Genomic DNA, 49,602 nt, shown 5'->3' on the forward strand with positions numbered 1-49,602 from the left:
CTTTCTTCCACAGTCACCTGCGCAGGTCGTCCGCAGCTAGCGGATCCTTCGGCCTCCACACGCCCGGGTTCGGACGCGCAGCGACAACCAGCGGTCTTTGGCTTCCCGCATACGGTACGGGAGCGACCTGCGTCAGGCAAATCGGCCGACAGGGGGCGCCGGCCGCGCCCCCTGCCCGCCGTTCAACGGCTCACTTACGGCTTGCCGACCTTGTCGAAGTCCACCGTGTCACCGGCCGCCGGCACCTGGTCCGGGACCTTGGTGCCGTAGTTCGAGTAGAAGACGGTCGAGTCGTACGGGAGCTTGCCGCCGACCAGCTGCTCACGCTTCTTGACCAGCAGGTTGTCCGAGCTGATCCACAGGTCGATGGCTTCCTGCCCCGCACCGGACTTCTTGAGCTGCTGCTCCAGCGCCTTCATGTCCGACTCGCTGACGTTCTTCGACTGCATGCGGGTCAGCTCGGAGATCGAGAGGGTGCCGGTGTAGTGGGTGGCCTGGACGCCGCGGACGTCCTCCTTGCCGGCCTCCTTGACCTTGCCGGAGGCGATCAGCAGCTCCATCGCCCGGGTCGGGTTGTTGTTGTTCATCTGGTCCTTGATCAGGGCGCCGGTCGGGCCCATCTTCTTGGCCAGGACGTCGTAGTCGTACTTGACCCAGGACTTGCCGCCCACCGGCGTGCCCATGTTCATGTACATCGCGTCGGACGTGTACACCGCCTTCGTGGGCCGGCCGGCCAGCATCCCCGCGGACTGCGTGATGTCGAGGTTCATCCGCATGCCCTGGGACCAGTCCATCGCACCCTTCATCGACTGGGTGGAGATGGCGTTCTTGAGCGTGCCGTCGACCTGGGCGGACTTCTTGCCGCCCGTCTGCTGTGCCGCCGTCTTCAGCGACGCCAGCGCGACCTGGAGCGGGGACTGGCCGGAGCCCGATCCGCCACTGCCACCGGCGTTGTCGCTCTTGCCGCCGTTACAGGCGGTCAGGCCGGCCATCATGACAACTCCCGCCACCACGGCGGTCATACGCGTGCTGCGCACTGGGCTCCCCCTTAGAAATCCCGTACTGGGCGTCGGGAGGACTTTAGACCAGACGGGTGACACGCATGCGTCAGGCCCCGCCCTCCGTACGGGAGAGCGGGGCCTGACGGCTTTACGCGCGCTGTGAGGCGTCGATCAGACAGATCAGACGGCCTCGTCCTCGACGAGGAGGTTGCGGGTGCGGTTGCTGTCCACCGGGATGCCGGGGCCCATCGTGGTGGTGATGGTGGCCTTCTTGATGTACCGGCCCTTGGCGGCGGACGGCTTGAGGCGGGTGATCTCCTCAAGAGCCGCGGCGTAGTTCTCCACCAGCTTGGTCTCGTCGAAGGAGACCTTGCCGATGATGAAGTGGAGGTTCGCGTGCTTGTCCACGCGGAACTCGATCTTGCCGCCCTTGATGTCGGTGACAGCCTTGGCGACGTCCGGGGTGACCGTGCCGGTCTTCGGGTTCGGCATCAGACCACGGGGACCGAGCACGCGGCCGAGGCGGCCGACCTTGCCCATCAGGTCCGGGGTGGCGACGACGGCGTCGAAGTCCAGACGGCCCTTGGAGACCTCGTCGATCAGTTCGTCCGAGCCGACGATGTCGGCGCCGGCGGCTTCCGCGGCCGCAGCACGGTCACCGGTCGCGAAGACCAGGACCCGGGCGGTCTTACCGGTGCCGTGCGGGAGGTTCACGGTGCCACGGACCATCTGGTCGGCCTTGCGCGGGTCGACACCCAGACGCATGGCGACCTCGACGGTCGCGTCGAACTTGGCGGACGAGGTCTCCTTGGCGAGACGGACGGCCTCGAGCGGGGCGTACAGACGCTCCCGGTCGATCTTCGCGTCCGCGTTGCGAAGAGTCTTGCTGCGCTTCACTTCTGCTCCTGATGCAGTGGGATGGAGTCGTGGTCCGGACCAGCGCCTGGTCCTGCCACGGGGTGCCAAAGGGGCTGGGATCAGCCCTCGACCGTGATGCCCATGGAACGGGCGGTGCCGGCGATGATCTTCTCGGCGGCGTCCAGGTCGTTGGCGTTCAGGTCGGGCATCTTGGTGGTGGCGATGTCACGGACCTGGTCGCGGGTGATCTTGGCGACCTTGGTCTTGTGCGGCTCGCCGGAGCCCTTCTCCACGCCCGCGGCCTTCAGGATGAGCTTCGCGGCCGGGGGGGTCTTGGTGACGAAGGTGAAGGAACGGTCCTCGTAGACCGTGATCTCCACCGGCACGACCATGCCACGCTGCGACTCGGTCGCGGCGTTGTAGGCCTTGCAGAACTCCATGATGTTGACGCCGTGCTGGCCCAGCGCGGGGCCGACCGGCGGAGCCGGGTTTGCGGCGCCGGCGCTGATCTGGAGCTTGATAAGCCCCGTGACCTTCTTCTTCTTGGGAGGCATGCTCTCTCCGGGTCCTAGTGAGAGGTGTTTCGCCAGTCCATCCGGTCATCCGGATGGAGGCATACCGCACAACGATAACGGGTATGGTCGCGCGGCCAAAAACCGACAGGTCAGACAGGCTGGCGCCCGTCTGACCTGGCCGGTGGCTGGTGGTCCGGAAGGGCCCCGCGGCCCTCCGGATCAGAGGAACTCGATCAGTTCTTCTGGATCTGGTCGAAGGACAGCTCGACCGGGGTCTCCCGGCCGAAGATCTCGACCAGGCCCTTGACCTTCTTCGAGTCGGCGTTGATCTCGTTGATCGTCGCCTGGAGCGTCGCGAACGGACCGTCGGTGACCGTGACGGAGTCGCCCACCTCGAAGTCCAGGACCTGGACCTCGACCTTGCGGGACGGCGCCGGCTTGCCCTCGGCCGCGGCGGCCTCCTTGGCGGCCTTCTCCTCGGCCTCCGGGGCGAGCATCTTGACGATCTCGTCCAGCGTCAGCGGGTAGGGGTCGTAGGCGTTGCCGACGAAGCCGGTGACGCCCGGGGTGTTGCGGACCACGCCCCAGGACTCGTTCGTCAGGTCCATGCGCACGAGCACGTAGCCCGGGAGCTTGTTCTGGCGGACGGTACGGCGGTCGCCGTTCTTGATCTGGACGACCTCTTCCTGCGGCACCTCGGCCTGGAAGATGTAGTCCTCGACGTTCAGCGAGACGGCGCGCTGTTCGAGGTTGGTCTTCACGCGATTCTCGTAGCCCGCGTAGGTGTGGATGACGTACCACTCACCGGGCAGACCGCGCAGTTCGTCGCGGAGGGCGGCCACCGGGTCGACCGGCTCCTGCTCCTCGGCCGACTCGTCCTCGGCGACCTCGGCGGTGGCCTCGGCGTCCTCCTCGACGTGCACCGCGGCCTCTTCGGCGGGCTCGCCGGCGGCGGCTTCCTCGGCGTCGAGCTCGTCGACGGTGTCGGCGCCCTCGACGATCTCCTGCGCGGTGTCCTCGCCCTCGACCTCGGCCGAGGCAGCCGCGTCAACGTCGGCCGCTGCCGTCTCGGCGGATTCGGCGGCGTCGTTCAGGTTCGGGTCAGACACGGTGGCTGCTTCTTCCTGGCTTCAAGGGGTTGAACATGCGAAATGGCGCCCGCGCAGGCGCCCTCCGCGGGATCAGCCGAAGACGTACCCGACGACTCGGTTGATTCCCAAGTCAATCACGGTTACGAGACCGATGATGATGACAACGAAGACGATCACCACACTGGTGTACGTCGACAGCTGGTTGCGCGTGGGCCAGACGACCTTGCGGAGCTCCGCGATGACCTGGCGGTAGAAAAGCGCAAGACGCGCGAAGGGACCCTTCTTGCCGCGCTTGCCGCCGCGCCGGGGCTTCTTCTGGGACTCGGCGGCCTCGTCCTCGGAGCGACCGCGCTCAGGCATGTCGATGGAGCCCAGGGCGTCCGTCACTCGTCCTCACCTGAATCCGGTTCGTGGCCGTGCCGCGCCCTGCCCTGCCGCACGGCGGTGCATTTCATACGTACACGTGCACGCACTGCGGTGAGAGTGCGTGTAGCAGGGCCGGAGGGACTTGAACCCCCAACCGCTGGTTTTGGAGACCAGTGCTCTACCAATTGAGCTACGACCCTTTGTGGTTCCCCCAACCTACCGCATGCGGGCGACTGCACTAAGTGCGTTCGCCGTGGCTGCCTGTTGAGGGCCAACGGTCAGCGAGTGTACGTGTTTCCGGGCCGGGCGTCGAACAGGATCCCTCCGGGTGGTGGCCACAAACCCGCGTACCGGGCCCGGCGGAGGTCTGCAACGATGCATGTATGAGCGCTGCGAACCCTTCCGTTTCGTCCCCCGCCGACCGCCGGGTCTCGGCCCGCGTCGGTTCGATCTCCGAGTCCGCGACCCTCGCCGTCGACGCCAAGGCGAAGGCCCTCAAGGCCGCCGGACGCCCGGTGATCGGCTTCGGCGCCGGTGAGCCCGACTTCCCCACGCCCGACTACATCGTCGAGGCGGCCGTGGAGGCCTGCCGCAACCCGAAGTTCCACCGCTACACCCCGGCCGGCGGCCTCCCCGAGCTGAAGTCCGCGATCGCCGCGAAGACGCTGCGCGACTCGGGCTACGAGGTCGAGGCCGCGAACGTCCTGGTGACGAACGGCGGCAAGCAGGCGATCTACGAGGCGTTCGCGGCGATCCTCGACCCGGGCGACGAGGTCATCGTGCCCGCTCCGTACTGGACCACCTACCCGGAGTCGATCCGGCTGGCGGGCGGGGTCCCGGTCGACGTGGTCGCGGACGAGACCACCGGCTACCGCGTGACCGTCGAGCAGCTGGAGGCGGCGCGCACGGAGCGCACGAAGGTGCTGCTGTTCGTCTCGCCGTCGAACCCGACCGGTGCGGTCTACTCCCGCGAGCAGGTCGAGGCGGTCGGCCGCTGGGCCGCGGAGCACGGGCTGTGGGTCCTCACCGACGAGATCTACGAGCACCTGGTCTACGGCGACGCGCAGTTCGCGTCGCTGCCGGTGGTCGTGCCCGAGCTGCGCGACAAGTGCATCATCGTCAACGGCGTGGCCAAGACGTACGCGATGACCGGCTGGCGGGTGGGCTGGGCGATCGGCCCCAAGGACGTCATCAAGGCCGCGACGAACCTCCAGTCGCACGCCACCTCCAACGTCTCCAACGTCGCGCAGGTGGCGGCCATCGCGGCCGTCTCCGGCGATCTGACGGCCGTCGAGGAGATGAAGGTCGCCTTCGACCGGCGCCGCAGGACGATCGTGCGGATGCTCAACGAGATCGACGGGGTGCTGTGCCCGGAGCCCGAGGGCGCGTTCTACGCGTACCCGTCGGTGAAGGAGCTGCTGGGCAAGGAGATCCGCGGCAAGCGCCCGCAGAGCAGCGTGGAGCTGGCCGAGCTCATCCTGGAGGAGGCGGAGGTCGCCGTCGTCCCGGGTGAGGCCTTCGGCACCCCCGGCTACCTGCGGCTTTCCTACGCGCTGGGCGACGAGGACCTGGTCGAGGGCGTGTCCCGGATCCAGAAGCTGCTGGCGGAGGCCAAGTAGGGACCACCGTTTTGGTGGGTGAGCGGGCGGCCGGACGCGTTCCGGCCGCCCGCTCGTGCGTTCTTCCGGACACCCCTTCGGGAAAGGGCCTACCGGCGTGCCGCCCTGATACGGCAAGATCCTCGAATGGAGAGCTCTCGTGACCGCGACGGGGCCGCCGCCCGAGATCTGCGCCGGCTGCCGAAGGCCCATCTGCACCTGCACTTCACCGGTTCGATGCGGTCCGCGACCCTGCTGGACCTCGCCGACAAGTACGGCGTCCATCTGCCCGAGGCCCTGCGCAGCGGTGAGCCGCCCCGGCTGCGGGCCACGGACGAGCGGGGCTGGTTCCGCTTCCAGCGGCTGTACGACATCGCGCGCTCGTGTCTGCGCGCACCCGAGGACATCCAGCGGCTGGTGCACGAGGCCGCCGAGGAGGACGTCCGGGACGGCTCGCGCTGGCTGGAGATCCAGGTCGACCCGACCTCGTACGCGCCCCGGCTGGGCGGGCTGATCCCGGCCCTGGAGATCATCCTGGACGCGGTGCACGCCGCCTCCAGGGACACCGGCCTCGGTATCCGTGTACTGATCGCGGCGAACCGCATGAAGCACCCGCTGGACGCCCGGACGCTGGCGCGGCTGGCGGTGCGCTACGCGGACCACGGGGTGATCGGTTTCGGGCTCTCCAACGACGAACGCCGGGGTTTCGCCCGGGACTTCGACCGGGCCTTCGCGATCGCCCGGGAGGGCGGGCTGCTGGCGGCGCCGCACGGCGGTGAGCTGTCCGGACCGGCCAGCGTCCGGGACTGCCTGGACGATCTGCACGCCGGCCGGGTGGGGCACGGCGTACGGGCCGCGGAGGATCCGGCGCTGCTGCGGCGGCTGGCCGAGCGCCAGGTGACCTGCGAGGTGTGCCCGGCCTCCAATGTGGCGCTGGGCGTCTACGAGAAGCCCGAGGACGTACCGCTGCGGACGCTCTTCGACGCCGGGGTGCCGATGGCGCTGGGGGCGGACGACCCGCTGTTGTTCGGCTCGCGGCTGGCCGCGCAGTACGAGCTCGCCCGTACCGCGCACGGCTTCAGCGACGCGGAGCTGGCCGAGCTGGCCCGGCAGTCCGTCCGGGGCTCGCGCGCGCCCGAGGACGAGCAGCGGCGGCTGCTGGCGGAGATCGACGCCTGGCTGGCCGCGTAGGACGCCGCGGGCGCCACAGGAGCCCCAGCGGGCTCGTACTGCCCCAGCGGCCCGTGGCGGCGCCCTGGAGCCCGTCTAGAGGCTGACGCCGACCGTCACGGGTTCGTTGACGAGGGTGATGCCGAAGGCCGCGTGGACGCCGTCCCGGACCTCGCGGGCCAGGGCGAGCAGGTCCTCGGTGGTGGCCTCGCCGCGGTTGGTGAGCGCGAGGGTGTGCTTGGTCGAGATGCGGGCCGGGCCGCTGCCGTAGCCCTTGGTGAAGCCGGCGCGGTCGATGAGCCAGGCCGCGGAGGTCTTCACCAGGCCGTCGCCGGCCGGGAAGGCGGGCGGGGCGGTGTCGGGGCCGAGGCGGTCCCGGACGCGCTCCAGGAAGGCGGCGTGCTGGGCCTCGGTGAGGATCGGGTTGGTGAAGAACGAGCCGGCCGACCAGGTGTCGTGGTCGTCGGGGTCCAGCACCATGCCCTTGCCGGCGCGGAGGGCCAGGACGGTCTTGCGGGCGATGTCCAGCGGGACCCGGTCGCCGACCTCGACGCCGAGGGCGCGGGCGGTCTCGGCGTACTTCAGGGGCGCGGAGAGGCCGCCGGCGTCCTCCAGGGCGAAGCGGACCCGCAGGACCACGAAGCGGTCGGGGTCCTGCTTGAAGCGGCTGTCGCGGTAGGCGAAGCCGCACTCCTCGTTGGTGAGGGTGACGGTCTCGCCGGTGCGGCGGTCGTAGGCGAGGACCTCGGTGATCGTGGTGGCGACCTCCTGGCCGTACGCGCCGACGTTCTGCACCGGGGTGGCGCCGGCCGAGCCGGGGATGCCGGCCAGGCACTCGACGCCGGCCAGTCCGGCCGCGACGGTGCGGGCGACCGCGTCGGACCAGTTCTCGCCCGCGGCGAGGGTGAGGGCGGTGCCGTCCTGCTCGAAGCCGGTGGTGGCGATGCGCAGGGCCGTGCCGTCGAAGCCCTTGTCGCTGATGACGAGGTTGCTGCCGCCGCCGATGATCAGCAGTGGCGTGCCGGCGTCGTCGGCGGCGCGGACGGCGGCGATCACCTCGTCGTCGGTGGTGGCCGTGACGAGGCGGTTCGCCGGTCCGCCGAGCCGGAAGGTGGTCAGCGGGGCGAGCGGGGCGTTTGCTTCTCCGTGGCGTTCCTGCACGCGCACAAGGGTACGGGGGCGGTCGGACGATCCCGTCCGGCCGCCCCCGGCTCCGCTTCTGCCGCCCCCGGTTCCGCTTCTTCGGCGGGCTCAGGCCAGGCGGACGACCGCGCGGGACATGCCCAGCACCTTCTGGCCCGCGCTCATCGCGGTGAGGTCGACCCGGACCGTGCGGGCGTCGTCGTCGAGCTTGGCCGCGACCTTGGCGCTGACCTCGATCAGCGCGCCCTGGTCGTCGTTGGGGACGATCACGGGCTTGGTGAAGCGCACGCCGTATTCGGCGACCGCGCCGGGGTCGCCGGCCCAGTCGGTGACCACCCGGATCGCCTCGGCCATGGTGAACATGCCGTGGGCGATGACGTCGGGCAGGCCGACCTCCTTGGCGAACTTCTCGTTCCAGTGGATCGGGTTGAAGTCGCCGGAGGCGCCCGCGTAGCGGACGAGTGTGGCGCGGTCCACGGGGAAGGTCTGCGCCGGGAGTTCGGTGCCGACCTCGACGTCGTCGTAAGAGATCTTCGCGGTCATCTCAGGCCTCCTCGGCGCGCCGGGCCACCAGCTTGGTGAAGGCGGTCACGACGTGTTCGCCCGCCTCGTCGTGCACCTCGCCGCGGATGTCGATGATGTCGTTGCCCGCCATGGTCTTGATCGCCTCGATGGTGGAGGTGACGGCCAGTCGGTCGCCGCTGCGCACCGGCCGGGTGTAGGCGAACTTCTGGTCGCCGTGCACCACCCGGCTGTAATCCAGGCCCAGTTGCGGGTCCTCGATAACCTGCCCCGCGGCCTTGAATGTGATTGCGAACACAAAAGTCGGCGGTGCGATCACATCCGGATACCCGAGCGCCTTGGCGGCATCCGCGTCGGTGTAGGCGGGGTTGGGGTCCCCGATCGCCTCCGCGAATTCCCGGATCTTTTCCCGGCCGACCTCGTACGGGTCGGTGGGCGGGTACGTGCGTCCGACAAAAGACTGGTCGAGCGCCATGGGCTCGCAACCTCCGTGTACTGATGGTGCTAACGCCGTGAGGCCGCCCCCAGGAATGGGGACGGCCTCACGGACGAGCCTGTGTTATCGCGTCTCGCGGTGCGCGGTGTGCGAGTTGCAGCGCGGACAGTGCTTCTTCATCTCAAGACGGTCCGGGTCGTTGCGCCGGTTCTTCTTGGTGATGTAGTTCCGCTCCTTGCACTCCACGCAGGCCAGCGTGATCTTCGGGCGGACGTCGGTGGCAGCCACGTGAGTGCTCCTTGACGGACGGATGGACGGATGAACGCAGAAAAGAGTAGCCGATCGAAGGACCGACCCCACAATCGGCTACTGTCAGTAGCGGTGACCGGACTTGAACCGGTGACACAGCGATTATGAGCCGCTTGCTCTACCGACTGAGCTACACCGCTGCGATGCGAGTGGCGCCCGCCCGAAGGCGGGTACCTCACACATCAGAGCCCCAATACGGAATCGAACCGTAGACCTTCTCCTTACCATGGAGACGCTCTGCCGACTGAGCTATTGGGGCGAGCGATGAAGACATTACACGGCCCGCCGCCAAACGTGAAATCCGTATCCGCTCCGCGCCCCAACGGCCCCGCGCACCACACCGGTACGACTATTTCGCGCCTGCGCGAAGCTCCCCCGGCGGCGCCCTACGCTCGGGTCAACGCTGCGTGATCTTGCACGCCCGTGGCTTCGAGGAGCGCGATGTCCGAGAGCAGTTCGCCGCAGCCGCACCCCCAGCCGGGAAAGCCCGGCGGACCCGGCCGGTACATCAGGTCGGACGGTGGCGCGCTGGTCCTGTGCGGCGCCCGGCTCGCCGACGGCCGCACCGTGGACGTACGGCTCGGCGGCGCACGCATCGAGGCCGTGGGCACGGCCGGCAGCCTCGCCCCCCAGGGAGCCCGCGTCGATCTGGCCGGCTATCTGCTGCTGCCCGCCCCCGCCGAGCCGCACGCGCACTGCGACACCGCCCTGACCGCGGACTCCGACGGCCCGGCCTCCGGCTCCCCGGAGGACGTCCAGCGGCGCACCACGGAGGCCGCGCTGCTCCAGCTGGGGCACGGGGCCACCGCGTCCCGGAGCCACGTCAGGATCGGCGACGTGCAGGGCCTGCGCTCGCTGGAGGCGGTGCTGCAGGCCCGCCGGTCGCTGCGCGGGCTGGCGGACCTGGCGGCGGTGGCGGTGCCGCGGGTGCTGACCGGGCTCGCCGGGGCCGACGGGCTGGCGATGCTGCGGGACGCCGTCAAGATGGGCGCCTCGGTCATCGGCGGCTGCCCGGACCTGGACCCCGATCCGGCGGGGTACGTCGAGACGGTCCTGGAGCTGGCCGGGGAGCACGGCTGCCCGGTGGACCTGCACACGGACGGTGACGACCCGGCCCGGCTTGCCCGGTTCGCGGCGATGTCCGGCGGGCTGCGGTCCGGCGTCGCGCTGGGCCCGTGCGCCGGGATGGCCCGGATGCCGCGCAGCGTGGCCTCGCGGGTCGCCGAGCAACTGGCCGCGGCCGACGTCAGCGTGGTCTGTCTGCCGCAGGGCGACTGCACCGGCCTGGAGCGCTACGGCTCGCGGGTGTCGCGGCCGGCTCCGGTGCGGCTGCTGCGGGCGGCCGGGGTGCGGGTGGCGGCCGGCAGCGGGGCGCTGCGGGACGTGGCGAACCCGGTGGGGCGCGGCGACCCGTTGGAGGCCGCGTACCTCCTGGCGTCCCTCGGGGAGGCCACGCCGGAGGCGGCGTACGAGACGGTGAGTTCGGCGGCGCGGACCACGCTGGGGCTGCCCGAGGTGCGGGTCGAGGCGGGCTTCCCGGCGGAGCTGCTGGCGGTGCGCGGCGAGCGGATCGCGGGGGTGCTCTCGCTGGCGTACAGCCGGATCGTGGTCCACCGGGGGCGGGTGGTGGCCCGGACCAGCGCGGTGCGCGAGTACTGCGACTCGGCGGCCGAGGTGGCGCTGGAGCTTCCCCGGCAGTCGCAGCGCTGACGCCGCGGGGCCGGCCCACCCCTTCGCCGGAACGCGGTGAGAAGCGCCGCTCCCCCGGCCGGGTCCCCCGCGCCGCGGCGGACCTTCGGCGTACGGTCGGCACCATGCGCATTGTCATCGCAGGTGGACATGGTCAGATCGCGCTGCGGCTGGAGCGGCTGCTCGCCAAGCGCGGGGACGAGGTCGCGGGCATCGTCCGCCGGCCGGAGCAGGCCGGCGATCTGCTGGCCGCGGGGGCCGAACCGGTGGTCTGTGACCTGGAGTCGGCGTCGGTCGAGGACGTCGCCCGGCACCTGGAGGGCGCCGACGCGGCCGTCTTCGCGGCCGGTGCCGGCCCGGGCAGCGGCACCGAACGCAAGGACACGGTGGACCGCGGTGCGGCGGCGCTCTTCGCGGACGCGGCCGAGGCGGCGGGCGTGCGCCGCTTCCTGGTCATCTCGTCGATGGGCGCCGACCGCGAGCCCCCGGAGGGCACCGATCCGGTCTTCGCCGCGTACCTGCGGGCCAAGGGCGCCGCGGACGCCGACGTACGGTCCCGGGCCGGTCTGGACTGGACGATCCTGCGGCCGGGCCGCCTGACGGACGACCCCGGCACCGGCCTGGTCACCCTGGCCGACGCCACCGGCCGCGGCGACGTCCCCCGCGACGACGTGGCCGCCACCCTGGTGGAACTCCTCGACGAGCCCCGCACCACCGGCCGCACCCTGGAGCTGATCGGCGGCGATGTGCCGGTGGCGGACGCGGTGCGGACGGTCGCGGCGCACTGAGGGGCGGCGGGGGCGCGCCCCCGCGAAAGCTCCCCACATACGAGAAAACCCCCTCCACTGCTGATTCGCAGTGGAGGGGGTTCCTCACTGTGGCGGCGCCAGGATTCGAACCTGGGAAGGCTGAGCCGGCAGATTTACAGTCTGCTCCCTTTGGCCGCTCGGGCACACCGCCGGGGTTTGCTGCCGGAGAGCCGCTTTTCGGCGGTGCTCGGTGGCAACGACGTAAACCATACCCGATGGCTGGGGGTGGTTCGCCACTCGATTCGCGAGCGCTGGATCTTGGTGGGGTGGCTAGGCTTGGCAAGCGGTCCGGGGACGGTCCGCACCCCTGATGGATCTACGCACGAGGAGCCAACTCAACATGGCCGACTCCAGTTTCGACATCGTCTCGAAGGTAGAGCGGCAGGAGGTCGACAACGCACTCAACCAGGCCGCCAAGGAGATCTCGACGCGCTACGACTTCAAGGGCGTCGACGCCTCGATCGCGTGGTCGGGCGAGAAGATCGAGATGCGGGCCAACGCCGAGGAGCGGGTCAAGGCCGTGCTCGACATCTTCCAGTCCAAGCTGGTCAAGCGCGGGATCTCGCTGAAGGCCCTGGACGCCGGTGAGCCGCAGGCCTCGGGCAAGGAGTACCGGATCTCCGCCTCCCTCCAGGAGGGGATCTCGCAGGACAACGCGAAGAAGGTCGCCAAGATCATCCGCGACGAGGGCCCGAAGGGCGTCAAGGCGCAGGTGCAGGGCGACGAGCTGCGGGTCAGCTCCAAGAGCCGGGACGACCTGCAGGCGGTGCAGCAGCTGCTGAAGGGCAAGGACCTGGACTTCGCCCTCCAGTTCGTGAACTACCGGTAGCCGGTAGGGCAGGGCTTCGGCCTTCGGGATGGGGCAGCGCGCCACGGGCGTGCCGCCCCACCGGCGTTCCGGGCCCTCGCTGCCCGACCTCCGCCCCCTTCAGGGATCCCTCTTGACCTCAACCTTGGTCGAGATTGCAGGCTCCTGGCATGACTTCTCAGGAGAACGTGCAGAGCGGCAAGAGCCTCGTGACCGGTCCCCGCGCGGGCTTTCGCACCGATGTGTTTCCGCAGGTCAGGCGGCCGGGTGTGGGGACCGTGCTGATCAGTGAGTGGGATGCCGGGAGCCCGGAGGGGCAGCGGGCCGCCCTGGACGGCGCGGCCCGGGCGTGGGAGGGGGCGCCGCTGCCGGCGGGCTTTGTGTCGCGGGTGCTGTTCGCCGGGACGGACGGGCGCAGCGTGCTCGGCTACGCGCAGTGGACGGGCGAGGCGGCGTACGAGGAGTTCGTGCGCGGCGGGAACGCCGGCCTGCGGGAACGGATGGCGGGTGGCGCGCCGGCCGCCGTGGGTGACGGCGGCGGCACCGGTCCCACCCGTTACCGGCTCCACCGCAGTCTGCTGCCCCAGGGCGAGCCGGAAACCCCGGGCTGCGTCGTGCGGGTCGCCTTCCGTACGACGGGGCACGAGGCGGCCCGGGAGCTCGTCGACGGGCTGCTGGACCTGATCGGTGGCGTCCAGCCGGGCGAGGGCGGGATCGCCTCGCACTTCCACATCAGCGAGGACGGCACCCGGGTCGTCAACTACAGCGAGTGGACGACCGCCGAGGCCCACGAGCGGGAGATCGCCGGGAGCCTTGAGCGCGGCGGGCCGGTGATGTCCTTCATCAGGGGCCTGGCCGGTGTGGAACCGCTCGGTTTCCGGCGGTACGTGGGGCCGCGGGGGCTGGTGCGGGTGTGACCGCCTGCGTAGCTACTCCGCGGTGCCGGGGGGCACGGCCGCGGCGGCGGGAGGTCCGGCCGGGGTCTCGTCGACCGGGCTCCGGAACGGGTCCGTCGTCGGCGGTGGCGGCGGTGTCGTGACCCGCGGGAGCACCGTTTCGGGTGCGGAGAACAGCGACGTGGTGTCGATGGGTCGTCTCCCTTTCGGTTTGGGCCCGCAGCAACGTGCGGAGAGGTGGTTGCGGCGCCGGGACGGGGCGGAGCATCCGCCGCGCCCCGACGGCCGCCAGGGCTCAGAGTTTGGTCAACTTGGCGTACGGACTCACGATCCGTGCCTTGAGCGAACCGAAGTCGACAAGTACCGCGACCTCGTCCTCGGTAGCGATCACGCGGCCGAGGCCGTGCTCATCGTGAGTGACCCGGTCACCGCTCGCGAAGTGCTTGAGCGGTGGCGCGACCGGGGGCTTGAAGGGACTTGACGACAGATGACGCCGGGCTGCGGCTGGCTTTGTCATTGTCGCCAGTATGCGCCCAGAATCGGGCAGCTGGTCGCCGCGGGCGGTGCCCCGGCCGGGAAGCACCGGCTCAGGACACCGCTTCCCACCGGCGTACGCGCTGGTCAGAGCGGGTGACCGGAGTGCCCGCCGGCGTGCTCAGCGGGTCGCGAAAGGCTGGTCCGTGGGCACGATCTCGCGGCCGAGCGGCAGCAGGGAGATCGGGATCATCTTGAAGTTGGCGATGCCGAACGGGATACCGATGATCGTCACGCACAGGGCGAGGCCGGTGACGATGTGGCCGAGCGCCAGCCACCAGCCCGCGAAGATGATCCAGATGACGTTGCCGATGGCGGAGCCGGCACCGGCGTCGCGCCGGACGACGGTCGTACGGCCGAAGGGCCACAGGGCGTAGCCGGCGATCCGGAAGGACGCGATGCCGAACGGGATCGTGATGATCAGGATGCAGCAGATGACGCCCGCGAGGAGGTAGCCGAGGGCCAGCCAGAACCCGCTGAGGATCAGCCAGAGGACGTTGAGGATGAGCTTCATGATCGGCAGCCTTCCACGGGCACGGCGAACGGGGTAACTGCCGTGCTAGACGCACCGGGGCCGGTGGAGCGTTGCGTTCATGATGCGCCGGTGGCCAGGGGTCGGCCAGCGGTGTCCGCGGAGGTCAGGGGCGGTGGTGGCCGGCCATCTGCTCCAGGCGGGCGATGCGTTCGCGCATCGGGGGGTGGGTGGAGAACAGCTTGGACATGCCCTCGCCGGCCCGGAACGGGTTGGCGATCATCATGTGGCCGGCGGTCTCCAGCCGCGGCTCGGGCGGGAGCGGCAGCTGCTGGGTGCCGATCTCCAGCTTGCGCAGGGCGGAGGCCAGGGCGAGCGGGTCGCCGGTGAGCTGGGCGCCGGAGGCGTCGGCCTGGTACTCGCGGGAGCGGCTGACCGCCAGCTGGATGAGCGAGGCCGCGATCGGGCCGAGGATCGCGATCAGCAGCATGCCCAGCAGGCCGGGGCCCTCGTCGTCCTCGGAGCGGCCTATGGGGATCAGCCAGGCGAAGTTGACCAGGAACATCACGACGGAGGCCAGCGCGCCCGCGACGGACGAGATGAGGATGTCGCGGTTGTAGACGTGGCTGAGCTCATGGCCGATGACGCCGCGCAGCTCGCGCTCGTCGAGGAGGCGGAGGATGCCGTCGGTGCAGCAGACCGCGGCGTTGCGGGGGTTGCGGCCGGTGGCGAAGGCGTTCGGTGCCTGGGTCGGGGAGATGTACAGCCGCGGCATGGGCTGGCGGGCGGCCGTCGACAGCTCGCGGACCATGCGGTAGAGCTGCGGCGCCTCGAACTCGCTCACCGGCCGGGCCCGCATGGCGCGCAGGGCGAGCTTGTCGCTGTTCCAGTACGCGTAGGCGTTGGTCGCCAGGGCGACGAGAACGGCGACGATCAGGCCGGTACGCCCGAAGAAACTGCCGATGAGGATGATGAGTGCGGACAGTCCCCCGAGGAGTACGGCGGTTCTGAGCCCGTTGTGCCGGCGGTGCACGGTACGCCCTCCAAGCGGTGCGGCAGGGGAACCCTGTGCTGCGTTGCTCCACTCTCCAGTGGACCCTTACTCACTGGTCAACGCGAGATGAACGGGCCGGGTTCCCGCTGCCCGGGCGACGGGCCCTGGGACGGGCGTCGGGGACCCGTCCCTGGGCCGTGGGCGCCCTACCGCCGCATGGGTGGCCCGGATCCGCCGCGTCCGGTCAGAGGAGCGCGCCGGAGGCGAAGCGCAGGACGAGCTGGGGTGCGCCGGAGAGGGCGAGGCCGAGGACGGTGGCCAGGGCGATGGCGGTGGCCAGCGGGGCCGGGATCCGGGGGGCGGGCGGCCGCGGCCCGGCGGGTGCGGGTGCGGGTTCCTCGGCGCCCCGGAAGAGCACCGCCGTCCACTGCAGGTAGTAGTAGAGCGCGATCACGACGTTGACGGCCATGAGCACGGCGAGCCAGGCCAGCCCGGCGTCGACGGCCGCGGAGAACACCGTGACCTTGGCGAACAGCCCGATGATGCCCGGCGGAAGACCGGCCAGGCAGAGCAGGAAGAAGCCCATGGCGAGCGCCACGAGCGGCCGGCGGGCGTACAGGCCCCGGTAGTCGGTGACGCGGTTGGCGGGGCGCGTACGGGCCACCAGGGCGGCGACGGCGAACGCGCCGAGGTTCACGGCCGCGTACATCAGGGCGTAGGCGACGGTGGCGCCGATGGCGTGCGCCGGCCGGTGGGTGTAGCCCGCGGCGGCCAGCGGCACCAGGAGGTAGCCGGCCTGGCCGACCGACGACCAGGCGAGCAGGCGGACCGCGCTGTGCTCCCGGCGCGGGTCCTGGCGGAGGGCGGCGACGTTGCCGACGGTCATCGTCAGCGCGGCGAGGACGGCCAGCGCCGGGCCCCAGACGTCGGCGTACGCCGGGAAGCCCTGGACGGTGACCAGGATCAGGCCGGAGAAGCCGACGGCCTTGCCGACCACGGAGAGGTAGCCGGCGATCGGCAGCGGCGCGCCGACGTAGGTGTCGGGCACCCAGAAGTGGAACGGGGCGGCCGCCGTCTTGAAGGCGAAGCCGACCAGGGTGAGCGCGACGCCGGCGCTGGCCAGGGTGGCGAGGCGGGCGTCGGGGAGGTCGGTGAGGGCGTGCGCCACCCGGGAGAGGTAGAGACTGCGGGTGGCCGCGTAGACGAAGCTCACGCCGAGCAGCATCACGGCGGTGGCGGCCACCGAGGAGAGGAAGAACTTCAGCGCTGCCTCGGAGGAGAGCCGGTCGCCGCGGCGCAGGCCCACGAGGGCGAAGGCCGGCAGCGAGGCGACCTCCAGGGCGATGACGAGGGTGGCCAGGTCCCGGGAGGCGGGCAGCAGGGCGGCGCCGGCGGCCGAGGACAGCAGCAGGAACCAGTACTCGCCGGCGGGCAGGTCGTGGTCCTTGATGGTGTCGAGGGACAGCAGGGCGGTCAGCAGCGCGCCGCCGAGCACCAGGAACTGGATGACCAGGGCGAACGGGTCGGCGACGTAGCTGCATACGTCGGGGTGCCCGGGGAGGCAGAAGGTGCGGCGGTCGCCGCCCAGGAGGGGCAGCAGGGACAGCGCGGCGAGGACGAGGCCGGCGGTGGCGGCCCAGCCCAGCAGCGGCTTGCGGGCCGCGGGCACGAACAGGTCGGCGACCAGCACCACCAGGGCGACGACCGCGGTGATCGTGGGCGGGGCGATGGCGACCCAGTCGACGGACTGGACCAGAGAGGTGATCGAGCTCATCACTTACCGCCTCCGAGGAGCTGCTGGACGGCCGGGTCGGTGAGGCCGAGGAGGGCCGCGGGCCACAGGCCGGCGAGGACGGTGAGGGCGGCCAGGGGCGACCAGGACGCGTACTCGTAGCCCGCGAGGTCGGGGACGGCCGGGGCGGGGACGGGGGTGGCCGCCGCGGGCCGCTCCGGGTCGCCGTCGGCGCCGCCGAGCGGGGCGGTGGGGGCGAGGTGCGGGGTGCCGCCCATGCAGATCCGGCGGACGACGAGGAGGAGGTACGCGGCGGTCAGCAGGGTGCCGAGGCCGGCCAGCACCATGAACGTCAGGAAGGCCGGGCGGCTCAGGCCCGCGGCGGGCCGGAAGGCGCCGAACATGGCGAGCATCTCGCCCCAGAAGCCGGCCAGTCCGGGCAGGCCGAGCGAGGCGACCGCCCCGAAGGCGAGCAGGCCGCCGAAGCGGGGGGCCTTGCCGTAGAGGGCGGCGCCGGTGGTGCCGGCGAGGGCGTCGAGGTCGGTGGTTCCGGTGCGGTCCTTGAGGGCGCCGACCAGGAAGAACAGCAGGCCGGTGATCAGGCCGTGCGCGATGTTGGCGAACAGGGCGCCGTTGACGCCGGTGGGGGTCATGCTGGCGATGCCGAGCAGGACGAAGCCCATGTGGCCGACCGAGCTGTAGGCGATCAGGCGCTTGAGGTCGCCCTTGGCGCCCTTGCGGACGAGGGCGAGGCAGGCGAGCGAGCCGTAGATGATGCCGACGGCGGCGAACGCGGCCAGATAGGGCGCGTAGGTGTGCATGCCCTCCGGGGTGATGGGCAACGCGATCCGGACGAACCCGTAGGTGCCCATCTTCAGCAGGACGCCGGCCAGCAGCACCGAGCCGACGGTGGGGGCGGCGGTGTGCGCGTCGGGCAGCCAGCTGTGCAGCGGCCACATCGGGGACTTGACGGCCAGTCCGATCCCGATCGCGAGCACCGCGAGGAGCTGAACGGTGTGGCTGAGCTGGGCTTTCGGGCCGTTGTCAGTGGCGAGTGCGACCATGTCGAACGTGCCGGATTTCACGCCGATGAGAAGGAGGCCGAGCAGCATCACGACGGAGCCGAGCAGCGTGTAGAGGATGAACTTCCAGGCCGCCGCCTGCTTCCCCGCGCCGCCCCAGCGGGCGATGAGGAAGTACATCGGGATGAGGACCATCTCGAAGGCGAGGAAGAAGAGCATCAGGTCCAGGACGGCGAAGGTGGCGAGGGTGCCGGCCTCCAGGACGAGCAGCAGGGCCACAAATGCCTTGGGAGACGGGCCCGTTGGCATGTGGAAGTAGGAGTAGAGCGCGCAGAGGAAGGTCAGCAGCGCGGTCATGACGACGAGGGGGAGCGAGATGCCGTCGACGCCGAGATGGATGCGGATGCCGAGCGCCGGGATCCAGCTGATGTCGGTGGTGGCCTGCATACGCGCCGGCTGAGCGTGGTCGAAGCCGGCGGCCAGCGCGATGCCGGCGGCGAGCACGACACCGGTGACGGTCACGCCGTGGCGCAGTACGGCCTGGTCGGGGTTCTTGCCCTTCAGACCGGGCGGCGCGGGCAGCAGCGCGGCGAGCGCGCCGAGGAGGGGAAGGGCGACGACGCCCACGAGGAGGATCTGCAGGGTGGTCTGAGTCAGGTGCATCGGTCAGGCTCCCGTGCCCGTGGCGACGAGGACGGCGGCGATCGCCAGGACGAGTGAGCCCGCCAGCAGCGCGCCGAGGTAGGTCTGCACGTTGCCGGTCTGGGCGCGGCGGACGGCGGCGCCCAGCCAGCGCGGGGCGGTGCCCGCACCGCGGACGTAGGTGTCGACGACCTCGCGGTCCAGGAAGCGGACGAGCGTGGCGGCGGCGCGTACGGGCCGGACGAACAGCGCGGAGTAGACGGCGTCCAGGTGGAAGCCGACGGCCGCGTGGCGGTGCAGCGGGCCGAGGAGGAGACGGCCGGGGTCGGCCGGGTCCGCGGCGCTCGCGTCGTCGCCGTAGACCGGGGCGTGGGTGGCGAGGGCCGTCTCCTCGGCGAGCCCGGGGGCCGCGTCCGGGTCGACGACGACCGCGCCGATGGGGGTGCGGGCGGCGAGCGCGGTGGTGTGGCGCCAGGCGGCGTAGGTGACCAGGCCGCCGACGACGGCGATACCGGTGCCGACGACGGAGGTGGTCAGGGTCGGAGCGAGCGAGCGCCCGTCGAACCAGTCGGGCAGGAGGGGGGCGGAAAGGCCCAGTGCGACGGTGGGGACGAAGAGCACCCACAGGACGGCGTTCATGACGACCGGCTGGGAACCGTGGTCGGGGGCTTCTACGCCCCGGCCCTTGAAGGCGAGCAGCCACAGGCGGGCGGCGTAGGCCGCGGTGAGGAGGGCGGTGAGCAGGCCGGAGACCAGGACGGTCCAGCCGGCCGCGCCGGGGATGTCGTGGGCGGCTCCGGTGGCGGCGTGCTCGGCGGCGCCGAGGACGGCTTCCTTGGAGAAGAAGCCGGCGAACGGCGGGATCGCGGCGAGCGCGAGCAGCGCCACGGTCACGGTCCAGTAGGCGTCCGGGATGCGCCGGGACAGGCCGCTCATCCGGGACATGGCGGCGAGCGAGTTGGTGCCCGCGGCGTGGATGATCACGCCCGCGCCGAGGAAGAGGAGGGCCTTGAACGCACCGTGTGCCAGGAGGTGGAAGAAGGCGGCGCCGCGGTCGCCGACGGCGAGCGCGCCCAGCATGTAGCCGAGCTGGCCGACCGTCGAATAGGCCAGTACGCGCTTGATGTCGTCCTGGGCCAGCGCGGCGAGGCCGGAGCCGACCATGGTGATCGCGGCGAGGACGGCCATCACGACCAGTGCGGCCGCGGAGGCCGCGAAGACCGGCAGGAGCCGGGCCACGACGTAGATGCCGGCCGCCACCATCGTCGCGGCGTGGATCAGCGCGGAGACCGGCGTCGGGCCGGCCATCGCGTCCGGGAGCCAGGTGTGCAGCGGGAACTGCGCGGACTTGCCCGCGACGCCGGCCAGCAGCAGCAGCGCGATCAGCGTCGGGTGGTCCAGGCCGCGGTGGGCGACCGAGCCGAGGATGCCGGTGATCCGGAAGGTGCCGGTGTCGGCGGCCAGCGCGAAGATGCCGAAGAGGAAGGGGACGTCGCCGAGCTTGGTGACCACGAACGCCTTGAGGGAGGCGGCCCGGGCGGTCTCGGTCTCCCAGTAGTGGCCGACGAGGAAGTACGAGCAGATGCCCATGACTTCCCAGCCGACCAGCAGCACCATCAGGTCGCCGGTGTAGACGACCAGCAGCATCGCGGCGGTGAAGAGCGAGACCAGCGCCGCGTAGGACGGGTAGCGCGGATCGTCGCGCAGATAGCCGGTGGAGTAGATCTGCACACAGGTCGCCACGACGCCGACGAGTACGGCGATCAGCGCGGCGAAGCCGTCGATGTGCAGCGCCAGGTCGATCGGCATCGATCCGGTCGGGGTGAGCCGGGTGGCGACGTCGGTGGCCGGTCCGCCACCCTGGCCGACGGCGACCGCGACGGTCAGCCCGGCCGCGGCGAGCGTCGGCAGCACGGCCAGCGGCCGTACGAAACCGGGCGTGCGCCGCCCCAGGAGGAGACCGGCGACGGCCCCGAGGAAGGGCAGGAGAGGAACGAGAACGGCGGTGGTCGTGAGGGTCACGCGGTGGCCTCCGCCTTGGTGTCCGGCTGCGGGGTCCCGTCGGCGTCGGCGCCGTCCGGCCGCTCGGCGAGGTCACGGAGCCGGTCGATGTCGGAGCTGCCGCGGTTGCGGTAGACGAGCAGCACGATCGCCAGGCCGATGCCGATCTCGGCGGCGGCGATGGCGATGGTGAAGAGGGTGAGCGCCTGGCCGGAGTGCAGGGTGTCACGCAGCCAGACGTCGAAGGCGACGAGGTTGAGGTTGACGGCGTTGAGCATCAGCTCGACGGACATCAGCACCAGGATCGCGTTGCGGCGGGCGAGCACGCCGTACAGACCGGTGCAGAAGAGGAGGACGGCGAGGACGGCCGGATAGGCGAGATGCATCAGCGCTGCTCCTCTCGTGGGGCGGTGGCAGGGGCCGCGGAGGCGCGGGCCGCGGCGTCCGGCAGGGCGGCCGCCGGGGCCCTGCCCTCACCGCCCCGGCGGGACAGCACGATCGCCCCGACGAGCGCGGCGAGCAGCAGCACGGACAGCGCCTCGAAGGGCAGCACCCAGTACTGGAAGAGGCTGCGGCCGGAGGCCTCGGTGGAGCCCTGGACGGGCCCTTCGAAATTGATCCAGGTGGTACGGAAGGCGTCGACGACGACCCAGACCAGGGCGCCGGCCGCGGCGAGCGCGACCACGAGCGCCGCCCAGCGGTTGCCGGAATCGGCGTCCGGGGAGCGTCCGATGGGAGCCTTGGTCAGCATCAGCCCGAAGAGCAGCAGGACGACCACGGATCCGACGTAGATGAGCACCTGCACCCAGGCGATGAACTCGGCCGTGAGCAGGAGGTATTCGACCGCGACCCCGCCGAGCGCGACGACCAGCCAGAGGGCGGCGTGCACCAGCTGCCGGGTGGTGACGGTGATGACGGCCGCGCCCAGGGTGGCGATGCCGACGAGCAGGAACGCGATCTCGACGCCGGTGGGCGACAGGAAGCCGTGCCCGGCGGCCGTGGCGGCGAGCGTCACGTCCCCTCCTCCTCGGTGTCCGGGTTCTGGTTCTGGCTCTCGTTCTGGCTCTCGTTCCGCGCCGCGGCCTCGGCCGCCTGCTGGGCGGCGAGTTTGTCCGCGGCCTTACGGGCGGCGGCGATCTCCTTGGGCTCCTCGGCCGCCGGGTCCAGCGCCGGCGGCTCGGGCACCGTCCACATCCACTCGCGGAGCTTGTCGCGTTCGTGGGTGAGGTCGTGGATGTCCGTCTCGGCGTACTCGAACTCCGGTGACCAGAAGAGCGCGTCGAAGGGGCAGACCTCGATGCAGATCCCGCAGTACATGCACAGCGCGAAGTCGATGGCGAAGCGGTCGAGCACGTTCCGGCTGCGCTCGCGGCCTCCGGGCGCGGCCGGCGGCACCGTCTCCTTGTGGGAGTCGATGTAGATGCACCAGTCCGGGCACTCGCGGGCGCACAGCATGCAGACCGTGCAGTTCTCCTCGAACAGCCCGATGACGCCGCGGGTGCGCGGCGCGAGATCGGGCTGGACGTCCGGGTACTGCGCGGTGACGGAACGCTTCGTCATCGTCCGCAGGGTGACGGCCAGGCCCTTGGCGAGACCGGAACCGGGGAAGCTCATGAGGAGATCACCACCTTGACGACGCCGGTGAGGGCGATCTGGGCCAGCGCGAGCGGGATGAGCCCCGTCCAGGCGAGCTTCTGCAGCTGGTCCTCGCGCAGCCGCGGGTAGGTGACCCGCAGCCAGATGACGCCGAAGGCGAGCAGCGCGGTCTTCAGCAGCGTCCACAGCCAGCCCAGGCCGTCGGCGCCGAACGGGCCGTGCCAGCCGCCCAGGAAGAGCACCGAGGTCAGCGCGCAGAGGACGACGATGCCCGCGTACTCGGCGAGCAGGAAGAGCGCGAACCGCAGACCGGTGTACTCGGTGTACGCACCGAAGATGATCTCCGAGTCGGCGACCGGCATGTCGAACGGCGGCCGCTGCAGCTCGGCGAGGCCCGCGGTGAAGAACACCACGCCGCCGACGATCTGCCACGGCACCCACCACCAGTGGAACGCCTCGACGATGCCGGGCAGCGAGAGCGTGCCGGCCGCCATCGCGACGGAGGCCGCGGCGAGCAGCATCGGCAGCTCGTACGCGAGCAGCTGCGCGGCCGTCCGCAGGGCGCCGAGCAGCGAGAACTTGTTCGCGGAGGCCCAGCCGGCCATCAGCGAGCCGAGCACGCCGACGCCCATGACGGCGAGCACGAAGAAGATGCCCGCGTCCAGGGCCTGCCCGACGGAGTTGTGCGGCCCTATCGGGATGGCGACCAGGACCAGGAGGTACGGCAGCAGGGCGACGGCCGGGGCGAGCTGGAAGATCCGCCGGTCGGCGCCGGCCGGCACGATGTCTTCCTTCTGCGCGAACTTCACGCCGTCGGCGACCAGCTGCGCCCAGCCGTGGAACCCGCCCGCGTACATGGGGCCGAGCCGGCCCTGCATATGGGCCATGACCTTGTGCTCGGTCTGCCCGATGACCAGCGGGAACACCAGGAACACGGCGAAGACCGCGATGAGGCGCAGCGCGATGTCGAGCGCGTCGCTCATGGGGTGTCGCCTCCTGCCGGGTCGTGGGGCTCCTGTGGGACCTGGGGGTCTTGTAGGGCCTGGGGGTCGTGCGGGGCCTGGGGGTCGGTCTGCGGCTCGGCTTCGGGGGCGGGGGCCGGCTTCGCCTCGGGGGTGGACGTCCCGGCTTCCGGCTTCGCCTCGGGGGCTGGCTCGGCTTCCGGCCCAGGCTCAGTGGTGGGTGCGGGCTTCGCCTCCGGGGCGGGCTTCGCCTCTGGGGCGGGCTTCGCCTCCGGGGCGGGCTTCGCCTCTGGGGCGGGCTTCCCCTCCGGGGCGGGCTTCCCCTCCGGGGCGGGCTTCGCCTCGGGCTCCGGCGTCGGCTTCGGCTCGGCCTCGGGCTGCTTCTGCGGCTCGTCGAAGGCCGGGCGGGCGTGGTGCCACGGTGCGTCGGAGGAGCGCGGGGCCGCCGGAGCCTTGGCGGGCTCGGCGTTCGCCGGGGTCTGGGCCTTGGCCGGGGGCTCGGTGGCCGCTGGAGGCTCGGTGGCCGCCGGGGGCTCGGTGGGCGCCGGGGGTGCCGTCTTTTCCGCCGCCTGCTCCGCCGCCTGCTGCTGGCTGGCCGAGCCCTGGCTCGCGGACCGGGTACGGCGTGCCGGCCGCTCCGGCCGCTCCGGCCGCTCGGCGCGCGTCGGGGCCGCCGGTGCCTCCGGGGTCGCAGGAGCCGCGGACGACGTGGCTCCGGACGACGTGGCTCCGGACGACGTTGCTCCGGACGACGTGGTCTCCGCCGCCTGCTGGCTGGCCGAGCCCGCGCTCGCCGACCGCGCACGCCGTACCGGACGCTCGCCCGCCGCGCCGCCGGCCGCCCGCGCACCCCGCGCCGGTCGTGCCGGCGCGGGCGGCAGCTGGCCCTTCAGCGGGCCCCACTCGTTCGGGTCCGGGACGCCCGGCGGCAGCATCTGACGCCGCTTGGGCCCACCGTGTTCGGACTCCCCCGGCTCCTTGGCCCCCGGCCACGCCTTGGCCACCCGGGCCGCCAGCACGAAGTCCTTGCGCAGCGGGTGCCCTTCGAAGCCCTCCGGGAGGAGCAGCGGTACGAGGTGGGGGTGGCCGGTGAAGTCGACGCCGAACATCTCGTGCGTCTCGCGCTCATGCCAGCCCGCGCCCGCGTACACGCCGACGGCGGTGGGCAGCGCGGCCGCGTCGTGCGGCACCGTGGTCCGGACGACCAGCCGGTGGACGGTGCCCGGGCGGGCGACGTCCACGAGGTGTGCGCAGATACGGAAGCCGGTGCCGGGCTCGTCCACGGCGCTGAGCCAGTCGAAGTAGCGGCAGCCGAGGTCGTCCCGGGCGGCGGTCAGCGCGGTGAGCCAGCCGTCCACCGGGACGTCGACGGTCAGCAGGTCGTACGCCAGCTCCGCGGTGGCACCGGCGCCGAAGATCTCGCTCGCGGGCCGCGGCAGCCACCCGATGACCGGCTCGGCAGGCTCGGCAGGCTCCGCGGGCTCGGCGGACCCGACCGGCTCGACCGGCTCGACGGCCTCAGGCTGCTGCTCGGGCCGGCCAGCCGGCTGGGGCTGACCAGTCTGCTGGGACTGGTCGGGCTGCTGGGACTGATCCGGCCGCTGGGGCTGGTCGCTCATCGGGGCTCCTCCCCCGCGGGCGCCGGCGCGGGCGGCGTCACCAGGCCGCTGCGCAGGGCGGCCGCCGAAGGCCGGGCCGCGCCGCCCTTCGCGTACCGCTCGCCCAGGGACTCGCGCGCGATCTTCTCCTGCAGCTTGAGGATGCCCTGGAGCAGCGCCTCCGGGCGCGGCGGGCAGCCCGGCACGTACACATCGACCGGGATGATCTGGTCGACGCCCTTGGTGACCGAGTACGAGTCCCAGTAGGGGCCGCCGCAGTTGGAGCAGGCGCCGAAGGAGATGACGTACTTGGGCTCGGGCATCTGCTCGTAGAGGCGCTTGACGGCCGGGGCCATCTTGTCCGTCACGGTGCCGGACACGACCATCAGGTCGGCCTGGCGCGGGCCGGGCGCGAACGGGATCACCCCGAGCCGGATGAAGTCGTGGCGGGCCATGGAAGCGGCGATGAACTCGATCGCGCAGCAGGCCAGCCCGAAGTTGAAGACCCACAGGCTGTAGCGGCGGCCCCAGTTGAGGACCACCTTCATCGGTTCGGGCGCGAGCCGGGCCAGGGTGCCCAGGCGGCGCGGCTCCGGAAGGAATTCCGGTGCAGCGCCCCCGGCCGCGGCCGCGGAGCTGTTGGCGGCTGGGGTCACGTCCATTCCAGGACGCCCTTCTTCCATGCGTAGAGCAGGCCGACGGTGAGGAAGCCGAGGAAGATGAACATCTCCACGAGCGTCGTGCCGCCGAAACCGGGGGCGGCGAAGACCGTCGCCCAGGGGAACAGGAAGATCGAGTCGACGGCGAAGATGACGTAGAGGAAGGCGTACACGTAGTAGCGGACCTGGGTGTGCGCCCAGCCCTCGCCGACCGGGTCCACGCCGCACTCGTACGTCAGCATCTTCTCGGGCGTCGGTACGACAGGCCGCAGCAGCCGCCCGGCCCCGAAGGCCACGGCCACGAAGAGCACACCGATTACGGCGATGAGCCCGACGACCGAGTAGCCCTGGAAGTAGTCCGCGGCGACGGTGGTGCGTACGGTCGCGTCCGGCACGTCCGCCCCTCGCTCCCTGACTGCGCTTGTTCAACGACTTCGACGATCTGCGATCTGTACGAACCGGAGTCTAGGCCCTGGTCGGCCCGCCCCGAGAAGCCGCGTCGTCGCCGACGGTGAGCTTGTCCGTACTTCGCCCTACCTGGGCGGCTGGCAGCGTAGACGGCAGGCCCGGTTGTCTCAGAAGCTGTCTCACGGAGCGGACGAACGGGCCGCCCGCGGGGCGAGCGCGCGGCGGAGGGCGGCGGAGGGCGGCGGAGCTGCGGACGGTGATCCCCCTCAGAGGATGTACCTGCGGACGGTGATCCCGATCAGTGGATCGGGCCACCGTCGAAGGGGCTGCGCCGGTCGGGGGCGGGGGGTGCGGCCGGCGCCGGGGCCGGGGCCGGTGGGGCCGCAGGGTGCACGACCGGCGCCGGGGCCGGTGGTGCCGCAGGGGGTGCGTACACCGGGGGCGGCTGGTGGGACGCAGCTGCTTGTTGCGGCTGAGGCGGCGCCGGATGCGGGTGTGGCTGGTGTGGCTGCAGCGGCTGGCCGTTCTGCTGGTGTGGCTGCGGCGGCTGGCCGTTCTGCTGGTGTGGCTGCTGGCTCGGCTGGTGGGCCTGCTGGTTCGGCTGGTTCGGCTGGCTCGGCTGGTGGGGCGAGGAGCCCGGCTGGCCCGGCTGGCCCGGCTGGTGGGTCGACTGGCTCGGCTGGCCTGGCTGGTGGGTCGGCTGGCCCGGCTGGTGGGTCGACTGGCTCGACTGATGGGTCGACTGGCTCGGCTGGCCGTGGGCCGATGGGCCCGGCTGGTGGGCCGGCTGCCGTGCCTGGTGCTGGCGGCGGATCGGATCCCGGGACACCGCGCGGTCCATCGCCTCGGCCGCGATCCGGGCCGCCGCCTCCCGGGTCCGCTCCCCGAGCAGTTCGGTCCGGATGGCACCGCCGGCCGCCAGATGGCGGTCGTACGGCAGCGGCAGCACCGCCGCACCACCGGCTCCGAGGTGGTCGGCGGCCTTGCGCACGTCGACGCCGCTGTCGGGCGAGGAGTGGGTGAGCACGACGACCGTGGTGGGCAGCAGGCCGGGGTGCAGCCCGCCGACCCAGTTCAGTACGGAACGGCTGGCCGCGACGCCCTCCGGGGTCGCCGGGGTGACCAGCACCCGCGCCTGCGTCGTCACCAGCGCCGTACGCGCCACCTCGGCGGGCAGCGTCTCGCAGTCCACCACCGTGGCCGCGAAGTGCCGCCGCAGGGAGGTCATCACGATCCGGTACGTGTCGAGGTCCAGGCGGGCGCCGATGGAGCCCTGGCTGCCGGGCAGCAGCCAGCCGCCGCCCGCGAACGGCAGGAGATAGCCGGTCAGGTCCGTGATCAGCATCGACGGATCGACGATCTGTGCCAGGTCCGTCCCGGACCAGCGCACCTCGCGGGCGCCGAGGCGGTGCGGCAGCGTGCCGAGCGCCGGGTCGGCCTCCACGGCTAGCACGGGGTCGGGCCGGTAGTGGGCGTAGGTGAGCGCCAGGAGGGCGGCGACGGTGGACTTGCCGGCGCCCCCACGGATGCTCGATACGGCTATCTGCCGGCCGGTCGTCACCGGCTGCTGGATGGCGTAGGCGGCCTGCGTGACGGCGGCCGTCTCGGCGGCCGGCGACGAGGCGAACACCCGGCGCAACGCACGGCCCGCACGCCGGGCCAGCGGGTCGCCCCGGCGCGGACGCGGCCCGCCGTCGGCCAGTTCCGGCGGCAGGAGCGGAACGGAGACCGGCGTCCGCGCCGGCAGCCCGGGCCCCGGCCGCCCATACCGCCCGGGAACAGGCGCAGGAGCAGGAGCAGGACCAGGCGCAGGAGCGGAAGTCTGCGCCTGGTCGGTGACGGGGGCCGGTGTGGGTGTCGATGTGGGGGCGGGGCTGTAGAGGGGAGTGGGGCTGTAGACGGGAGCGGAGCTGTAGAGGGGAGTGGGGGTGTAGACGGGGCTGGTGCCCTGGGTGGCGGTCGGGGCAGGGGTGGCGGCAGCGGTCGGCGACACCGGCATCGGGCCAGCGGCAGACACCGGCCCGGAAGCGGGCGCCGGCCCCGAAGCAGGCATGGGGCCGGGCGCAGCCATCGCCCCGGACACCGGCATCGGCCCAGGGGCGGGCGCCTGTACGGGTGCGGTGGGCGCGTGTGGGGTTGTGGTGGGCATCTGCGGGGATGCCTCGGACGCCGACGGAGCTACGGCAGGCTGCGCCGCGGCGGGCATCGGCCCGGCACCCGCGGCACCAGGAACCTGCCCGCCGGCCGACTCCGGGCCACCGGCCAGCCCCTGCCCACCGTTCAATTCCTGGCCACCGTTCAACTCCTGCCCGCCGCTCGGCACCTGCCCGCCCGCAGCCGCCTGACCATGCCCCGCTCGCTGTTCAGCCCCCGGCACCGACCCGGCCACCGTTACGGACTCAGCCCCCGGCACCGACCCGTCCGTCGGCACCGACCCGGCCGTCGGCAGGGCGCCGGTACTCGCTCCCGCAGCCCCGTCCCTCGTCGTCACCGCGTCCACGTCCCCTCCTGCTTGCCGTCCGGTCCCGCCCCCGTGCTCCCCTGCTCCCCCAGCTCCCTCGGCTCTCCGTGCCCCCGTCTCCTGATACGTGCCCGCATACCTGCCCGCATCCGCCCCCGGTCCCGCATCCGCGCGCAGGCTCGCTCCCGCCCACACACCCGCAGCCGCATCCGCATCCGCATCCCGCCGCGGACACCCATCCCCTGCCCCCGCGCCCGCGTCCCCCTGCCCCCCCGGCAGACCCACCCGTAGGCACCCCCGTAGCCCCACCCACAGGCGCTCCCATAGGCCCACCCACAGGCACGCCCGAAGCCGACATGTGTCCTCCCTCCGGGTCAGGACGCGCCGGACAGCAGGCCGTAGAGCCCGAAGGCGCCCAGGGCCACCGGGATCAGCGCCGCCACGCTCACCGACTCGACCAGGTCCAGCCAGCGGCGCAGACGGGTCCGCAGCGGCTCCGGCATCCGTATCGACGGGACCACGGCGGGCAGCACCGCCAGCACGCCGAGGGCGGCCAGTGCGGGCGCCGGGGCGCCGCCGTCGGTGCCCCAGAGCAGCACCAGCCGGACGGCCGTCGCCAGGCCGGCCGCGAGCAGCGCGACGACCTCCACCGCCAGCGGGTACGCCCGCGCCCGCGAGCACAGGACGACGCTCAGCAGCAGCGCCGCGAGCACCGTCCACAGGCCGGGGGTCTGCACCGCGAGCACCCCGCCCGCGCCCGCCGAGACGGCCGTCGCCACCGTGACCAGGGAGAGCTCCCGGTGTGCGCCGCCGAGAGCGGCCCCCACCTGGTGGCGGCTGACCGGGGTGCCGCCGGAGCGCTGGTCGTCGAGCCGGGTCAGTCCGGCCGTCATCAGGGCGAGCCGGGGGAGGTACCCGAGGACCAGTACGGAGACGAAGGCGAGCGCAACTCCCGTACGGGCGGGCGTGGTCAGCGCCAGTCCCAGCTCCCACCCGCCGACCGCGAGCACCACCGACGCGGCGCCCATCAGGGCCGCGCGGCCCGCGGTCGTGCAGAGTCCGAGGAGCGCGAGCACGGCCGCGGCGGTGAGGCCGACGGCGGCGAGCCGGGCGCCGCCACCGGAGGTGGCCTGCCAGGCGGCGGCCACCCCGAGGGTGCCGCCGAGCAGCAACAGGGCGGCCGCGGGGGCGTGCTGACCGCTCCGTACGGCACCCGGGGCGCGTGCGTCCTTCTTGGCGAGCGCGCCGACGGCCGCTCCGGCCCCGGCGACCACGACAGCGGCGATACCGGCCGCCGATGCGGCGCCGTCCCCGAACCAGCTGTGCGCACAGACCCCGGCGACCGCCGCGAGCAGCACGCTCGCCGTCGCCGCCGTCCACGTCCTGCTGCGGTCGCCCCAGCCCCAGCCCCAGCCGCGGACGTCGAGGGAGGCGGCCACCGTGCCGGTGGCGTGCGGCGCCGCGTCAGCCGGCTGCCGTACGGCGGATTCCGGCGTCACTACCAGGCCGTCGTCGCCCCGCGCCATCGCCACTCGCCCCTCCCGTTGTGCATCGCCACACAATAAGGTCCGGCCGGCGCGCCGTGTCCACCGCTGTGGATAACGAGACCGGCATCAACCTGCACCAACGCCCCGTACCGGCTCGCGAATCGGGTCGCGGATCGGGTCGCGGATCGGGTTGTCTTCCCCTCGTCCCCGCCTCCGCGCCGATGACCTGCGGGAAGGTCCGCGGCACGAGGCGCGGGGACGGTCCGTCGCCCGGCCCGGCGCGCGGTGCGCGGGGTGGGGAAAACCCCACCGCGGCCGCCCCGGCCACCCCATGGCACGGCGGGCCGCGGCCGGGCAGGCTGGGCGCATGACCGTGAGTTCCCGACCCCGTGCCGCCGACGACGTCCTTGACGAGGTGTCACCTCCGCCGCCGCGTCCGCCGTTCGACGCCGCGACCTGGCGGGAGATCGGCCATCTGCTGGCCAACTTGCCGCTGGGCATCGCGGCGTTCGTGGTGCTGGTGGTGTGGCTGACGCTGGGCACCGGGTTGTCGGTGACGGTCATCGGGCTGCCGCTGCTGGCTCTCGGTCTCAAGGCGTGCCGCCGGTACGGGAGGCTGGAGCGGGCCCGGGCGCGGGCGCTGCTCGGGGTGCGGGTGGCCGAGCCGAGCCCGCTGCGCCCGCGCGACAAGGGGTTCTTCCCGTGGTTGCGGGCGAGTGTTGCGGATCCGGTCGCCTGGCGGCACGCGCTGTTCGCGTTCGTCCGGCTGCCGTGGTCGGTGCTCACCTTCGCGGTCGTGCTGGTCTCGCTCTTCGTGGGCTGGCCGGTGCTGCCCTGGGTGGCGCGCGGGCTGGCGAACGTGGACCGGGCGATGGTGCGCGGGCTGCTGTCGCCCTCGGACGAGCTGGAGCGGCGGATCGCCGAACTGGAGGCGGACCGGATGACGGTCACCGACACCGCGGCCGCCGATCTGCGGCGCATCGAACGGGACCTCCACGACGGTGCGCAGGCCCGGCTGGTGGCGCTCGCGATGGGTCTGGGCCTGGCGAAGGAGAAGCTGCTGGAGGGCCGGGCCGACGAGACCGTGGCGGCGATGGTGGACGAGGCGCACGGCGAGGTGAAGCTGGCGCTGCAGGAGCTGCGGGACCTGGCGCGGGGCATCCACCCGGCGATCCTGACCGACCGCGGGCTGGGGCCGGCCCTGGCCTCGCTGGCCGGGCGCTGCACGGTGCCCGCGACGGTGGCGGTGGACCTGGACGAGCGGCCCGCGCCGGCGATCGAGGGCATCGCGTACTTCACCGTCTCGGAGCTGCTGCAGAACATCTCCAAGCACAGCGCGGCCCGGCAGGCGTCCGTCGAGGTGTGGCGGTCCGCGGACCGGCTGCTGATCCAGGTCGGGGACGACGGCAAGGGCGGGGCGCGGCTGGACGGCGGCAGCGGGCTGGCCGGGCTGGCCGAACGGCTGGGGGCGGTGGACGGGGTGTTCCTGCTGAGCTCGCCGGACGGCGGGCCCACCCGGGTGACCGCGGAACTGCCGTGGCGGGCCCGGCCGGGCGCGGGCGCACGGCCCGCGTCCACGACCGGACGGGCGGCGTCCGATCCCCCGGCCGGGCGGGGGCGGAAGCGCCGCTGACCAGCGGATCGTGCCGGGCCCGCGGCCCGGGGTGGGGAAAACCCCCGGAACGGACTGCGAGCAGCCTCATGGTGCGGCGAGGGGCGGGTCGCGGACGCTGGTCACGGCGCCGCACACCGCAGACGGTTCCCTCACCGCAGAGGCCCGCACCGCACCCGGTCACCCGGCAGAACGGACGACGAGACGATGGAATCCGCATACACCCCGCAGCCCCACCCCCACCCCTCCCGGGTGCCGGTGGCGCTGCGCGCCCCTTTTTCCGGGCGCACCTGGCGGGAGTTCCTGTACCTCTTCCTCAGCTACCCGATCGCCTGCGTGCTGTTCGTCTACGCGATCGGGGTGCTCGCGGTCGGCGCGGGCCTGCTGGTCACGTTCCTCGGCATCCCGGTGCTGGCCGGCGGGCTGGCCGGGGCCCGGGGGCTGGGCGGCCTGGAGCGGGCGCGGGCCCGGGTGCTGCTGGGGCTGGAGGTGGCTACCCCGGAGCCGGTGCGTCCCGCGAAGCCGGGGCTGATGGCGTGGATCGGGGCCGTCCTGAAGAGCGGGGTGTCCTGGCGGCACCTCCTGTACTGCCTGCTGCGCTTCCCGTGGGCGATCTTCGCCTTCATCTTCTCGCTGACGTTCTGGACGCTCGGCTGGACGCTGCTGGCGTACCCGTTGTGGCGGTGGATCTTCCCCGCGTACCTGGGGCAGCCGGGCATCCAGCTGTGGGGCGACGGCCTGGGCAACGGCCGCTACGTCGACACCCCGGCGGAGATCGGGCTCGTGAGCGGGGCCGGGCTGCTGCTCGTGCTGGCCGGGCCGTGGGTGATCCGCGGGCTGACCCAGGTGGACCGGGTCCTGGTGCACGGCCTGCTGGGGCCCTCGTCCCTCGCCACCCGGGTCTCGCAGCTGGAGTCGGACCGCGGCGTGGTGGTGGACACCGCGGCCGCCGATCTGCGGCGCATCGAACGAGACCTCCACGACGGTGCGCAGGCCCGGCTGGTGGCGCTCGCGATGGACCTGGGCCTGGCCAAGGAGAAGCTGGCGGAGGATCCGCAGGCCGCCGCGAAGATGGTCGACGAGGCGCACGGCGAGGTGAAGATCGCCCTCCAGGAGCTGCGTGACCTGGCCCGCGGCATCCATCCGGCGATCCTCACCGACCGGGGGCTGGGCCCGGCGCTGTCGGCGCTGGCCGCGCGCTGCACGGTCCCGGTGACGGTGACCGTGGACCTGGACCAGCGGCCGGCCGCGGCGATCGAGGGCATCGCGTACTTCACCGCGTCCGAGCTGCTGCAGAACGTCTCCAAGCACGCCCGGGCCACCGGCGCCACGCTGGACGTCTGGCGCACCGGGGACCGGCTGATGGTCCTGGTGACGGACGACGGACGGGGCGGCGCCCATACGGACGACGGGACCGGGCTGGCCGGACTCGCCGAACGCCTCGCCGCCGTCGAGGGCCTGCTGATCGTCGACTCACCGGTCGGCGGCCCGACGCACATCACCGCCGAACTGCCCTGGCGCGGCTGACTGGGCCCGCCGCCCCGGAGCCGCGCCCGCCCCGGCCCCATCCCGAACGCCCCACCCGCCCCCTACACCCCGCCCACCTCCCCCGCCCCGTCCGGATCCTGAGATGCTGGGGCCCGACAGGGCGGGCGCGTACGAGGCATGGGGGGATCCGTGGAGGACGGCAAGGTGCGGGTGGTCATCGCCGAGGATTCGGTGCTGCTCCGGGAGGGGCTGACCCGGCTCCTCACCGACCGGGGGCACGAGGTCGTGGCGGGGGTGGGCGACGCCGAGGCGCTGATCAAGGTGATCGGGGAGCTGGCGGACGAGGGCGCGCTGCCGGACGTGGTGGTGGCGGACGTGCGGATGCCGCCGACGCACACCGACGAGGGCGTACGGGCCGCGGTCCGGCTCCGCCGGGACCACCCCGGCCTGGGGGTGCTGGTGCTCTCGCAGTACGTCGAGGAGCAGTACGCCACGGAGCTGCTGGCCGGGTCGACCCAGGGCGTGGGCTATCTGCTCAAGGACCGGGTGGCCGAGGTCCGTGAGTTCGTCGACGCGGTGGTGCGGGTCGCCGGGGGCGGTACGGCCCTGGACCCGGAGGTGGTGGCGCAGCTGCTGGGCCGCAGCCGCAAGCAGAACGTACTGGCGCATCTGACGCCGCGGGAGCGGGAGGTGCTGGGGCTGATGGCCGAGGGCCGGACGAACTCCGCCGTCGCCCGTGCGCTGGTGGTCAGCGACGGCGCGGTCGAGAAGCACGTCAGCAACATCTTCCTGAAGCTGGGCCTGGCGCAGAGTGACGGGGATCACCGCAGAGTGCTCGCCGTCCTGACCTACCTCAATTCCTGAGGACCTGACAGGCTGTCAGACGTCCAGTTCACGGGGTGTTCACCGCCGGACCGGGCCTCCGGACGGAGAACCGGGGGCGGAGTCCGGAGCGTCATGAAGAAGGGGTCACGGGGGCGGTGATTTCATGACAAAACGCACCAGATCGGTGTCTCATGGTGACGTCCACCATGTGATCGAGCCAGGGAAGGGCACCCTTACCCACGTACGATGGTTATGGGACAACCGGTCGGTACGACACGTCCCGAGCCCTGCCTCCGGCGGGGACGCCGCACCCCTTAGAGGGAGGTCCGAAGCAGTGACCAGCCAGGTCAGTAGCCCAGCCGAGCAGGCCGACGCAGCGCTCGTCGGGGGACAGCGCTCCTCCGGCAGTGGCGGCGAGGGCAAAGAAGTCCGGCGCCTGGACCGGGTGATCATCCGGTTCGCCGGTGACTCCGGTGACGGAATGCAGCTCACCGGGGACCGGTTCACATCGGAGACGGCGTCGTTCGGTAACGACCTGTCGACGCTGCCGAACTTCCCCGCCGAGATCCGGGCCCCCGCCGGGACCCTGCCCGGTGTCTCCAGCTTCCAGCTGCACTTCGCCGACCACGACATCCTCACGCCCGGTGACGCTCCGAACGTGCTGGTCGCGATGAACCCGGCCGCCCTGAAGGCGAACCTCGCGGACGTCCCGCGGGGCGCGGAGATCATCGTCAACACCGACGAGTTCACCAAGCGCCCGATGGCGAAGGTCGGCTACGCCACCAGCCCGCTGGAGGACGGCACGCTCTCGGCGTACAACGTCCACCCGGTGCCGCTGACGACGCTGACCATCGAGGCGCTCAAGGATTTCGGGCTCTCCCGCAAGGAGGCCGAGCGCAGCAAGAACATGTTCGCGCTGGGTCTGCTGTCGTGGATGTACCACCGGCCCACCGAGGGCACCGAGAAGTTCCTGCGGGACAAGTTCGCCAAGAAGCCGGACATCGCCGAGGCGAACGTCACGGCGTTCCGGGCGGGCTGGAACTTCGGCGAGACGACCGAGGACTTCGCGGTCTCCTACGAGGTCGCGCCGGCCACCAAGGCGTTCCCGACCGGCACCTACCGCAACATCTCCGGCAACCTCGCGCTGTCCTACGGCCTGGTCGCCGCCTCCCAGCAGGCGGATCTGCCGCTGTACCTGGGCTCGTACCCGATCACCCCGGCCTCCGACATCCTGCACGAGCTGTCCAAGCACAAGAACTTCGGGGTGCGGACGTTCCAGGCGGAGGACGAGATCGCCGGCATCGGCGCGGCGCTGGGCGCGGCGTTCGGCGGCTCGCTGGCGGTGACGACCACCTCCGGCCCGGGCGTGGCGCTGAAGTCCGAGACCATCGGGCTCGCGGTCAGCCTCGAACTGCCGCTGCTGATCGTCGACATCCAGCGCGGCGGCCCCTCGACGGGTCTGCCGACCAAGACCGAGCAGGCCGACCTGCTGCAGGCGATGTACGGGCGCAACGGCGAGGCGCCGGTGCCCATCGTGGCGCCGAAGACGCCCGCCGACTGCTTCGACGCGGCACTGGAGGCGGCCCGCATCGCGCTGACGTACCGCACCCCGGTCTTCCTGCTCTCCGACGGCTACCTGGCCAACGGCTCCGAGCCCTGGCGGATCCCCGAGGTCACCGAACTCCCCGACCTGCGCGTGCAGTTCGCCTCCGGCCCCAACCACGTGGCGGTGGACGGCACCGAGGTGTTCTGGCCCTACAAGCGCGATGAGCACACCCTCGCGCGCCCCTGGGCCGTTCCCGGCACGCCGGGCCTGGAGCACCGCATCGGCGGCATCGAGAAGCAGGACGGCACCGGCAACATCTCCTACGACCCGGCCAACCACGACTTCATGGTGCGCACCCGCCAGGCCAAGGTGGACGGCATCGAGGTCCCCGACATCGAGGTCGACGACCCCACCGACGACAGCGGCCGCGGCGCCGGCACCCTCGTGGTGGGCTGGGGCTCGACGTACGGCCCGATCACCGCCGCGGTACGGCGCGTACGGGGCGCAGGGGAGCGCATCGCGCAGGCCCATCTGCGCCACCTCAACCCCTTCCCGCGGAATCTCGGCGAGGTGCTGGCGCGTTACGACAAGGTGATCGTGCCGGAGATGAACCTCGGACAGCTCGCCACCCTGCTGCGCGCCAAGTACCTCGTCGACGCGCGCTCGCACACCCAGGTCAGCGGAATGCCGTTCAAGGCCGAGCAGCTCGCGGAGGTCTTTAAGGAGGCCATCAATGACTGAGACGATCTCGGAGCGGGCCTCACACCCCGAGGCGCTCTCCCTGGTGCCCAAGGCCGAGGCCAAGCAGTCCATGAAGGACTTCAAGTCCGACCAGGAAGTGCGCTGGTGCCCCGGCTGCGGTGACTACGCCGTCCTCGCCGCCGTGCAGGGCTTCATGCCCGAGCTCGGCCTGGCGAAGGAGAACATCGTCTTCGTCTCCGGCATCGGCTGCTCCTCCCGCTTCCCGTACTACATGAACACCTACGGGATGCACTCCATCCACGGCCGCGCCCCGGCCATCGCCACCGGCCTGGCCTCCTCACGGCGCGATCTGTCCGTCTGGGTGGTCACGGGGGACGGCGATGCGCTCTCCATCGGCGGCAACCACCTCATCCACGCCCTGCGGCGCAACGTCAACCTCAAGATCCTGCTGTTCAACAACCGGATCTACGGCCTGACCAAGGGCCAGTACAGCCCCACCTCCGAGGTCGGCAAGATCACCAAGTCGACCCCGATGGGCTCCCTGGACGCCCCGTTCAACCCGGTCTCGCTGGCCCTGGGCGCCGAGGCGACCTTCGTGGCCCGCACGATCGACTCCGACCGCAAGCACCTCACCTCGGTGCTGCGCGCGGCCGCCGACCACCCCGGCACCGCCCTGGTCGAGATCTACCAGAACTGCAACATCTTCAACGACGGCGCCTTCGAGGCACTCAAGGACAAGGAGCAGGCCCAGGAGGCCGTCATCCGCCTGGAGCACGGACAGCCGATCCGCTTCGGCGCGCCGGCCGAGGATGGTCTCGGCTCCAAGGGCGTGGTCCGCGACCCGGCCACCGGCGACCTCAAGATCATCGACGTCACCGAGGAAGGCGCTGACGGCGTGCTGGTGCACGACGCCCACAGCCCCTCCCCCACCACCGCCTTCGCCCTGTCCCGGCTCGCCGACCCCGACACCCTGCACCACACCCCCATCGGTGTGCTGCGCAACGTCGACCGGCCGGTCTACGACACGCTGATGGCGGACCAGCTGGACACCGCCGTCGAGCAGAAGGGCAAGGGCGACCTGTCCGCCCTGCTGGCCGGCACGGACACCTGGACGGTCGTCGGCTGAGGACCTGCCCTGGCCTGAGGGGCTGTCCTCGGCTGAGAAGCTGCCGAGGATCTGAGGGGCTGCTGAGGGCCTGAGGGCTGCTCTGCGGCTGCTCGCGACCTCTTGCGGGTGCCCGTAGGGGAGGCGTCGTACGGCGTCCCGCCTACGGGCACCCGCCGTTTCTACGGGCACCCGCCGTTCCGGGGCTCGGCTCCGGCTTCCGGCGCGCGTCCCTTCTGCGCGTCCGGTACGGGTGCCATGCTGGCGGCCTCCGAACCAGGGGGCAGAACATGAGCATCGTCGTCACCGGCGCCACCGGAGCGCTCGGCCGGCTCGTCATCGAGGAACTGCTCACCCGCACCGCCCCGGCCGGCATCGTCGGCCTCGCCCGGGACCCGGCCAGGGCCGCCGATCTTCAGGCGCGCGGGGTCGGTATCAGGCCCGCGGACTACGGCCGGCCCGACACCCTGGAGGACGTCTTCGCGGCCGGCGACCGGGTGCTGCTGATCTCCGGGAACGAGGCCGGGCAGCGGGTCACCCAGCACCGCACGGTGATCGACGCCGCCCGGGAGGCCGGCGTGGCGCTGCTGGCGTACACCAGCGTGCTGGGCGGCCCCACCGCCACCTTCTCCCTCGCCGAGGAACACCTCGCCACCGAACAGGCGCTGCTCGCCTCGGGCGTGCCGTACTGCCTGCTGCGCAACGGCTGGTACCACGAGAACTACACCGGGGCGCTCGCCACCACGCTCAAGAACGGCGCGGTGTTCGGCTGCGCCGGCGCGGGCCGGGTGGCCACCGCAGCCCGCCGGGACTATGCCGAGGCGGCCGCCGTGGTGCTCACCGGCACCGGCCACGAGAACACCGTCTACGAGCTGAGCGGTGACACCGCCTGGTCGATGGCCGAGTACGCCGCCGAGGTGTCCCGGCAGACCGGCCGCCGGATCCCGTACCGCGATCTGCCGCAGAAGGAATACGTGGCGCGGATGATCGAGGCGGGCATGCCGGCACTGGGCGCCCGGACGGCCGCCGAGTCGGACGCCGGGATCGCCCGCGGCGAACTGGCCGCCACCCCCGGCGACCTCTCCCGACTCATCGGCCACCCCACCACCCCGATCAGCGAAGCCATCGCGGACGAACTGGCGCGCCTGGAGAGTTGAGAGGGGCAGCGCGGCCGCGGGGCGAGGCGGCTTGCGCGGCTGCGGGGGCTATGCGGCTTGCGCGCTGCGGGGCCGATGCGGCTTGCGCGGCCCGGGGCGGGCGGCCGGGGGCGGGCGATCGGGAAGGGTGCCGCGACGGTCGGGGCGGCCCGCGGCCGTCTCGCGCCCACCCCATGCGCAACCCGCCTGGGAACTGCGTCCGGCCTGCCTCCGATCTGCGTCCGGCCTGCGGCGTCGTCTGTCATCACCGTTTTTTGCATACACACATGACACGCGGCCCGGTCCGGCGCTACCTTCACAGGGTCGACCGTCACCGAGCCGGCGCAGCACAACCAGGAGGGCCTCTTGCAGTCTCGAAGCGATCAGCGCGCCGGCCTCGTCTTCGGCATCGCCGCCTACACCATGTGGGGCCTGCTGCCCCTCTACTGGCATCTGCTGGACGCCGCCTCGCCGTCGGAGATCCTGGCGCACCGCATGGCGTGGTCGCTGCCGGTCGCGGTCGTCATCCTGGCCGCGATGCGCCGCTGGGCCTGGATACGGCCGCTGCTGCGGCAGCCCAAGCGGCTGGCGCTGGTGCTGGTCTGCGCCCTGGTGATCTCGACGAACTGGTTCCTCTACATCTGGGCGGTCAACTCCGGTCATGTCCTGGAGGCTTCGCTCGGCTACTTCATCAACCCGCTGGTCAGCATCGCCTTCGGCGTCCTCGTCCTGCGCGAGCGGCTGCGGCCGCTGCAGTGGACGGCGGTGGGCGTCGGTGCCCTCGCCGTCATCGTGATGACCATCGCCTACGGCAAAGTGCCGTGGATCGCGCTCGGCCTGGCCTTCACGTTCGCGACGTACGGGCTGGTCAAGAAGGGCATCAAGCTCGACGGCATCGAGGGCTTCAGCGCCGAGACGGCGATGCAGCTGCTGCCCGCGCTGGGCTTCCTGATCTACCTGGGGGCGCGCGGTGAGTCGGCCTTCGTCAGCGGCGGGGTGGGCCAGGCGCTGCTGCTGGCCGGCTGCGGGGTCGCGACCGCGGTACCGCTGATCTGCTTCGGCGCCTCGGCGGTCCGGCTGCCGCTGACCGTGATCGGCATGATGCAGTACCTGGCGCCGACGTTCCAGTTCGCGCTGGGCCTCACCGTCTTCCACGAGGAGATGCCGGCCGAGCGGTGGGCCGGTTTCGGGCTGGTGTGGGTCGCGCTGGTGGTTCTGACCTGGGATGCGCTGCGCACGGCGCGGCGGGCCCGGGTGGCGTTGGCGGATGCCGCTGCCCGCGCGGGCGAGGCGGTCGCGGAGCAGGCCCGGGCGGCCGGGACCGCGCAGACCGGTGCCCCGCAGATTGAGGCCACAGTGGCCGAACCCGCGCCGGCCGGGGCTCCGCCGGCCAGGACCGCGCAGGCCGGGACCACAGCGACCGAAGCCGCGCCGGCCGCGGCCACCGGGCCGGCGGACGCGACCGGTCCTACGCCGTGATGTCGCGGGTGGTGAACCGCGCCCAGGCCGCCGAGCCGAACACCGCGGCGTAGAGCGCCTGCAGGCCGAGGTTCTTCTGCAGTTGGTCCCAGTAGACCGGGTCCCGGAGCAGGTCAGCGAACGACAGCCAGTAGTGCGGGAAGAGATACGGCTGGACGGCGCTGAGCTGCGGGATGGTGTCCAGGATCTGCACCGTGATCAGCAGGCCGACCGTGGTCGCCATCGCGGCGATACCGCTGCTGGTGAGCGTCGAGATGAACAGGCCCACGGCGGCCACGCCTATCAGGGACAGCGCCACCACCACGGCGATGGCCAGCGCCCGCAGCAGCCCCTCACCGAAGGATATGGACGTCCCGGACAGCAGAGTGACCTCGCCCAGCGGGAAGAGCAGCGCCCCGGTGGCCAGCGCGGAGAACGCCACGACCAGGGTGGCCACCAGGCAGAACGTCAGGGTGGTGGCGTATTTGACCAGCAGCAGGCGGGTACGGCTGGCGGGCGCGACGAGGAGGTAGCGCAGGGTGCCGCCGTGGGCCTCCCCGGCCAGGGAGTCGCCGGCGATCACGCCGATGGACATCGGCAGGAAGAACGGCAGCGTCACCGCGAGCGAGGTGAACACCAGGAACAGGCCGTTGTGGGTGACCTGGGAGATGAACGCCGGGCCGCCCTGGCCGCCCCCGCCGCCCCGACCGCCGTCCCCCGTCTCGATCTTGACGGCGACGCCGACCAGCACCGGTACGCCCGCGAGCACCGCCAGCAGGGCGAGCGTCCGCCAGCGCCGGAAGGTCGTGGTGATCTCGTTGCGCAACAGGCCCAGCGACCACAGCGGTCGGGGCCGGCGCAGCACGCCCTCAGCCTGCGACATCGAAGCCCTCCCCGGTCAGCTGCACGAACACGTCCTCCAGCGTGGCCCGTTCGGTGCCGAAGCCGCGCACCCGGACCCCGGCGTGCACCAGCGCGGCGTTGAGGTCGGCGAGCTCGGGCGGGCCGGTCCCGTCGCCGGCTTCCGGCAGCTCGCCCGTGACCCGGTCGTCGGTGGTCCGAAGCCCGGTCAGGCCGTGCTCCTTCAGCACCCGGACCGCGTCCGCCGGGTCCGGGGTGGTGACCGTCAGCCGGCCGGGTCCGCGCGAGCCGAGGACCGTGGCGGAGAGGTCCGCGACCGTGCCCTGGGTGATCAGCCGGCCGCGGGCCATCACCGCCGCGTGGGTGCAGACCTGCTCGATCTCGTCGAGGAGGTGCGAGGAGAGGAAGACCGTGGTGCCGTCCGCGGCCAGCTCACGGACCAGCGCGCGGATCTCCCGCATGCCCTGCGGGTCCAGGCCGTTGGTCGGCTCGTCCAGCACCAGCAGCTCGCGGGGCTGCAGCAGCGCCGCGGCCAGTCCGAGCCGCTGCTTCATGCCGAGGGAGTAGGCCCGCGCCTTCTTCCCGGCCGCCGCCCCGAGGCCGACCCGCTCCAGGGCACGGTCCACCCGCGCGTCGCGGGTGCGCGGATCGGCGTCCGGGTCGGCGGCGTCGAAGCGCCGGAGGTTCTCCCGGCCGTTGAGGAAGCCGTAGAGCGCCGGGCCCTCGATGAGCGCTCCCACCTTGGGCAGCACCCGGCGGCCCGCGGCGGGCATCGGTTGCCCGAGCACCCGGGCGCTGCCGGCGGTCGCGTCGATCAGGCCCATCAGCATCCGGATGGTGGTGGTCTTGCCGGAGCCGTTGGGCCCGAGGAACCCGAAGACGCTGCCGCGCGGCACGACCAGGTCGAGCCCGTCGACCGCGAGCTGACCCCCTCGGTACGCCTTGGTCAGCCCCCGCGTCTCGATCGCCCGCTCCTCCGCGGGCGGCACGCCGTCGGGGCCCGTGGCGGGCTGCTGTGGCATCGGCTCCCCCATGTCGTACGGCTGGACCACGGGCCACCGCCCCGCCCGGACGGGCGGTACGGCGGTCCCGTGCGTGAGGGGCCCGTTACTTCGCGGCGTCGGCCGCGTGGATCAGGGCCTGCTTGTCGACGGCACCGACGTAGACCGTGCCGTTGTCCGTTATCAGGGCGTTGACCAGGCGGGTGCTGAATATCCGGCCGGAGCCGAAGGACCCGTTGACCTTCTCGCCGAGGCTGTCCAGGAACTTCCCGGCGTCACCGGCGGCGGCCCGGTCCTTGCCGGAGGGCAGTCCTCCGCCGGCGCCCTTGATCGTGGCGATGGACGTCCAGCCCTTGCCGATGACGTTCAGCCCGCCGAAGTCCTTCCGCAGGTCCTTCGCGTCCTTGCGGGACCCGAAGTCCTTGAGCTTCTTGCCGTGTTCGCGCTGGGCCGCCGCCCGCTGCTTGTTGCCGTCGACGACCTTGGCGCCCTTGGGCGGCGTGAAGGAGAAGAGGTCCGCGGCCGGCTTGGCGAAGTCGACGTTGGTGTAGCCGACGTCGATGGCGGCCGCGCCGCCGCTCTTCGGGGTCAGGGTGAACTTCAGCGGCACACCGTTGGCGGCGTCCACCGCGACCCGGATCGAGCCGACCGTCGAGGCGGCCTGCTTGGGCTTGATCAGCAGCTGGTAGGCGTCCCGTCCGGCGACCCGGGCGGTGCCGTCGACGGTGACCGAGGTGGTGTCACCGGCGGCCTGGAGGACCTTCTTCGCCAGGTCCTGCGGGGTGGCGTTCTTCAGGTCACCCGGGAGGCCCTCGGGGGCCCGCTTGTGCGTGCCGTGCCGGCCGGCGTCGGGCGCGGTGCTGTGCACGGCGGTGTTGCTGCCGCTGTCGTACGCCCAGACCTCGTTGCCGTTGTGGACGAGGCTGTACTCGGCGGCCTTGTCGACGATGGACACCCGCTGCTTCTCGGGCCCGTCGGCGGCGACGCGGAGCGTGTGCGCACCGGACGCCAGCTCCGTCAGCTTGCTCTGGGGGGCCGCGGACGCGCCGTCCTGGCCGTGCCCGCCCTTCTCGCCGCCCTGGCCGCCGCCGAAGCCGCCGGCCGCCATACCGCCGGGCAGGGACGGCAGACCGAGGTCCGTGCTGACCCGGACCGTGCCGGACAGCTGCTGGACGTCCGACTTGGCGATCTTGGCTATGAGGTCCTGGGCCGAGATCTTCGGCAGGTCCGGGGAACCCGATCCGGCGAATGCCGGGACCAGCCCGATCGTCGCCGCCGCCACTCCCGCCACCGCGACCGGTACGGCGTACCGCACCGCTTTCCGGCGCTTCGGGGAGCGCCCCCCGTCCGTCTCGCCGGTGACCTCTGTCGGTTCGTACCCTGGCATCTGCCTACCTCCGTCGTCTGCGGCGGCCGCCGAGCTGTCCACTCGCCCTCCCCTGGGGCTCATTGTGGCCGGACCGCCGCGCTGTGGTGTTCTCCATCTCACCAATTCGCGCGGCGCATCGCGTCAGCCCGCGGGTCCAACTCGTCCTACTGCTGAGGTATGACGCCCGGTCACCGCACGACGCCACCCGTACGACCTGGGGTTGACCGAACCCTGAGGAGAGGGGGAGGAACCCTTAGGGGGTGTCAGCCCGCCCGGTGGACCACCGCGTCGCAGAGGCCCTCCAGGGCCGCCTTGGACGTGCACGCCGGGAGCGGCGCCAGCGTCGCGCGGGCCTCCTCCGCGTAGCGGACGGTGTCCCGGCGGGCCTCTTCGAGGGCCGGGTGGGCACGCAGCCCGGCGAGCGCCTCGGCGTGCCGGACGTCGTCGGTGAGGTCGCCGGCGAGCAGTTCGCACAGCGCCCGGTCCTCGGGCGTGCCGGCGTCGCTCTCGGCGCGGGCCCGCAGCCGCAGCACCGGCAGCGTCGCGATGCCCTCGCGGAGGTCCGTACCGGGCGTCTTGCCCGATTCGTGCGAGTCGCTGGCGATGTCCAGGACGTCGTCGGCCAGCTGGAAGGCGGTGCCCAGTCGCTCGCCGTACTGGGTGAGGATGTTGGCCGTGGACTCCTCGGCGCCCGACATCATGGCGCCGAAGCGACAGGCGACGGCCACCAGCGAGCCGGTCTTGCCCGCCAGGACGTCGAGGTAGTGGTCGATGGGGTCGCGGCCGTCGCGCGGGCCGGCGGTCTCCAGGATCTGGCCGGTCACCAGGCGCTCGAACGCCTCGGCCTGGATCCGGACGGCCTCGGGCCCGAGGTCGGCGAGGATGTGCGAGGCGCGGGCGAAGAGGAAGTCGCCGGTCAGCACCGCGACGGAGTTGCCCCAGCGGGCGTTGGCGCTGGCCACCCCGCGGCGCACTTCCGCCTCGTCCATCACGTCGTCGTGGTAGAGCGTCGCCAGATGCGTGAGCTCCACGACGACGGCGGAGGGCACCACTCCCGGGCTGTAGGGGTCACCGAATTGGGCGGCCAGCATCACCAGCAGCGGCCGGAACCGCTTGCCTCCCGCGCGCACGAGATGCTGCGCGGCCTCGGTGATGAACGGCACGTCGCTCTTGGTGGCCTCCAGCAGGCCCTCCTCGACAGCCGCCAACCCGGCCTGGACATCGGCCTCAAGAGCCTGGTCCCGCACGCTCAGCCCGAAGGGCCCGACGACGGTCACGAGGGGTACTCCTGTCTGCTGACGATCAAACTGAATGTCGATCTGTCGCTGTCTCCACCATTGGCCAGCGTATCCGGTCGCAGTTCGATCACCGTGAGCGCCCGCCCCCCGAACCACCCGGGAAGCACAGCAACGCCCGGCCCGACACCTTGTTGATCACCGTTGATCACGTTTTGGCGTGGCTTTGACGTCGGAGTGCGGGTCCCGCGGAGGCCGGCAGAACCCCGTGAATCCCAGCAGACACAGGGGTTCCCGATGAGCCGGATACCCACCCTGACCACACGCACTTCAGCCATCTTCGCGACCCGCCAACCTCACCGGCGACGCGACGCCCCCCCCACGGGCCGTCAGCCGTATGCCCGCGCCACCGCCCTGGCCAGCCGCGGCCCCGCGAAGGCCGTCCCGCACACGAAGCGCATCACCGGGCCGAACGACGCAGCGGCCGGCAGCCCCGTGAAGTACAGCCCCGGTACCGACGAGCCGAACCCGGCGTCCAGAAGAGGACCGCCGGCCCGCCCGGTGATCCCGGTGCGCAGCCCCGGCTCGAGGAAGTCCAGCGCCGCCAGGTCCATCCGGTAGCCGGTCGCCGCCAGCACATGGTCCGCGGCCAGCTCGCCCCCGTGCCCGTCGGCGCCGCGCAGCGCCAGTACGGGACGGCCGTCGCGGACCGTGGCCCGTACGATCCGCCGGCCCTGCGTGACCCGCACCCGGCCGGTGAACCGGTCCCGCAGCCACCACGCGCCGAGCGGACCGAGCACCCGCCGCACCAGGGCGCGCCGCACCGGCGGCGGCAGCAACCGGAACGCCCCGGCGTGCCGCGTCAGCGCGTACAGCGACCAGGCGTTGCCGAACGGCGAGGCGGGCCGCAGCCGCGGCTGGCGGTCCGGCGGCGCCCCGAAGCCCACCGCGGCGGGCCCGCGCGCCACGACCCGTACGGATGCCGCGCCCGCCTCGGCCAGCAGGACCGCGCTCTCCAGCGCCGACTGCCCGGCACCGACCACCACCACGTCCCGGCCCGCCAGCACGGCCAGGTCGTGGTGCTGGGAGCTGTGCGAGACCGGCCCGGTGGCGGACGGCCCGTCCGGGACCGCGGCAGCCAGGCGGCGGGGCAGATGCGCCAGCCCGCTCAGCCCGGTGGCGACGACCACGGCCCGGGCACCCACCTGGTCGCCGCTGTCCAGCTTGAGCTCGAAACCGTCCGCCCGCCTGTCCACCGACACCACCCGGACCGGCTCCACATCGGGCAGCAGCCGCCGCTGCAGCCACCGCCCGTAACGGACGAACGTCTCGACGGGCAGGAGGTCCCAGTCCGACTCGTACCGCGGCTCGCCCGCCGCGGCGCAGTAGTCGGCGAGGGTGTGACCCTCCAACGGGACGTCGATGCTCGACGCCGCGGGCGTCGACTTCAGCAGCATGCCCGCGGGCATCTGCTCCTGCCAGCTGGCCATCGGCCGGCCGAAGACCCGCACCGGCACGCCCTGCGCCCGCAGATGGGTCGCCGTGGACAGGCCGTAGGGACCGGCCCCGATGACCGCTACCGGAGTGCTCACTGCGGTTCCTCCCCTTGCCTCGGTGGTGCCTCGTGCCCAGGTGGTGGCCCGTGCCTCGGGGGTGCCTGCCGGGGCGGGGCGTCGCGCCCGCGGGCCCCACCAGGTGGTGCGTCGCTCCTCAGGGGCCGGGTGGTGGCCGCCCGGCGGGCCGCCCGGTGCAGTCGCCACAGATGCCGGGCGCCCGGCACGGCGGACCGCGCCAGCATGGCGAGGAACGGCAGCGGATCGTCGGCGGCGAACCACGCCGTCTCGGTGCCGCGCGGGCGCGCCGGTACGTGCGGCCCACCGCCACCGCCGCGCCCGTAGGCGAGCCGGGCCGGCAGATCGACGTTCTCGACGACGAAGCGGCGCCCGGCCCGCTGGACGCCCTCCGGAACGGCGCGCCCCGTGAGGTGCAGATGCTGGGCGCGGACGACATCGACACCGGCCGTGGTTTCGAACAGCCGGAACTGCGCGCCCATACGGGGGTTGAAGTCCAGCAGCTTGTACCGGTCGTCGCGCCGGTCGAGCCGCCAGTCCAGGTCGGCGGTCCCGGCGAACCCGATGCGGCGGGCGAACCGCGCGGCCTGCCGCGCCAGTTCGGGATTGTCGACCACCCACGCACAGGCCGTCATGCCCGCGTGCGGCGGCCACGAGCGGACCTTGACCCCGGTGAACAGCGCCAGCGGCACGCCGTCCGCCGCGAAGCAGGCGTGCACGATCCAGTCCTCGGACTGCTCCCGCGGCAGGTACTCCTGCAGGACCACGGCGGGCCGCGGGCCCCAGTCCCGGGCCAGATCGAGCAGGTGCTCCCGCCCCGTGATCCGGGTGGTACCGGCGACCGCGGGCCGGCTGCGCCGGACGAACGCCTCCCGGTTCTTCGCCACCACGGGGAAGCGCGCCCGCCCGGCGTACTCCTCGACCTCCGCGTACGACGCGGGGAAGACGGCGGCCGGCGACGGAACGCCGTGCGTGGCGCACAGTTCGTGCAGCCCCTGCTTGCTGGCCAGCCTCCGTGGCAGGCCGGGTGCCGACCGGGGAAACAGAAAAGATCCGGCGAGCGCTTCGGCGTGCTCGGCGATCAGCACGGCCGCCTCGTCGTCGGTGGGTAGCAGCACCGCCGGCCGGCCGATCCGGCGCCCGATCCGCAGCAGCCCCGCGACCAGCCGCTCCGGCTCCTCGCGGCCCGTGGTCGGCCAGACGAAGCGGCCGCACAGATAGCGGCAGGCCGCAGCGGGCGTGAAACGGTCCTCCGTCACCGCGTACATGGGGACGCCCAGCCGCCCCAGGCTGCGGATGGCTCCCACACCCCCGTGATGCAGGGGGTAGGCGCCGATCTTCACGATCAGGCCCGGAACACTCCGGTCGACCGCGAGCCGTGCGCCACTGCGAGCCACGTGTCCCCCCTCGGAACGGTCCCGCCCCGGCCCGTGCCAGGAAAGGAAGCTAGGCCCGAATTGCGCAGTGCGGCAAGGCTTTTCAGGACATTGCCAGGAGTTGGGGCGTACGCGATCACCTGCCCGTCCACCACCCCACCACGCCGCGCGCCGTTCACACCCCCGCGGACCCGACCCGCCCCCCGGCGCCCTGCCGCCGCCTCGCCTGCCTCCTCCGCTCCACTCGGTCTGGTCCCGGACCGCCGGCGCCCTCACGCCCTCACTCGCCCCGCCGGTCCGGCACGCCCGCCGGAGCCGGCCAACGGGCCTCCCTGAGCCGCGCGAGAGCCGTCCCCGCCCCGCCGCTCACCGCGCCGACCACGCCTTTCGGAAGTTATCCACAGCCTCCTTCGCCGCGCCGCCCCCAGCCGTACTCTGATCACCGAGCCACCGGCCCGGGGCCCTCGCCCCGGCCGGACCGGCCGCTCACCGGCGACGACGAACGCGAGGAGCTGTCCATGCCCGAGCAGAGCCCGTTCGACCTGGCGGAAGGCGATCCCTTCGGCCCGCACAACCTCCCCTACGGCGTTTTCAGCACCACCGACGCACCCGGACAACACCGGATCGGCGTCCGCTACGGCAGTCACGTCCTCGACCTGAGCGCACTGCCCAGCGCCCTGCCCGCCGCCATCCACCCGCACGCCGAGCTGCTCACCGCACCCACCCTCAACCCGCTGCTGGCGGCCGGCCGGCCCGTATGGCAGCAGATCCGCGCGGCCGTCCACAGCGCGGTCACCGACCCCACGCACCGCGACGAGGTCGCCCCCCTGCTCCACCCGCTGGCCGAGGTCACTCTGCACCTCCCCTTCGAGGTCGCCGACTACGTCGACTTCTACTCCAGCGAGCACCACGCCACCAACGTCGGCCGGATCTTCCGCCCCAACGGCGCGGCCCTGCCGCCCAACTGGAAGCACCTGCCGATCGGTTACCACGGCCGCGCGGGCACCATCGTCGCCACCGGCACCCCGGTCGTCCGGCCCAACGGGCAGCGCAAGACCGACACCGACGACGCCCCCGTCTTCGGCCCGTCCACCCGCCTCGACATCGAGGCCGAGGTCGGCTTCGTCGTCGGCACCCCCTCCGTCCTCCACGAACCCGTCGGCCTCGACACCTTCCGCGACCACGTGTTCGGCGTCTGCCTCGTCAACGACTGGTCGGCGCGCGACATCCAGGCCTGGGAGTACCTCCCGCTCGGCCCGTTCCTGGGCAAGTCCTTCGCCACCTCCGTCTCCGCCTGGATCACCCCGCTCGACGCCCTCGACCACGCCCGTACGCCCCCGCCCACCCGCGACCACCCCCTGCTGCCCTACCTCGACGACGCGAGCGTGGAACCGGGCGGCATCGACATCCGTATCGAGGTGCGGATCAATGACGAGACGATCTCCCACCCGCCCTTCTCCGCCATGTACTGGACCGCCGCGCAGCAGCTGGCCCATATGACGGTCAACGGCGCCTCGCTGCGCACCGGCGATCTGTTCGCCTCCGGCACGGTCTCCGGCCCGGAACCCGACCAGCTCGGCTGCCTGCTCGAACTCACCCAGGGCAAGGGCCCCTACCTCCAGGACGGCGACGAGGTCACCCTCACCGCCTGGGCACCCGGCCCGGACGGCGCCCGGATCGGTCTGGGCGAGGTCACCGGCCGCATCCTGCCCGCACCCAAGCTCCCGCGCCGCGACGCGACATGACCGGCGCCCCGCTCACCCTCCCCGAGGAACTGCTCCTCCTCGGCCTCGACCCGGTGCGCGGCCGCCCCCTGACCAGCCCGAAGTACCTGCACTACGGGCTGGCCGGCGCGGCGCTGGCGGACCTGGAGGCGGCCGGGCGGATCACCGTGGAGCGCGGTGACCGGATCACGGTGACGAATCCGCTGCCGCTGGACAACGCGATATGGGACGGCGCACTGGCGGCACTGCCCGCCCCGGCCAAGGGCGGCAAGGGCGTCAAGGCACACCGCTGGGTGCACGGCGCCGGCCGCTCCCTGCACGAGCTGTGCCTGCGCGTGCTGGAGAAGCGCGGGGCGCTGCGCAGGGAGACCCACCGGGCGCTGGGCCTGTTCCCCTACGAACGGTTCCCCGTGGGGCCGGTGGACCTCACCGGGCCGGCCCGGGCCCGTTTCACGGCAGCCGTCGAGGCCGGGCTGCCCGGATGGCGTGACCGGCTGCTGGCGGCGCACGTGGCGGCCTGCGACCTGGACGCCAAGCTCCTGCCCGGCGCCGCCGGACGCCCGCACCGGCGCGCCCTGCGCGGCCTGGCCAAGGAGTGCTGGACGTCCCGCGCCGTCCACCACGCGGTACAGCAGGACAAGAGCGCGGCGGGGGGTTAGGGGCTGGGGCGGAGGGGTGGGGTGGTGCGGAGGGCGGGGCGGGAGGGGGCGGGGGGAGGGGGCGGGCCGAATTCCTCGCGTGCGCGCATCGTACGTACGGCTCGGCCTCCTCCCGCTCCCATGGACTTCCGACGTCACTTCCCCGTCGCCGGAGG

45 protein-coding genes and 4 tRNA genes are annotated in these 49,602 nt (G+C 72.5%); 15 read left to right on the plus strand and 34 right to left on the minus strand.

What is annotated here, in order from left to right; all coding sequences use genetic code 11:
• Positions 1 to 194 precede the first annotated feature (194 nt).
• From AB0E02_RS24855 to AB0E02_RS24880, 6 genes are all read right to left on the minus strand, one after another.
• Positions 195 to 1,037, minus strand: coding sequence for a hypothetical protein (locus tag AB0E02_RS24855; RefSeq protein WP_362142711.1), 843 nt, complete (start codon positions 1,035 to 1,037; stop codon positions 195 to 197).
• Positions 1,038 to 1,181: 144 nt separating this feature from the next.
• Positions 1,182 to 1,898, minus strand: coding sequence for a 50S ribosomal protein L1 (gene rplA, locus AB0E02_RS24860; protein ID WP_030803104.1), 717 nt, complete (start codon positions 1,896 to 1,898; stop codon positions 1,182 to 1,184).
• Positions 1,899 to 1,978: 80 nt separating this feature from the next.
• Positions 1,979 to 2,413, minus strand: coding sequence for a 50S ribosomal protein L11 (gene rplK / locus AB0E02_RS24865; RefSeq protein ID WP_030803101.1), 435 nt, complete (start codon positions 2,411 to 2,413; stop codon positions 1,979 to 1,981).
• A 194-nt stretch (positions 2,414 to 2,607) separates the two neighbouring features.
• Positions 2,608 to 3,483 carry a transcription termination/antitermination protein NusG gene (gene nusG / locus AB0E02_RS24870; RefSeq protein WP_030412998.1) on the minus strand — a complete coding sequence of 292 codons (876 nt, stop codon included), beginning with the start codon at positions 3,481 to 3,483 and terminating at the stop codon, positions 2,608 to 2,610.
• Between the two features lie 72 nt (positions 3,484 to 3,555).
• Positions 3,556 to 3,852, minus strand: a complete 297-nt coding sequence (gene secE / locus AB0E02_RS24875) for a preprotein translocase subunit SecE (RefSeq protein ID WP_362142713.1) — start codon at positions 3,850 to 3,852, stop codon at positions 3,556 to 3,558.
• Between the two features lie 106 nt (positions 3,853 to 3,958).
• Positions 3,959 to 4,031: transfer RNA gene (locus AB0E02_RS24880), tRNA-Trp, on the minus strand.
• A gap of 183 nt (positions 4,032 to 4,214) precedes the next feature.
• On the opposite strand from AB0E02_RS24880, the gene AB0E02_RS24885 reads away from it, so the two are divergent.
• Both AB0E02_RS24885 and AB0E02_RS24890 read left to right on the plus strand, forming a co-directional pair.
• Positions 4,215 to 5,450: a pyridoxal phosphate-dependent aminotransferase gene (locus tag AB0E02_RS24885; RefSeq protein ID WP_201803180.1), complete on the plus strand. Its 1,236-nt coding sequence runs from the start codon at positions 4,215 to 4,217 to the stop codon at positions 5,448 to 5,450.
• Between the two features lie 126 nt (positions 5,451 to 5,576).
• Positions 5,577 to 6,620: an adenosine deaminase gene (locus AB0E02_RS24890; RefSeq protein WP_362142715.1), complete on the plus strand. Its 1,044-nt coding sequence runs from the start codon at positions 5,577 to 5,579 to the stop codon at positions 6,618 to 6,620.
• 75 nt (positions 6,621 to 6,695) lie between these two features.
• Here AB0E02_RS24890 and AB0E02_RS24895 read toward each other — a convergent pair whose 3' ends face one another.
• The 6 genes from AB0E02_RS24895 to AB0E02_RS24920 all read right to left on the minus strand — a co-directional run bounded on the left by AB0E02_RS24895 (position 6,696) and on the right by AB0E02_RS24920 (position 9,268).
• Entirely contained in the window at positions 6,696 to 7,760 is a 1,065-nt protein-coding gene (locus AB0E02_RS24895) for a UDP-N-acetylmuramate dehydrogenase (protein ID WP_362142717.1), read from the minus strand.
• Between the two features lie 90 nt (positions 7,761 to 7,850).
• Positions 7,851 to 8,285 carry a MaoC family dehydratase gene (locus tag AB0E02_RS24900; protein WP_360949665.1) on the minus strand — a complete coding sequence of 145 codons (435 nt, stop codon included), beginning with the start codon at positions 8,283 to 8,285 and terminating at the stop codon, positions 7,851 to 7,853.
• 1 nt (position 8,286) lies between these two features.
• Complete coding sequence (locus AB0E02_RS24905; protein ID WP_030412992.1) at positions 8,287 to 8,739, minus strand: MaoC family dehydratase N-terminal domain-containing protein; 453 nt, start codon at positions 8,737 to 8,739, stop codon at positions 8,287 to 8,289.
• Positions 8,740 to 8,823: 84 nt separating this feature from the next.
• Positions 8,824 to 8,988 (minus strand): 50S ribosomal protein L33, encoded by a 165-nt coding sequence (rpmG, locus tag AB0E02_RS24910; RefSeq protein WP_006604855.1) that lies wholly within the window; start codon positions 8,986 to 8,988, stop codon positions 8,824 to 8,826.
• Positions 8,989 to 9,076: 88 nt separating this feature from the next.
• A tRNA-Met gene (locus AB0E02_RS24915) sits at positions 9,077 to 9,149 on the minus strand.
• A 46-nt stretch (positions 9,150 to 9,195) separates the two neighbouring features.
• Positions 9,196 to 9,268 (minus strand) — tRNA-Thr (locus AB0E02_RS24920).
• A 182-nt stretch (positions 9,269 to 9,450) separates the two neighbouring features.
• On the opposite strand from AB0E02_RS24920, the gene AB0E02_RS24925 reads away from it, so the two are divergent.
• Entirely contained in the window at positions 9,451 to 10,719 is a 1,269-nt protein-coding gene (locus AB0E02_RS24925) for an amidohydrolase family protein (RefSeq protein WP_362142719.1), read from the plus strand.
• Between the two features lie 104 nt (positions 10,720 to 10,823).
• Positions 10,824 to 11,486 carry an NAD(P)H-binding protein gene (locus AB0E02_RS24930; RefSeq protein WP_201803175.1) on the plus strand — a complete coding sequence of 221 codons (663 nt, stop codon included), beginning with the start codon at positions 10,824 to 10,826 and terminating at the stop codon, positions 11,484 to 11,486.
• Positions 11,487 to 11,576: 90 nt separating this feature from the next.
• On the opposite strand, the gene AB0E02_RS24935 is transcribed toward AB0E02_RS24930, so the two are convergent.
• A tRNA-Tyr gene (locus AB0E02_RS24935) sits at positions 11,577 to 11,658 on the minus strand.
• A gap of 189 nt (positions 11,659 to 11,847) precedes the next feature.
• Between AB0E02_RS24935 and AB0E02_RS24940 the strand changes: the two genes are divergently transcribed.
• The gene (locus AB0E02_RS24940) at positions 11,848 to 12,336 is read left to right on the plus strand and encodes a YajQ family cyclic di-GMP-binding protein (protein WP_030412989.1); all 489 of its coding nucleotides are present in this window, start codon (positions 11,848 to 11,850) and stop codon (positions 12,334 to 12,336) included.
• Between the two features lie 149 nt (positions 12,337 to 12,485).
• On the plus strand, positions 12,486 to 13,232 hold the full coding sequence (locus tag AB0E02_RS24945) for an antibiotic biosynthesis monooxygenase (RefSeq protein WP_362142721.1): 747 nt from the start codon (positions 12,486 to 12,488) through the stop codon (positions 13,230 to 13,232).
• Positions 13,233 to 13,506: 274 nt separating this feature from the next.
• Here AB0E02_RS24945 and AB0E02_RS24950 read toward each other — a convergent pair whose 3' ends face one another.
• From AB0E02_RS24950 to AB0E02_RS25020, 15 genes are all read right to left on the minus strand, one after another.
• A complete protein-coding gene (locus AB0E02_RS24950; protein ID WP_362142723.1) occupies positions 13,507 to 13,728 on the minus strand; it encodes a hypothetical protein in 222 nt (73 codons plus the stop codon).
• A gap of 138 nt (positions 13,729 to 13,866) precedes the next feature.
• Positions 13,867 to 14,259, minus strand: a complete 393-nt coding sequence (locus AB0E02_RS24955; RefSeq protein WP_030412986.1) for a YccF domain-containing protein — start codon at positions 14,257 to 14,259, stop codon at positions 13,867 to 13,869.
• Positions 14,260 to 14,383: 124 nt separating this feature from the next.
• Positions 14,384 to 15,250, minus strand: coding sequence for a zinc metalloprotease HtpX (gene htpX / locus AB0E02_RS24960; protein WP_362142725.1), 867 nt, complete (start codon positions 15,248 to 15,250; stop codon positions 14,384 to 14,386).
• Between the two features lie 205 nt (positions 15,251 to 15,455).
• A complete protein-coding gene (locus AB0E02_RS24965) occupies positions 15,456 to 16,985 on the minus strand; it encodes an NADH-quinone oxidoreductase subunit N (protein WP_362142727.1) in 1,530 nt (509 codons plus the stop codon).
• A complete protein-coding gene (locus tag AB0E02_RS24970; protein ID WP_362142729.1) occupies positions 16,985 to 18,628 on the minus strand; it encodes an NADH-quinone oxidoreductase subunit M in 1,644 nt (547 codons plus the stop codon). The genes AB0E02_RS24965 and AB0E02_RS24970 overlap by 1 nt, the downstream gene beginning before the upstream one ends.
• 3 nt (positions 18,629 to 18,631) lie before the next feature.
• On the minus strand, positions 18,632 to 20,629 hold the full coding sequence (locus AB0E02_RS24975; protein ID WP_362142731.1) for an NADH-quinone oxidoreductase subunit L: 1,998 nt from the start codon (positions 20,627 to 20,629) through the stop codon (positions 18,632 to 18,634).
• On the minus strand, positions 20,626 to 20,994 hold the full coding sequence (gene nuoK, locus AB0E02_RS24980; RefSeq protein ID WP_201803164.1) for an NADH-quinone oxidoreductase subunit NuoK: 369 nt from the start codon (positions 20,992 to 20,994) through the stop codon (positions 20,626 to 20,628). Before nuoK ends, AB0E02_RS24975 begins: the two co-directional genes overlap by 4 nt.
• Positions 20,994 to 21,623 (minus strand): NADH-quinone oxidoreductase subunit J, encoded by a 630-nt coding sequence (locus AB0E02_RS24985; protein ID WP_362142733.1) that lies wholly within the window; start codon positions 21,621 to 21,623, stop codon positions 20,994 to 20,996. Before AB0E02_RS24985 ends, nuoK begins: the two co-directional genes overlap by 1 nt.
• Complete coding sequence (locus AB0E02_RS24990) at positions 21,620 to 22,222, minus strand: NADH-quinone oxidoreductase subunit I (protein ID WP_362142735.1); 603 nt, start codon at positions 22,220 to 22,222, stop codon at positions 21,620 to 21,622. Before AB0E02_RS24990 ends, AB0E02_RS24985 begins: the two co-directional genes overlap by 4 nt.
• Positions 22,219 to 23,187: a complex I subunit 1 family protein gene (locus AB0E02_RS24995; protein WP_362142737.1), complete on the minus strand. Its 969-nt coding sequence runs from the start codon at positions 23,185 to 23,187 to the stop codon at positions 22,219 to 22,221. Before AB0E02_RS24995 ends, AB0E02_RS24990 begins: the two co-directional genes overlap by 4 nt.
• Positions 23,184 to 24,785, minus strand: coding sequence for an NADH-quinone oxidoreductase subunit C (locus tag AB0E02_RS25000; RefSeq protein WP_362142739.1), 1,602 nt, complete (start codon positions 24,783 to 24,785; stop codon positions 23,184 to 23,186). Before AB0E02_RS25000 ends, AB0E02_RS24995 begins: the two co-directional genes overlap by 4 nt.
• Positions 24,782 to 25,426 (minus strand): NADH-quinone oxidoreductase subunit B, encoded by a 645-nt coding sequence (locus AB0E02_RS25005; RefSeq protein WP_030412976.1) that lies wholly within the window; start codon positions 25,424 to 25,426, stop codon positions 24,782 to 24,784. The genes AB0E02_RS25000 and AB0E02_RS25005 overlap by 4 nt, the downstream gene beginning before the upstream one ends.
• Positions 25,417 to 25,818 carry an NADH-quinone oxidoreductase subunit A gene (locus AB0E02_RS25010; RefSeq protein WP_362142741.1) on the minus strand — a complete coding sequence of 134 codons (402 nt, stop codon included), beginning with the start codon at positions 25,816 to 25,818 and terminating at the stop codon, positions 25,417 to 25,419. The genes AB0E02_RS25005 and AB0E02_RS25010 overlap by 10 nt, the downstream gene beginning before the upstream one ends.
• A gap of 311 nt (positions 25,819 to 26,129) precedes the next feature.
• On the minus strand, positions 26,130 to 27,830 hold the full coding sequence (locus AB0E02_RS25015; RefSeq protein WP_362142743.1) for a hypothetical protein: 1,701 nt from the start codon (positions 27,828 to 27,830) through the stop codon (positions 26,130 to 26,132).
• Between the two features lie 836 nt (positions 27,831 to 28,666).
• Complete coding sequence (locus tag AB0E02_RS25020; protein WP_362142770.1) at positions 28,667 to 29,818, minus strand: secretion protein snm4; 1,152 nt, start codon at positions 29,816 to 29,818, stop codon at positions 28,667 to 28,669.
• Between the two features lie 328 nt (positions 29,819 to 30,146).
• Here AB0E02_RS25020 and AB0E02_RS25025 point away from each other — a divergent pair, with 328 nt between their 5' ends.
• From AB0E02_RS25025 to rarD, 7 genes are all read left to right on the plus strand, one after another.
• Positions 30,147 to 31,412, plus strand: a complete 1,266-nt coding sequence (locus AB0E02_RS25025; protein ID WP_362142745.1) for a sensor domain-containing protein — start codon at positions 30,147 to 30,149, stop codon at positions 31,410 to 31,412.
• 186 nt (positions 31,413 to 31,598) lie between these two features.
• Positions 31,599 to 32,918, plus strand: a complete 1,320-nt coding sequence (locus tag AB0E02_RS25030) for a sensor domain-containing protein (protein WP_362142746.1) — start codon at positions 31,599 to 31,601, stop codon at positions 32,916 to 32,918.
• Positions 32,919 to 33,083: 165 nt separating this feature from the next.
• On the plus strand, positions 33,084 to 33,743 hold the full coding sequence (locus AB0E02_RS25035; RefSeq protein WP_362142772.1) for a response regulator transcription factor: 660 nt from the start codon (positions 33,084 to 33,086) through the stop codon (positions 33,741 to 33,743).
• A gap of 295 nt (positions 33,744 to 34,038) precedes the next feature.
• Complete coding sequence (locus tag AB0E02_RS25040; protein ID WP_362142748.1) at positions 34,039 to 35,991, plus strand: 2-oxoacid:acceptor oxidoreductase subunit alpha; 1,953 nt, start codon at positions 34,039 to 34,041, stop codon at positions 35,989 to 35,991.
• The gene (locus AB0E02_RS25045) at positions 35,984 to 37,078 is read left to right on the plus strand and encodes a 2-oxoacid:ferredoxin oxidoreductase subunit beta (protein ID WP_362142749.1); all 1,095 of its coding nucleotides are present in this window, start codon (positions 35,984 to 35,986) and stop codon (positions 37,076 to 37,078) included. Before AB0E02_RS25040 ends, AB0E02_RS25045 begins: the two co-directional genes overlap by 8 nt.
• Positions 37,079 to 37,347: 269 nt before the next feature.
• Positions 37,348 to 38,214, plus strand: a complete 867-nt coding sequence (locus AB0E02_RS25050) for an SDR family oxidoreductase (RefSeq protein WP_362142751.1) — start codon at positions 37,348 to 37,350, stop codon at positions 38,212 to 38,214.
• Between the two features lie 345 nt (positions 38,215 to 38,559).
• Positions 38,560 to 39,672: an EamA family transporter RarD gene (gene rarD, locus AB0E02_RS25055; RefSeq protein WP_362142753.1), complete on the plus strand. Its 1,113-nt coding sequence runs from the start codon at positions 38,560 to 38,562 to the stop codon at positions 39,670 to 39,672.
• Here the strand turns inward: rarD and AB0E02_RS25060 are convergent.
• The 6 genes from AB0E02_RS25060 to AB0E02_RS25085 form a co-directional block, all read right to left on the minus strand.
• Positions 39,662 to 40,534: an ABC transporter permease gene (locus AB0E02_RS25060; RefSeq protein ID WP_362142755.1), complete on the minus strand. Its 873-nt coding sequence runs from the start codon at positions 40,532 to 40,534 to the stop codon at positions 39,662 to 39,664. The genes rarD and AB0E02_RS25060 overlap by 11 nt on opposite strands.
• Complete coding sequence (locus tag AB0E02_RS25065; RefSeq protein ID WP_362142757.1) at positions 40,521 to 41,534, minus strand: ABC transporter ATP-binding protein; 1,014 nt, start codon at positions 41,532 to 41,534, stop codon at positions 40,521 to 40,523. The genes AB0E02_RS25060 and AB0E02_RS25065 overlap by 14 nt, the downstream gene beginning before the upstream one ends.
• A gap of 85 nt (positions 41,535 to 41,619) precedes the next feature.
• Positions 41,620 to 42,900 carry a DUF2092 domain-containing protein gene (locus AB0E02_RS25070; RefSeq protein ID WP_362142759.1) on the minus strand — a complete coding sequence of 427 codons (1,281 nt, stop codon included), beginning with the start codon at positions 42,898 to 42,900 and terminating at the stop codon, positions 41,620 to 41,622.
• 245 nt (positions 42,901 to 43,145) lie between these two features.
• Positions 43,146 to 44,159 (minus strand): polyprenyl synthetase family protein, encoded by a 1,014-nt coding sequence (locus tag AB0E02_RS25075; protein WP_362142761.1) that lies wholly within the window; start codon positions 44,157 to 44,159, stop codon positions 43,146 to 43,148.
• A gap of 347 nt (positions 44,160 to 44,506) precedes the next feature.
• A complete protein-coding gene (locus AB0E02_RS25080; RefSeq protein ID WP_362142763.1) occupies positions 44,507 to 45,709 on the minus strand; it encodes an FAD-dependent oxidoreductase in 1,203 nt (400 codons plus the stop codon).
• Positions 45,706 to 47,085: an ATP-grasp domain-containing protein gene (locus tag AB0E02_RS25085; protein WP_362142765.1), complete on the minus strand. Its 1,380-nt coding sequence runs from the start codon at positions 47,083 to 47,085 to the stop codon at positions 45,706 to 45,708. Before AB0E02_RS25085 ends, AB0E02_RS25080 begins: the two co-directional genes overlap by 4 nt.
• A 497-nt stretch (positions 47,086 to 47,582) precedes the next feature.
• On the opposite strand from AB0E02_RS25085, the gene fahA reads away from it, so the two are divergent.
• Entirely contained in the window at positions 47,583 to 48,809 is a 1,227-nt protein-coding gene (gene fahA / locus AB0E02_RS25090; protein ID WP_362142767.1) for a fumarylacetoacetase, read from the plus strand.
• Entirely contained in the window at positions 48,806 to 49,447 is a 642-nt protein-coding gene (locus AB0E02_RS25095) for a GPP34 family phosphoprotein (protein WP_362142769.1), read from the plus strand. The genes fahA and AB0E02_RS25095 overlap by 4 nt, the downstream gene beginning before the upstream one ends.
• Positions 49,448 to 49,602 lie beyond the last annotated feature (155 nt).

The sequence above is a fragment of the Streptomyces sp. NPDC048196 genome (assembly GCF_040652715.1).
GTDB classification, from domain to species: domain Bacteria; phylum Actinomycetota; class Actinomycetes; order Streptomycetales; family Streptomycetaceae; genus Streptomyces; species Streptomyces siderophoricus.

Bases quoted from the DNA above. Each gene is read 5' to 3' on its own strand.
- rplK (WP_030803101.1), bottom strand. From the start codon at position 2,413: ATGCCTCCCAAGAAGAAGAAGGTCACGGGGCTTATCAAGCTCCAGATC.
- AB0E02_RS24885 (WP_201803180.1), top strand. From the start codon at position 4,215: ATGAGCGCTGCGAACCCTTCCGTTTCGTCCCCCGCCGACCGCCGGGTC.
- AB0E02_RS24890 (WP_362142715.1), top strand. From the start codon at position 5,577: ATGGAGAGCTCTCGTGACCGCGACGGGGCCGCCGCCCGAGATCTGCGC.
- AB0E02_RS24900 (WP_360949665.1), bottom strand. From the start codon at position 8,285: ATGACCGCGAAGATCTCTTACGACGACGTCGAGGTCGGCACCGAACTC.
- AB0E02_RS24905 (WP_030412992.1), bottom strand. From the start codon at position 8,739: ATGGCGCTCGACCAGTCTTTTGTCGGACGCACGTACCCGCCCACCGAC.
- AB0E02_RS24925 (WP_362142719.1), top strand. From the start codon at position 9,451: ATGTCCGAGAGCAGTTCGCCGCAGCCGCACCCCCAGCCGGGAAAGCCC.
- AB0E02_RS24930 (WP_201803175.1), top strand. From the start codon at position 10,824: ATGCGCATTGTCATCGCAGGTGGACATGGTCAGATCGCGCTGCGGCTG.
- AB0E02_RS24940 (WP_030412989.1), top strand. From the start codon at position 11,848: ATGGCCGACTCCAGTTTCGACATCGTCTCGAAGGTAGAGCGGCAGGAG.
- AB0E02_RS24945 (WP_362142721.1), top strand. From the start codon at position 12,486: ATGACTTCTCAGGAGAACGTGCAGAGCGGCAAGAGCCTCGTGACCGGT.
- AB0E02_RS24950 (WP_362142723.1), bottom strand. From the start codon at position 13,728: ATGACAAAGCCAGCCGCAGCCCGGCGTCATCTGTCGTCAAGTCCCTTC.
- AB0E02_RS24955 (WP_030412986.1), bottom strand. From the start codon at position 14,259: ATGAAGCTCATCCTCAACGTCCTCTGGCTGATCCTCAGCGGGTTCTGG.
- AB0E02_RS24965 (WP_362142727.1), bottom strand. From the start codon at position 16,985: ATGAGCTCGATCACCTCTCTGGTCCAGTCCGTCGACTGGGTCGCCATC.
- AB0E02_RS24970 (WP_362142729.1), bottom strand. From the start codon at position 18,628: ATGCACCTGACTCAGACCACCCTGCAGATCCTCCTCGTGGGCGTCGTC.
- nuoK (WP_201803164.1), bottom strand. From the start codon at position 20,994: ATGCATCTCGCCTATCCGGCCGTCCTCGCCGTCCTCCTCTTCTGCACC.
- AB0E02_RS24990 (WP_362142735.1), bottom strand. From the start codon at position 22,222: ATGAGCTTCCCCGGTTCCGGTCTCGCCAAGGGCCTGGCCGTCACCCTG.
- AB0E02_RS24995 (WP_362142737.1), bottom strand. From the start codon at position 23,187: ATGAGCGACGCGCTCGACATCGCGCTGCGCCTCATCGCGGTCTTCGCC.
- AB0E02_RS25000 (WP_362142739.1), bottom strand. From the start codon at position 24,785: ATGAGCGACCAGCCCCAGCGGCCGGATCAGTCCCAGCAGCCCGACCAG.
- AB0E02_RS25005 (WP_030412976.1), bottom strand. From the start codon at position 25,426: ATGGACGTGACCCCAGCCGCCAACAGCTCCGCGGCCGCGGCCGGGGGC.
- AB0E02_RS25015 (WP_362142743.1), bottom strand. From the start codon at position 27,830: ATGCCGGTGTCGCCGACCGCTGCCGCCACCCCTGCCCCGACCGCCACC.
- AB0E02_RS25020 (WP_362142770.1), bottom strand. From the start codon at position 29,818: ATGGCGCGGGGCGACGACGGCCTGGTAGTGACGCCGGAATCCGCCGTA.
- AB0E02_RS25025 (WP_362142745.1), top strand. From the start codon at position 30,147: ATGACCGTGAGTTCCCGACCCCGTGCCGCCGACGACGTCCTTGACGAG.
- AB0E02_RS25030 (WP_362142746.1), top strand. From the start codon at position 31,599: ATGGAATCCGCATACACCCCGCAGCCCCACCCCCACCCCTCCCGGGTG.
- AB0E02_RS25045 (WP_362142749.1), top strand. From the start codon at position 35,984: ATGACTGAGACGATCTCGGAGCGGGCCTCACACCCCGAGGCGCTCTCC.
- AB0E02_RS25050 (WP_362142751.1), top strand. From the start codon at position 37,348: ATGAGCATCGTCGTCACCGGCGCCACCGGAGCGCTCGGCCGGCTCGTC.
- AB0E02_RS25060 (WP_362142755.1), bottom strand. From the start codon at position 40,534: ATGTCGCAGGCTGAGGGCGTGCTGCGCCGGCCCCGACCGCTGTGGTCG.
- AB0E02_RS25065 (WP_362142757.1), bottom strand. From the start codon at position 41,534: ATGCCACAGCAGCCCGCCACGGGCCCCGACGGCGTGCCGCCCGCGGAG.
- AB0E02_RS25070 (WP_362142759.1), bottom strand. From the start codon at position 42,900: ATGCCAGGGTACGAACCGACAGAGGTCACCGGCGAGACGGACGGGGGG.
- fahA (WP_362142767.1), top strand. From the start codon at position 47,583: ATGCCCGAGCAGAGCCCGTTCGACCTGGCGGAAGGCGATCCCTTCGGC.
- AB0E02_RS25095 (WP_362142769.1), top strand. From the start codon at position 48,806: ATGACCGGCGCCCCGCTCACCCTCCCCGAGGAACTGCTCCTCCTCGGC.